Here is a 57671-nt window from a genome sequence, read left to right on the forward strand (position 1 = left end):
TCCAGCAGAGTTTAACCATTGCACAAAAAATAGGCAATCGCAAAGATGAGAGTGCATCTTTGGGCAATCTCGGCAATGCTTACCGTTCCCTGGGGAACTACCCAAAGACCATTGAACACCAGCAGAAAAGTTTAAAGATTGCAGAAAAAATAGGCGATCGCTCAGGTGAGGCGTCCTCTCTGAACAATCTCGGTAATGTTTACCTTTCCCTGGGGGACTACCCAAAAGCTATTGATTTCTACCAGCAGAGCTTAAGGATTGCAAAAAAAATAGGCGATCGCTCAGTTGAGGCGTCCTCTCTGAACAATCTCGGTAATGTTTACCTTGACCAGGGGGACTACCCAAAAGCTATTGATTTCTACCAGCAGAGCTTAAGGATTGCAAAAAAAATAGGCGAGCGTCAACGTGAGGCGTCCTCTCTGGGCAATCTCGGCAATGTTTACCTTGACCAGGGGGACTACCTAAAAGCCATTGAAAACCACCAGCAAAGTTTAAAGATTGCACGAGAAATAGGCGATCGCTCAGGTGAGGCTGCATCTCTGGGCAATCTCGGTAATGCTTACGACAACCTGGGGGACTACCAAAAGGCCATTGAAAACCACCAGCATAGTTTAAAGATTGCACGAGAAATAGGCCATTGCTCATATGAAGCTAACTCTCTAGGCAATCTCGGTGTTGCTTACGATTCCCAGGGGGACTACCCAAAGGCCATTGAAAACCACCAGCAAAGTTTAAAGATTGCACGAGAAATAGGCGATCGCTCAGGTGAGGCTAAATCTCTGGGCAATCTCGGTAATGCTTACCAAAACCTGGGGGACTACCCAAAGGCCATTGATTTTCACCAGCAAAGTTTAAAGATTGCACAAGAAATAGGCGATCGCTCAGGTGAGGCTCAATCTCTGAACAATCTCGGCAATGCTTACAATTCCCAGGGGGACTACCTAAAGGCCATTAAACACCACCAGGAGAGTTTAACCATTAAACGAGCAATAGGCAATCGCAAAGGTGAGGCTCAATCTTTGGGAAATCTTGGCAATGTTTACTATTCCCGGGGAAAGTACGGAAAGGCGATTGATTTCCACCAGCAGAGTTTGGCTATTGACCGAAAAATAAGCGATCGCCAAGGTCAGGCTAACTCTATGCACAATCTCGGTGTTGCTTACCTTTCCCTAGGGGACTACCGAAAGGCCATTGAAAACCTCCAGCAGAGTTTGGAAATTTACCGAGAAATAGGATACCGACATGGGGAAGGAACCTCCCTCCATAATTTAGGATTAGCTCGATTTAAATCAGGTGATCTTGAACAAGCTGAAACCTTCCTCACCAAAGCCATGGAGATTAAGGAATCTCTACGACCAGGCTTGCCAGATAACCATAAAATTACCCTATCCGAGCAGCAATCTAATACCTATCGCAATTTGCAGCAAGTTCTAATTGCTCAAAATAAAACCGATACTGCATTAGAAGTTGCGGAAAGGGGACGTGCTCGTGCCTTGGCGGAATTACTGGCAAAGGGGTTATCCCCAGAACTAGATACTCCACTAAATTACCCTAACGTCAAGACAATCAAACAGATTGCCCAGCAGCAGAAGGCCACACTAGTAGAATACTCTATTATTTTTGATGGAGAAATCTATATTTGGGTGATCCAGCCTACGGGCGAAATTGAATGGCGCTCGGTTCAACTACCTCCAGATACCTCTCTCCAGCAGCTGCTTAAAAATGGATATGATTGCCTTGCAGACTATGGGAAATGTCGCAGTAGTGACTCTTCCCGGCAACCTTCCCAGGGTGATTGGGTCAAATTGAAAGATGACCAGTTCGAGGAACCGTGGGAAGTAGTTGAAGTTAATGCTAAGGAAAGTACTTTACTACTCTGGTTACCAGGGTGGGAAGAAGGGGTAACAGTCGAGCGCCCAATTACTGATGTTGTCAGGATTGTCGATTCCCCTAATATTGACAAACCACGCTTACAACAGCTTCATCAACTGTTGATTGAGCCGATTGCAGACTTACTGCCCAAGGATGAAAATGCCCGTGTAGTCTTCATCCCTCACAGAGAACTGTTTTCTGTTCCCTTCCCAGCCCTGCAAGACCAGGAGGGAAAGTACTTAATTGAGAAACACACTATCCTCACTGCTCCCTCCATCGAAGTCTTGGGCTTAACCCATCAGAAACGGAAAAACCTTCCTAAATCAGCCCAAACTGCCCTAGTAGTTGGTAATCCTACCATGCCCAAGGTACCACCAGCTCTTGGAAAAGAACCTAAGCAATTATCTGCTCTCAAGGGTGCGGAAAAAGAAGCTAAATACATTGCCTCCCAGTTAAAGGCTCAACCCCTATTGGGACAAGACGCTACGGAAGCCATAGTTAAAGGCCAGATGCCGAAAGCTAGGTATATTCATTTTGCTACCCACGGGTTATTTGCTCCCAAGCGTATTTCAGGTATTGGGAGTGCGATCGCCTTGGCTCCTTCTGTAGGACAGGACGGACTACTAACTGCTGAAGAAATCTTTGACATGAAACTCAGTGCGGAACTAGTAGTAGTCAGTGCCTGCGAGACCGGAGTCGGTCACATCAACAGTGAGGGGGTGATTGGTTTATCTCGTTCCTTAGTTGCAGCGGGTGTTCCCAGTGTGATGGTTTCCTTGTGGTCAATCCCTGATGATAAAACCACAGAGTTGATGACAGAGTTTTATCGGAATCTTGACAGCACAGGGGATAAAGCGCAAGCGTTGCGCCAAGCGATGTTGACTATGATCCCGAAGTCAGGTAATCCGAAAGATTGGGCGGCATTTACGTTGATTGGGGAGGCGCTTTAGGGGAATAGGCAATAGGGAGTAGGGAGTAGGGAGTAGGGAGTAGGGAGTAGGGAGTAGGGAGTAGGCCATAGGGAATAGGCCATAGGGAAGAAAGAAGAGGGAATTTCGGGATTGGGGAAAAATCCTGTGTATCTAATTAGTATGAGAACCGCTATAGCATTTCTAAATAGGTCATGAACAATCTTGCTGATTTCTCATAATACCAAAAAATCCTCCAAGCTTTTCCATACTGCTTCCTGCTCCATTTTTAGATCAATCCTATTTTTAAAACTACCTACAAAAGACTATATATAGCTAAAAACTATATCTTTAGGATAAAAGCAGGATTAATTGGTAATTTCAAGGTTGATCATTGGTATAATTTCAATTAATAAGAGTATAGGAATTGCTATCCTTTAAATTCAGCAAGTCAATTATAAAGCTTTTCAATAAATTAAGCAAGCTAATTATTGCTCCGAGCATTGTATTGTTAATTATTATGAGCAACCATACTTTCCTCGCAGATGGGATTGACAGTTCCAAAGTTTTGGTCAACCCAGCTTCAGCAGAAGGATCAACTGATGTCTTTGGTTACACCCCTACCTTCGAGCAGGAATTGGAGAAGATTGGACAGATTTCACCCCAGGAATTTGCTAAACGCTACGATGCCAAGGTTAAGTATCTAAAAAAAATTAGTTGGAATCCGACCAAGGCTAAATTTTGGAACTTGTTCAATCTTGCTCCGAAAAAGCATAATCAGAAGACCAATCGTGGAAATTATTCCCACTACAACTTTCGCCTCAATTCAGATGAACTGGCAGTATTCAAGAAACAAGGCTTTGTTGTCAGTGAGCGCATGGGGGCACATAGTTTCGCTGAGTTATTTTACCGAATATATAGCAACGATTTACCAGTTTTCGTTTCCGCTGATGCCTTGCTTCATGCTTGGCATCGTTCTTATGACGCGATCTTGGAAGAACTAGAAGAAAGTTATCTTGCCACATCACTAGATGAAATTCTCACAGGAATGGCAGATAAAATCCCTGAAGCCAGTAATCAATATAGCAATGGTGTCCTTGACCTAAGTTTAATTGATGCCGACTACTTTCTAGCAGTCGCTCGTTCGTTATTGGCAGGAGAAACAGTTAAGACCAAATTAAATCAGGATGCCCGTGTGGCAGCAACCCTCAACGCCATAGAAGCAGAGCAAATCGAGGAGGAATTTAAGCTGTTCGGGAGTTACCGCGACATGGATTTTTCTCAATTCAAAGTACGTGGGCATTATGAGAACTCCGAGACTCTTAAAAAATATTTCCAGGCAGTAATGTGGTGCGGTAGAGTTGATCTACGGATTGCAGGTAAACCAGAAGAAGCTTCTTCACGGGAATTGGGTACAGCTATAATCCTCAATGATCTGTTAAAAAAATCTGGTAAGTTCGAGCAATGGCAACAGTTTGACCAAATGCTCCAGACCTTTGTCGGTGCAACTGATTCCATGACGTTTGCTCAACTAGCTGACCTATTAAAGCAAGCTAAGATTCAATCTCCTACAGATATTAAAGATTTATCCACCTTAGAGTGGCTGCAAACTGAAATTTTAGCTAACCACGTAGGTTTTCAAAACATCAGGAGTCATGTTTACGTTAGTTCGCCGGAAGACGATGATCAGACTAAAGATATAATACCCCATTCGTTTACAGTTATCGGTCAAAAGTTTATTTTGGATAGCTGGATTTTGAGCAAAGTAGTTTACGATGATATTATTTGGAATGGCGAGAAAGTTCAGCGCCGTGTACCAACTGGATTAGATGTCGCATTCGCAACCCTAGGAAACACTCAAGTAGTACCAGAACTGGTTGATCGGATGAGAAACCAGAATGGGCATAAGTTCCGAGATGGTCTCAACTATCAACACAACCTAGCGGCAGCCTTTAATGTAGTCGATCAGCTAAATCCTTCTGCCTGGGAAGAAAACCTTTACATGAATTGGTTAGCAACCTTGCGGGAACTTTCCAAACCCACTACGGACTCCAAATACCCGGAAGCCATGCGTACCCGTGCCTGGGGGATGAAGACACTCAATACACAACTAGCGTCATGGACACAACTGCGTCACGACACCATCCTTTATGCCAAACAATCCTACACCGCTACAACCAGATGCTACTATCCAGCGGGTTTTGTGGAGCCGAGACCGGAATTCTGGGAACGCTTTGAAAAAATGGCTGTGCTGGCGGGGCAGCTAATTGAAAACACTCCCTTTCCGAAGCGCTTGAGAAGAATTCAGCAAAAACAAACTGACTTCTTAAAAAATTTCAGCCAGCAGTTAACTATCCTGAAGGAGATAGCACTCAAGGAATTAGCACAACAGGAACTTACCGAAGCCCAAACCAATTTCCTAGAAAATATTGTTGAGATTGAACGTGCTTCAGGGGGTCCGTTCTATAGCGGTTGGTATCCCAGCCTTTTCTATAAGAAACCTGAGGATTCTGATAAGTGGGATGCCATTGTTGCGGATGTACACACAAATGTACCTGACCCAGTGGTGGGAGCTCCAGGCAGTGTACTTCACCAGGGCGTGGGTAATATCGATTTGTTGATGATTGCAGTGGACAATGGTAAAGACAAAATGGTCTTTGCTGGACCAGTGCTAAGCCATTATGAATTTGAGATGCCAGAAGTATCCCGTAAATCAGATTCTGAGTGGAAAAAAGATATCCAAACTGGCAAGCTTCCACCTCGCCCCAACTGGACAAAAAGCTATCTTGTAGTTAATGAGTTCTTGAATGAGTTCTCTCTTCCTGGGGAGTAGGGATTAGGGAATAGGGAGTAGGGAGTAGGGAGTAGGGAGTAGGGAGTAGGGAATCGGGAGTAGCGATAAATCGATTTTTATGAATTATTCTCTACTGTTCCGTGTTGCCAAATCCGCTATTCTCGACTTCTGAAATAAGTCTTGTTTTATAACCATGAAATTACCAGAATTGAGATTAATGATCCTTCTGGCTTTATTAGGTAGTTTATCCCCACCCTTCCAAGGTAATGTTTTAAGTATATTCCCAGTTTATCCAGCATTAGCTCAAACTTTAGAAAGCCGTAAAGCTGAGGCTGACCAACTTTTTAACCAAGGTATTAATAAGTTTCGAGTAAACCAATTTCAGGAAGCATTGGAGTCTTGGCAGAAGGCACTCACTATTTATCGAGAAATAGGAGACCGGCAAGGTGAAGCTTATTCTCTGAATGGTCTGACCAATGTTTACCGTGCCCTGGATGACTACCAAAAGGCTATTGAAAACCTCCAGCAAAGTTTAACCATGGCACGAAAAATAGGAGACCGGAAAGGTGAAGCTGGATCTCTCAACGATATCGGGAATGCTTACCGTGCCCTGGGGGATTACCAAAAGGCCATTGATTTTATCCAGCAGAGTTTGGTTCTCAAACGAGAAATAGGCGATCGCACAGGTGAGGCTAACTCTGTGAACAATCTCGGTATTGCTTACGGTTCCGTGGGGGACTACCAAAAGGCCATTGAACACTTCCATGAGGGTTTGGCTATTGCACGAGAAAAACGCGATCGCTTTATTGAGGGATCCTCTCTGGGCAATCTCGGTATGGTTTATTATCTAATGGGGGACTACTCAAAAGCTATTGATTTCCACCAGCAGAGTTTAGCTATTGCCCGAGCAATAGGAAATCGAAGCAGCCAGGCTAAGTCTCTGAACAATCTTGGCAATGCTTACAATTCCCAAGGGGACTACCAAAAGGCTATTGATTTCTACCAGCAGAGTTTGGCTATTGCACGAGCAATAGGAGATCGACAAGGTGAAGCTAAATTTCTGAACAATATCGGCAATGCTTACCGTTCTCTGGGGGACTACTCAAAAGCGAATGATTTCCACCAGCATAGTTTGGCTATCAAACGAGAAATAGGCTTGCAAAGGTGAAGCTAACTCTCTGGCATTGCTTAATAATTGAATGATTTTAAGAGTGAGGTAGAATGGGCATCTTGGTGGAACTGGCATCTTGCCAGTTTCAAGATATTTTCGCGCGGGCAGGATGCCCACTCTACTTTCATGCTTATTTTCGCGCGGGCAGGATGCCCACTCTACTGCTATTCATCCGAAGATTCAGCAACGCTTTCTAGTCATCTATTTGAAGCTGACCGCTGACCACTGACCACTGACCGCTGACCTATAAATTACATCTGGTAACCAAACAAATTGGGATCAACATCTTTCAAATCCAAATCTCCTAACCCATACTCAGCCCAACGCCTATCTACCATCGCTGCTACATCCCCATCTGACTCCAACGTTGCACCCCATTCATGTTCGGTTTCCGGTGGAATCTTAGTAGTAGCATCAATACCCATCCGTCCCCCTAAGCCAATCTTTTCACTAGCAAAATCCAAACTATCAAAGGGAGTATTAGGCAAAATAAAGACATCCCGCACCGGGTCAACTTTAGAACTAATCGCCCACACCACTTGACGGGGGTCCCGAATATTAATAGTCTCATCCACCACAATCACAAACTTGGTGTAGGTAAATTGAGGCAACGCACTCCAAAACGCCAAAGCAGCCCGTCGCGCTTGTCCTGGATAGGCTTTCTTAATCGAAATAATGGCCGCTTTGTAACTCAGAGCTTCCATGGGCAAGAAGAAATCCACAATTTCTGAGACTTGTTGCCGCAGGATCGGGGTATAAATCCGATTGAGTGCGATCGCCATCATTGCTTCTTCTTTCGGTGGACGCCCACTAAAGGTAGTTAAATAAATCGGATCCTTGCGGTGAGTCATACAGTGGAAGCGAATCAAGGGGGAATCCTCCACTCCACCGTAATACCCCATGTGGTCACCAAAGGGACCATCTGGCAACATTTCCCCTGGAGTAATCGTGCCTTCCAGGACAAACTCAGAATCCGCTGGTACTTCTAAATCTAAGGTTTTACATTTAGCTAGGTTCACCCCAGACCCACCATAGAGTCCAGCAAAGAGCCATTCCGACAGGTCAACCGGTATGGGAGTAGCAGCGGCCAGAATAATCAGGGGGTCAACACCGAGTGCGATCGCTATTTCTAATTTCTGTCCTCTCTCCACCGCCTTGCGCAAATGTCGTGCTCCACCCCTGACCGAGAGCCAATGCACCGTCATCGTAGTCTTAGACTGCAGTTGTAGCCGATAAACCCCCACATTAGGAATACCAGTCTCACAATCTTTGGTAATCACCAATCCTAAGGTAATAATCTTGCCAGCATCACCGGGATAAGGGCGAATCAGGGGTAATCTATTCAAATCCAAATCATTTTCCTGCACCACCACCTGGTGACAAGGAGGGAAAAAGTCTCGCCCTGGTTTAGCTTTCACCACATCAAACAAAATTTTGCCAAAATCCACCGCCTGGGAAATTTTCTTAGGTGGCTTTGGTTGTTGCAGCATCCCTAGCTTCTTGCCCAGAGTTTCCAAATCTTCTGGGCTTGACCGGTTCATCGCCCAGCAAACCCGTTCTTCTGTTCCCATTAAATTAATCGCAACCGGAAAGGATGACCCTTTTACATTCTCAAACAGCAAGCCAGGTCCACCCGCTTGTAGCATCCGGTTTGATATCTCAGCAATTTCCAAATCTGGGTCAACTAAAGCCTTAATCCGCCGCAATTGTCCCTTCTGTTCTAGCTCTTGGATAAATCCCCTTAGGTCTCTGGCCATGATTACAATTTGTTAAGCTGAGTCCCTCTTACTATACCAGTTCTCAATTGGCTGAGGGAGTTTAGTCTTGGGTTAATTGGGAGTAGGGAGTAGGGAGTAGGGAGTAGGGAACAGGGAATAGGGAACAGGGAATAGGGAACAGGGGAAAAATTCTGTATACCTGATTACTCAACAGAAGCGCTATAATAGCAAATTTAACCCCGTCAACAAACCAAGTGATCGGAAAATATTTCCGTTATCAAGGATTCTGACTCCTGGCTTCTGGCTCGAAGCTCCTTCAATCTACCAGCACTTGAGTTCTATGGAACTCGCATTTTTCCACTACCCACTGCTGATCCTTGAGGGATCCGTGTAGGAATTGTGGGAATTTTTGTTCCGTACTCCCTACTCCCTACTCCCTACTCCCTACTCCCTACTCTCTTTGCTATTTCACATATACTGGGTTCATAGATCTGCTTTTGTATTCTGCCCAAAATTACTCACCCTCTCTACCAGAAACCATTCGTGAATGACTCTGCCGCGATCAACGAAATTAGCCTTTACCTCTACCAAGCCATCCTTGAGCTTCAGCAGCAGCAGTCCGAATTACTCAAGGAAAAATACCGAAAAATCGCTTGGGATAAGCCCCGTCATCAATCTGCTTTCCTGGCCAATTTGAAATCAGAACTCAGCCAAGAGCAAGATTGGCCCCGACGAATTATCAAAGTCAGGAAATTACTGCAAGTTCTGTTCATTCCTAGTTATTTCAACTCCCCCAGCTTTAGAGAACTGACCCAAAAACTTCGTCACTCTATCGGACCCAAGCCAGGGAATAATTCCCATAACTTAGCTGTCTCTACTAATAATAAAACCCCAACATGGGTTTCCCCTTTGCCAAAGCTAGAGACAGGAATTGCCATCTTACTCCTAGATGCCGAAAATTTACGGCTCAATACTGAAACCGAAAAGTTCCTAGCTCAAATTTCTTCCTACCCGGTTCAAATCAAGATTGCTTTTGCCAATTGGCGTGCTATGGGTAAGTATGACACTGAACTTCATACTCGTGGCTATGAGCTAATTCACGTCCCACCAGGAAAGGACAGCGCTGATTTCAAGATGGCTAGCGTTGGGTCTTCTATCTTTGTCCATTACCCAACCGCCAAGGAAGTCTTAGTCTGTTCCTCTGATGGGGTAATGACTCATCTTTGCACCACCCTACAAACCCATGGACTAACAGTCTATTTGGTGCGTAAGCAAAACGATAAGATCATTGTTTTAAATAACAAGACTCGTGAAACTCAAGCCCATTCTCTGGTTTCTGTACCAGAAATTCCCACCCTTGAGGAATTTATTAATCAACTCAAAGACATCCTCAAAGCTGAACAAAAACGCACTTCCAATGCTTGGATAAACCTGTCTAGACTATCTTATCTATTTGAGGCTAAGTATCAGCTTACCCTCAATCAAGTTGTGTCTCTGCGCTTGCCTGGAAAACTAACAACCGATATTTTTAGTGATTACCCTAAGGAGTTTGTGACTCATCACATACCAGGGACTTCAAATTTTTATATAACTCTATTTGACAAGCCAATTTCTTTCATTAAAAAGACCTCTTCTTTGAAGACTATTCAGTTAAAACCTACTGTTAAGCCTTTATCTAAAATTGAATCTAAATCAGATTTGGAAGAGATACTAGTTAAACTCCTCAAGGATTTGAAGACAAACTATAAAGAACCTTATGTTCCGATCGCTCATATAGCTACTGAATTTAAAAAACAATACTCTCGACCCATTACTCAGTTGATGAGAGACTTAAATTTAAAAGGTACATTCCCCAAATTTTTGCAATCCTTGGGAGCGTTTAAACTGAAGAAAGTTGGTAAAGCTTATCAAGTTGCTTTAAGGTTAGACGGGTTGAATGCACTCGTGATTGAACAGTAGAATTCGCGGCAATTGTCAGGGAATCGGGAATCGGGAATCGGGAGTGGGGAATCGGTAAAAAATCTGGCATTGCTGAATCTTTGGATCAATATGAATGAGTGGGGTGGGCATCCTGCCTGGGATGAAAATATTGATAACGGGCAAGATGCCCGTTCCACAGCAAGATGCCCGTTCCACAGCAAGATGCCCGTTCCACAGCAAAATGCCCGTTCCACAGCAAGATGCCCCGTTTCCCCGATTCGTGACGGCATAAGGTGCAACAGACAGAGAATTCTCACCATCTCCCCATTTCCCCATTTCCCCATCTCCCCATCTCCCCATTTCCCCATTTCCCGACCCAAATCTCAAAAACCTACCATTGTCAGGAGTAATGGGTAAGTTCTAAGACATTGGAAATGTTACAAATTCGTAATTTTAGTGATAAATACTCACCGGATGAGATAATAATGTAAATAAATATTACATTTTGTTAGATAATGATTAGAGTATTTACAGACTTTGACGGTCCGATCATGAATGTCTCGGAGCGTTACTATCGGGTTTACCAGTTTTGTCTCAAAGAAATCCAACGCCCTAACCAGCCAATCCTGCCCATGTCCAAGGCGGAGTTTTGGCAGTGTAAGAGGGGGCGTGTTCCGGAGATAATTATTGGTATTCGTTCAGGTCTCGATCCCAGCCAAGCTGAAGCATTTGCTCAGCTGCGCCGTCAAACTGTACACACTCTGCCCTACTTAGTCCATGATCAACCGGTTCCCGGAGCTATAGATGCCCTGGAAAAATTACAAGAAGCAGGTGTAGATTTAGCCGTCATGACCATGCGTCGGGTGCGAGAGCTTGATGAAGCGTTCAGTCGCTTAGACCTGGATAAATTTTTTCCCCCTAACCGACGGTATTGCCTGAGCAACGACTATGTTAAGACCGGTGACACTAAGGATAAACCTTTGCTAATGGCAAAAGCCCTCAAAAAACTCCCAGCTCAGTCTGATGTCTGGATGATTGGCGATACAGAAGCGGATATAGTGGCTGCCAAAACCCACGGTATTAAAGCAATTGGAGTTTTATCTGGAATACGCGATCGCACCCAGCTCAATCTCTACGAACCAGATTTTATCGTCAATAATCTCACTGAAGCGGTAGATTTAGTTCTAGACAAAGCACTGCTACAAGCCGTATGATTATGCCATTTTAGATAATCCCGCTCTTTGGGAGCCCTACGCCTGACCCTCGGTCAGGGTAGGATGAAATGAACTGTTAAAGTTCAAGTCATTTTTTATGTCAAAAAAGCTATGGCTATCCTGGTTAGATTGTCTCGAAATTTAGGTAATTATATCACTAACTAGCTGTGCAGACAAGGGAACTTCGGATTAGGGAACAAAAAGGGCGTTGCTTAATAATGGAATGATTTTAAGAGTAGGTGCGCGCCTCCAAGGGCGAGTAAATCGCCCTTGGGTCGCACCTGTGGAATAGGCATCTTGCCTGTTCTTGATCTTTTGGGGCGGGCAGGATGCCCACTCTACTCCTATTCATTCAAAGACTGACGAAACGCCACAAAAAGGGTTTGAGCAACTTTAAGTTTCTTAACATAGTTAAAAAAATTGGCTCTCTAGCCTGTGGCTATGAAAAATTTTTATAAAATAATCGCGCTAAAGTCTTGGCTTACAAGGTTTGTGGTTATTTAAAAAAGCAATTTTCATAAAAATTGCTTTTTATGGCCATGATGCAGTCGCTCCCCATGAGCGACTGGCGTGGTTTCCACCAGGCAAACCCAAGCAAGGGTAGAGAAGTTTGGCAGATATCACATCAAGGGGAAAAGCACCCTAGCTAGACAAGGAACGTGCTTTTGGAGGCACGTCCTGATCCCCAATCCCCCATGCCTATTTTCAACGTAAGAAACAACTAATCAGCCATAGCAATACAAATGTCACCAATGTAGCCAGTTTTTCTGTTGTCAAGTCTAGGTTGGTGAATTGGCTTCCCAGAGAATTCCCCAGCAAACTACCCAATCCCACACCTAAAAACAGACCTGCCAGGGTTAGCAACACCGCACGACCAAATTGTTGTTCTTTCCGATTTAGGAAATAGATCGTGAATCCGAAGCCTATAGCCATCACCAACGGCAAAATCGAGTTTGCCGATGAGGTGTAAAGGACAGTAGCACTGCTTAAGATTAAGAACACTGCACTCGGCCAGATGATGTCTTCTCTTGTCGGAGTATCCCACAACCGTTTCAGCCACTCAGGAGAGTTATTAACTGGTGTTTGGGGAAAACTCGGTGGAGCTTGAGAAACCTTCTCTGGGAAACGAATGCGATCAGGAACTTTAATCTTTCCTTCCTGGCGCATCCTAAGTCGATCCATAATAATGGCATCGTAGGCCGCCTCTACGGTATCTAAAAGCTTTTGGTTACCACGATGCTTTTGCATCAGGCGACCTTTGGCATCCTGAATTTCATCAAAGGACGCTTCTTCCGTAACCCCAAGCTGATCATAGGGATTGTTATCACTCATTCAAGACCTCCGAGACATCCCTTGTTTTCACATCCCTTCTTTTCACTAGTATGACAGCAACTTTAAACTAGTTATGTATATGTTAAGGTTAGGCACGAGAAACTCTCAACCTTGCTCTGGCTAACCACTGGTCACAGAGTCGTTTTGGTTGAGGGTGGTGCCAATGCCCCTGGGTGCTAGTGTAGCTTGATCTTCAAGCAGCAGTCCCGAAGTGAAGTCAACACAATGCCGGTGCATCTGCTGTTTTGTGACCAAATCACCGGAGAATTCCTGAATGATGTTAGAACCGTTAGTAAATCCATATAGACCCATCAAGGCTATGGGTTTTTTGCTCTTTAGAACCAGAAAAAAAGACTTTTTCCCTTGGTTCGGGAAGTCCTACTGTGGGGGAATTTTGAAAATAACTGATCTGCCTATGCGATTTACCAACTATTGGCATTGCCTAATAATCTGAGGATAATTGTCTACAATGCCCAACAGCACCGTTGGTGTCAAAACACTCTGCGTCTTAAATTTGTGATCCCGTTTTCCGTGGAAAGTTATGACCGCCGCCAAGATTCTTGTCGTAGATGACGATCCGGCAATCCGAAATTTAATTCTACGCTTCTTAAGTCAAAAGAATTTTCAAATGCAGGCTGCTCAAGATGGCAAGACGGCTCTTGCCACATTTGAGCAATTTAATCCAGATTTAGTCATTCTAGATGTGAATTTGCCTGACGCCCTTGGCTACAACCTGTGTCAGCAAATGCAGACCCGCACTGATGTCTTTGTCCTCTTGCTCACCAGTCGGTCGGATGCTGCTGACAAAAATCAAGGATTTCAACAAGGTGCTGATGACTACATCACCAAGCCCTTTGATTTACAAGAGCTGGAAAATCGAGTTAGAGCAATTTTGAAACGGAAGCGGGCTGTTACTGCTACTGAAGCAGAACGCCTCGTCTTCGACCATTTAGTGATCGATCCAGGGCGCAGGGAGGTAACTATCAACGAAATACTTATCCCTCTAACTGCTCTGGAATTTGATCTACTCCATTTTCTGGCCTGTCATCCAGGTCGAGTCTTGCGCCGTTCTGAGTTAATCCAGGAAGTCTGGGAGTACGATTATGTGGGAGATCAGCGAGTAGTTGATGTCCATATCGGTCAAATTCGCCGTAAAATTGAGGTTAATTCCAGTGACCCTTCCTTAATTCAGACAGTTCGAGGTGTTGGCTACAAGTTTGAGGCACCTTCTAGTAAGAAGAATGAGAAAAATGGTAAATCCAGTAGCTAACTCATTGTTGACACTCCACGACTACTCAAACCCCTTGCTCGTGGAGGGTCAATGGTTGCCAAGGCAATCGACTACTGAGCTACCGGACTAGAGTTCAAGAGTCGTCTAGCACAGCACGGCGGAAATAAAGATACGATTCAAAAATAGCAAAACGCTTATGTAATAAGCATGCAAGAATTGTTAATACCATAATTTTTAATTCCGCGCAGCAGTACTAGTGATCATGCCTGCTTTGGTCTAGCCTCTTGCTGAAGTGGCTCGACTTCCCTGGGATTAGCTTTGTTGAGAAGACGTCGTAGCATGATTGTTTGATTCTGCTGTAGCAACTTCTGCTGTAGCAACTTCTTTGGTGGCAGTTTTCTCAGATTCACTTGGGGTAGGGGTGTTCAGCCCTTGCTCTATTTGTTGTGCCTCTAGCTTAAACTGATTTTCAAACTCCTTGGAAGCATCTTGAAAGCCTCTAATGGCTTTACCCAAACTACGACCAATTTCTGGCAACTTCTTAGGGCCAAATACTAATAGGGCAATGACCATAATCAACACCATTTCCGGTAAACCCATACCAAAAACGTTCATTATTATATAACCTCCTGGGATTTGTCAAGTGCTGGTTTGCTTTTACTGGTTTGCTGTTACTAGTTTGCTGTTCTTAGTATTCCACATTTGACCCAAATTGACCGCTGTTCCGTTGAACTCAGCCAGTTTAACTCAGCCAGTTTAACTCAGCCAGTTTAACTCAGCCAGTTTAACTCAGCCAGTTTAACTAAGTTAGGTAGTCATCCCAGGGACTTCCTAGCCTATCCATTGCTGTCAACAGCATTAAAAAACCCGGACAAGCCGGGAGGGAGCTGAAATATTTGAAATGTTAATGATTAGCAGTTAAGCCATGGAGTAGACTACTGCCCTAGGCTTGTCCAATCAACATTGAAACCTTGAATGATGATTGATTTGTTGTAAATCTGCAAAATAATCAGCAAAAAGACGAAAAATAGCCCCATAAAGACTCCCATTACAGGGGTAGTGCCCCAACCTGGGGCAACTTTGCCATATTCCGAGTTAAGGGGTTTGAGAATATCTCCTAGCCGAGTTTTTTGTGCCATGGGTAAATTGAGATTTATGTTAATTGAGATTTATGTTATTGACATCTCCCCCGTGCGAGGGATTGCTCGCACGGGGGATTCTACAAGGTGCCGAAGTTGCAGCTTGAAACCGTGCCACTTCGCTTCAAGTCAGATAGGATCTACTTAGAAATTTAAACAGAATCCTACCGGTGCGGGAGTGTCAAAGCTCCCATACCTTCTTAAGATTATAGACACGTCGGGTCAAAACCCGTTCTCCATAGGAGACGCGGGGTGCGTTCACTTCGCGTTTGAACCCCTCCTTAGAAATAAGGGGCTATCACGACGAGCGGATGTTTTGATTTCAGCTTACACTAAGGAGGCACTAAACCAAAGACATTTATACTCGAGGTGCAACTATTAGCCTTATAGCTATCTAAACCTTGTGAAACATTATCCACTGTTTTATAATGAAATAAGTTAGTAACTTGTTTAACTTCGGAACACTGCCGCCCAACGAAGAACTAAAAGCGAAGACAGCTGGTCGTAAGTTAAGCGACGTAAAATAATGGACTGAGTGAAGTTACAGTGCGGTTTGAGAGTAGNTTCAGAGTGGCGGTCAGTCTCCCTCAGCGGAATTGGCTAGCATGATTTGTCAGCATGTCTATGACCTGGCACTGATGGCCCAGAAAGGCTTTGATGCCGAAGGCATGAAGGCGTTTGTGGAACGGTCCAATAAGGTTATGACGCGCTTGACGCAAGAGTAATCGGGAGTAGGGAGTAGGGAGTAGGGAGTAGGGAGTAGGGAGTAGGGAGTAGGGAGTAGGGAACTTCCGATTAAGTGCCTACCTACTCACCTAGGATTAATCACTCCCAATCTCCCCATCTCCCAATCTCCCCATCTCCCAATCTCCCCATCTCCCCATCTCCCCACACTCCCCACACTCCCCACACCTCCCCATCTCCCCATCTCCCCATCTCCCCACACTCCCCACACTCCCCACACCTCCCCATCTCCCCATCTCCCCACCTCCCCACCTCCCCACCTCCCCACACCTCCCCCACTCCCCACACTCTCCCGACTCCCGACTCCCGACTCCCGACTCCCCATCTCCCGACTCCCCGCACCATCTCCGAGATATGATCAAGAACAGACGTAAATCAAGAGGTACCCCATGTCCCGTAGATGTCAGTTGACTGGTAAAAAGGCCAATAACGGCTATGCTGTTTCTCACTCCCACCGTCGGACTAAGCGCTTACAAAACGTTAACTTACAGGTTAAAAGAGTTTGGTGGGAAGAAGGGAAACGCTGGGTGAAGCTGCGGATTTCCACTAAGGCGATTAAGACCTTACAGAAAAAGGGCCTGCAAGCAATGGCTCAGGAAGCTGGTATTAATCTAAATCATTATTAAGGGAATAGGGAGTAGGGAGTAGGGAGTAGGGAATCGGGAATCGGGAGTCGGGAGTCGGGAATCGGGAATCGGGAACATTTTAAAACAGATATGATATATTAACCCGATAATTGAGCATCTCCCTATCTCCCCATCTCCCCATCTCCCCATCTCCCCGCACTTCCCACACTTCCCACACTCCCGCCCCATCTCCCCATCTCCCCATCTCCCCATGTTTTTTTCTCTGGGGATGATGGGTTTTTCGCTTAATGTGGGTAGGTTAAATCTATGAGTTTTTGGTAAAGGGGATATAGTCTGCCTTTAGAGGAGGTAGGAAAATTCTAGGTTAGGTAAACTGTTAACAAATCGTGGTATTTTTCGTAAATCTCGATAGTATAATTAAATATTTAAGAATATTCTCTATTCGTAGGTAGACCTAACACTATGGGGTTAACCGTAGATAGGTAATCCTTGGCTTCGTTGAAGCATTTGAATATAGGACTACCAATTAAGGCAATTAAGGTGTTTGACATTGATACAAGCAGCAAAAGCTAATGCACGTCAACTATTGCTAGCATGCCTATTGCCTATTGCCTTGATCTATATCATCTAGGGTGCTTGAACTAGTTCGTATTCAGGAATCTACTCAGGAAATGTGACAGGAAAATCCCTATGTCAACCAGGAAGTCAACCAGGAAGAAGTTAGCGAATGCGATCGCAAAACTACTCAAACAGGTAGTCAAACTCTCTCAAGCCATCACCAAACCTTTGATGCGTTGGCTGTTGCGTAGCTTATTTATTTTACACCGTCGGTCGCGGGTGGCAACCGCTGGGTTTGTGTTACCGACCGCAATTATGGTGACCTTGGTGGTAACCTTGCTGGTAACTGCCATTGTGTTGCGCTCCTTTGACCGGGTCAAAAATGCCAGTAATTATCGCGTCAATCAAGCAGTTTTCAATGCCGCTGCTCCAGCCATTGAGCGGGCTCAAGCCAAATTAGAAGCCTTGTTTGCTGACCCCACCCTGCCCCGCTCCACCCCATCAGAGGAAGCCTTGGAAAATGCGTTCACGAATAGCAAATACAACTTTGGTGATGAAACCCGTTTGACCCTCGAAGACGAAGACAGTGACGGCAAAGTAAGCACCATAGACACTGCCTGGAGGTTTCCGGTTGATACGGATAATAATGGCCTATTCGATAGCTACACCCTCTACGGAATTTATTTCAAAAGTCCACAGCCAAGTCCAAATCAAAACGAAAAAACCAGAACCCCTCTACAAGCGAGAACCCGACCGATGGGGGAGTCTGGCGATAGCAAGCGATGTCCCCTAGCCGCTGACACTAGCGCTAGCCTAGTGGATAATTCCGGGTGGTTTAAGTCCGGGTCGAAGTTAAAGAAAAGTATATTTGTTTACACCGCAACGGTGCCGATTGTAGCTGGGGATAACAACATAGATGGTCAAACCTATGAGGCTTACAAGGGTGAGGCCGGATTATCAGCTCTAGAGTATCAGCAAGACCGAGCCAGAATTCCCCTAGCCAACAATGCCATTGTCTACGAGGATGATTTACAAATTACTCCTGGGGAGGGCATCCAGATTAATGGCCGGATTTTTACCAACGGGAATTTTCTTACCGGTAATGATGAAGGAAGTAATGAGTATTTTCAAGTCAGTAGCCCGGAATCTTGCTACTACACAGAAGAAAACAGCAAGATCGTTGTCGGGGGCAATATGGCCTTTGGTCGTGTTGATCAGGAGCAAGATCAAGACGGAGGAGACATACATCTGTTCAGAGGAGATGACCCACCGGCGAAAGTTAAGTTAGGCAAAAATGAAAATAAATCTGTTGACGCACCACCCAATCAGATTGGGGATAACAGCCAAGCCTACACGGACCGAATTAATGATCTGGTAAATGCTGTCAACGCTAAAGCTCAGGGTGATGAACGAAAAGAACTAGAAAGATACTTCAAAGACCGCACCCGTCGTGTTCCCTATGCAGAAGTTCCCGATGGTGAAGACCCGGGAAATGCAAAGATCCAAGGTACTGGTGACGAGCTTCGACCCCAGGATGATTGGATATTCCCTTATAAACCAGGTACTAGCAACAGTAACAATAAGCTGAAGCTGAATATCAATGGAAACACTCTCAGTCCGGCAGCAACGGAACCAAGCCTACAAGAGGAACGAGGTACGGAAAAAACAATTGGCGATCGCGTTTTGATCGGTCATGGCTTACCTGCTCTATGGTGGGATAAAAATGCACAGCAATTCCAGGGTGCCAGAGCTCAACAAGCCATAGATGATACGGTTGAGTGGGATGACTTTCAGGATGAGGACAATAAGCTGCGCTACCGCACTACCCAAATCACTCCCTTATCTGAGTTAGGGGATACTGACCGCAATGGTTTCTGGGAAGCAGCAGCAGCCAGGCAACCGGTTCAGCCTCTGGAAGGGTATGGGGGATTGCGGGTAGTCACCGGTGCTGGGATTTATGTGGATGATGATGAGTTGGGTCTGTTGACGAGAACCAAAGGACAACCTAATTTCCCTCGCGATAACGGCAATACTCTTAATAATCCTGATTTGGAATCTTATTTGCCCCCTCCTGGTTGGGATATTAGGTTTGTCGATCCTGGAAGTCGGCGTATTGATGACAGAATACAGGTAAATGACATAACAGCCCAATTGAGAGGATTCCCTATACGTGTCTGGCCAGATACCATGCCCATGCATGGTGGTGTAGAGGGTGATTTAACTGGAAATAATAATGGTAAGACTTCTAAGGGTGATGACATTACTGATTTTTACCAGCAAAGTGACCTATTGATGAGGGCAAGCGCGGTTTATCACTACACCCAAAACCCAGGAAAGAACCCAGAAGAAGAAAATTTTGACCAAGAACCGATTGCCTGTGTCAGTAGCTACTATGACCCCACAGATGAAGACTCCGCTAAAAATAGAGTTTCATCTGGGGGTGGGGATTGGGACGACCTAGAGCGATTTGATCCTAACAACGGCAGGTCTAACAATGGCATCGTTTACGCCTTTCCTGGTAGAAATGCTGGCAACCCAAAACTGCAACGACAATCCCGATTAGTATTTCCCAATGGGCGTCTTGTCAACGAACCCTTGAGAAGAGCCTTAAACACACCAGCAGATGAGCTCACCCTAGCTGATTATTCAGCCATTGATACTGCAATTTGCGCCTTAGCAATTTTAGACGGTGCTACTCCTATGGGTGATCCACCGATCCCTCATGGGGCAATCTACGAACAGTCCTTTTTGAATGCCAGACAAGTCCAGGATATTAATCAGGCTCCTAACCAGGCCAATAACTATAATTTATCTGAGCATACCTATGACCTAGGGATAGAAGACCGTCAGCCTCTGGAAATCAGGGCTACGGTGTTGGATCTCAATCTGCTCAGAACAACACCAATTGATGGATTAACCAACGGTAAAGGTCCCACCCCAGAATTTCTGCTACCGGATAGTGGGGTTATCTACGCCACCCGTGATGATGCTTTACCAGACCTAAGTCGGAATGATCCCAACGCTACCCGTGAAGAAAATCTCAGCTCCAGTAGCGTAGACTTTACCCTAGACCCCACCCGCCGTCCCAATGGAATTATGTTACGCAATGGGACAGTGCTAGCCCGTCAAGACGAAGATAACTCATTTACATTGACCGATCCGCCAGGAGCAGAGAAAGGGTTAATTTTAGCTACCAATTTGCCAGTGTATATCAAAGCCGATGACAACGTTATCAATGGGGATATAAAATCCGGCTTTAATTTACACCAAACCCCTGAGGGAAAGTTGGTGGAAGAGTTTACACAGCAGCTACAAAATAAAAAGTGGGATGATGGCAATTTCTACGGTCGTGAAACTCTCGACGGAAACTTTGCTTGTCGCCAAAAGGATGATAGATTGGAAAATTGTAATTCAGGGGATTTGTGGCGACCAGCAGTAGTGATTGCTGATAGCGTTACCCTACTGTCTAATGATTTTGAGTTTGGTTACCGCTCCGATGGGGACTATGACCTGAGGGGAATACCAATGGGTATTGACTTAGACCTGGATGATGACTTAATAGACCTTGTAAATGAGGCTACATATGGTGCTGACCTGAATGGCAACGGTGTCACAGGTGCCGATCAGGTTTTAGAGTCTCAAATTGTCATAGGTTATGACGTAAACGGGAATGGTGACTTAGCAGACACTTTCGATGAAACACAGATTGGCTTTGACCTCAATGGTAATGGTAATGCAACTGAAATTGGGGTTCCCGAGTCTCAGATAACTGTTGCGGCAGGACTAAAACTTAATGGCATATTTGACAATAATTTTGTCACTAGTGCCAACTGGTGGGATGTCAATGATGACAATATTATTGATAATCCAGATGGGAGGGGCAACCCTCAGCCTAGTCTTGATTCAAGACCTATTACTATAGAAAATCCGAACCCTAGAAGAATAAACAGTTCCTACCTCAGCAATTTTGTCACTCCCATTCAGCGACGGGTAGAATTTCCAGAGTATGTGATGGAAATCTGTCGGAAAGTTCCAGTTTCAGCTTGTACACCTGATGACTGGGTGGTTAGTGCACAAAACGCTGCTACACCGCAAAAGGCTAGTAACCTTGTAACACAATCTGTCAATCTACTTTTCTCCGGCACAACCGCAAGACCTGCCATAGATCCCGACGATCGACGCTATCCCCGTCGCATTGCTTTCCAACGAGATCCTGCTAAAAATAACAACTTGGTTCTCAATGACGGTCTTCCGATTCCTCTGGGAATCAACGGAGCTGATGGAACAGGAGATAATAGTGGGACTGTCCAAGAATACCCATACAATAGTTTCAGCCCTACCAAAAGACCTCGATTAGCACCACATGCTCTGTGGTATAAAACAACTAGAAATCAAAGTGATCCTACCGATGATGGTCGTCTAAGCTTCGGTGGTGAAAGACCACTGTTTTACCAAAAGCCATTACAAAACCCAACAACAGAGCAACCGATGTTGGTACCAGCCCTACAAGTTCACTCCCTGACTGCTCAACCAAGAATAAACCAAAACGGATTCCCGATAATACAATCGGAATGTGTGGAAATCGAAGAGGGCTGGACACAGCGAGCCAATGAAGACGGAGAAACCTTCAATTTAGTGATTGCTTCCGGGGATAGTCCCCCAAGCCCACAGGAAAATAATGGTGGTTTAGCTAACTTCGTCCGTTACCTAGAAAACTGGCAGCAACCGGGTGGAACTTGCGGCGAACCAAAGGGTATTCCGGCTCGGATCAGCGGCTCCCTGATTCAGTTCAAGCGTTCGGCCTATGATACAGCCCCATTCTGGCATGGCCCCCAGGATGCCCCGAATATAAACGTCCCCAGTCGATTTGGATACGAGATAGATCAGGATGATCGAGCTAATGGGTCCTTTATGCCCTATGCCACTGGTAATGGCAAACTGCCCTATTACATGGCACCCCAACGTCGATATGGTTTCGATGTGGCTCTGCTGACTCAGTTACCAGACCTGTTCTCTGGCCTGTTTACCACTCCCCCAGCGGGAGACCCTGATGAGTTTTTCCGCGAAGTTTCCCGAGATGACCGATGGGTCAAAACCTTACTGTGTGCTGAAGACGATAAAGGAAATCTAGCGGTTAACGGGCGCTATTGCCCGTCAAAAAACGGTGCTTGAAGGTTGGAGGTTGTTTGGTTGTTCGCGTAGCGTGGCCTTTGGCCAAGGTTGTTTGGTTGAAGGTTGGAGGTTGTTCGCGTAGCGTGGCCTTTGGCCAAGGTTGTTTGGTTGAAGGTTGGAGGTTGTTCGCGTAGCGTGGCCTTTGGCCAAGGTTGTTTGGTTAAAGGTTGAAGGTTGAAATTATGAATAATCAAGCACGATTGTAATTAATCTGAGGGTGGTGGGCAGTGCCTAGCACCCTGATTTGCCGGGAAATGAATTGGTCTCAACTCCTACATCTACTCCCTACTCCGGTTCCCCCCTTATTAAGGGGGGTTAGGGGGGATCGAACACTCCCTGGTTGGTGGGCAGTGCCAACCCAAGCCGATGGCAAGGAAATCAATCTAACTCAAGCACTGGCCACCCTACATCTACTACATCTACTCCCTACTCCAGTTCCCCCCTTATTAAGGGGGGTTAGGGGGGATCGAACACTCCCTGGTTGGTGGGCAGTGCCAACCCAAGCCGATGGCAAGGAAATCAATCTAACTCAAGCACTGGCCACCCTACATCTACTACATCTACTCCCTACTCCAGTTCCCCCCTTAATAAGGGGGGTTAGGGGGGATCGAACACTCCCTGGGTGGTGGGCAGTGCCAACCCAAGCCGATGGCAAGGAAATCAATCTAACTCAAGCACTGGCCACCCTACATCTCTCCCGACTCCCGACTCCCTTAATAATTAATACTTGAACCATGATTAATCCCCAGAAGCAACAACCCCTTTCCCAATCATCAGAGGCTGGTTTCACAATTATGGAATCCTTGATGGCAATGCTGATTATTACAATTCTGATGCTTGGCATCTCACCCATGATTGTCTTAGGAGTGGCAAATCGAGTCCAGTCGCGACGAGTAGAACTAGCAGTGCAAGCGGCTAGAGCCTATATCGATGGTGTGCGGAGTGAAGCGATTGACCCTCCTGAACACACGGTAATTATGAAAAAGGAAGATATTTTAACAAAAAGAGCTGAATTTGCTAAGGTTGATGCTCCTGAACAATCAGACTTGAATTGTAAAAAAAATTTATATTGCGAGAATAATCAGAACAAGAGTATTTACTGCGTAGATCTCGATGGCGGTGGCTGTAGCAGTGACAGTCCAAGAGACTTAATCATCCAGGCATTTGGGAGTATCCCTTCATCAAGTGTCAAAAGTCCTCGTATCCCTTCCTCAAAAGCCACAAGTACTGATGAAAACTATTTTCTGGGGGTGCGGGTTTACCGAGCGGATGCCTTTGGTAATAACAAAGATAAGTTGGAGATTGGTGAGAAGGGGGCTAAGGCGAAAGCGATTGGACCTGGATTAAGCGATCGCAAAGCCCCCCTAGTGGAAATGACTACAGAAATTACCACAGGTACACCCAGTTATAGCGATTTTTGCGATCGCCTAGGTTGTAACTAATGTTGTAACTAATACGGTCACTACTATCAGAAACTAATCATATAAATCACAAGCAAAAACCCCAACCATGATTAGATTACTCAGAACCTTACTCGCCCACCAACTGAAAAGCAACAAGCCTAAGCTCAACCATGGCGGCTTCACTTTAATTGAACTGCTGGTGGCAATGATCGTTGCAGTACTGATCATCGCACCACTATTGAGATTTATGATTACTATCGTCGATACAGACCGTAAAGAGCAAGCCAAGGCTACTTCAGAACAAGAAATCCAAGCGGCTATGGACTACATAGCCAGAGACTTGGAGCAAGCGGTCTATATCTACGATAACTCTGGAGTAGAAAGAGACCATAACGACGAACCGGATGACTCTGGAATCCGAAACCAAATCCCACCAGTTGCTGAAGCACCAGGTTGTAAAACAGATAACTGTCAACCTGTGCTGGTATTCTGGAAGCGGAAGCATTTTGATAGAGATGACAAAGTCAATGGCACAAGGATTGGCACTTTAACCAATGACAATGATACCTTTGTCTATGCTTTGGTTGCCTATTACTTAATCACTGAAGAAAATGATAATTGGTCAAATATTGCTAGAATTGGTCGGTTTGAAATTCGTGATCAAGTCATCGATGAAACTTCAAATAAAGCCAATCAAGTTGGTATACCTGCTAGCCCAGGCTTTAAATCTTTTGATCTCGACAAGAAAGGAAGCACTCTCAAGCAAAAGTTGAATCAGTGGGAAAAAGGGGCTGATAATTACGAGACTCAAGTTCAAATCTTGGTAGATTACATTGATAACACAGCTGATAACACAGCAACGGCAATAAAACCAGATTGTCCAATTGTGTTTCCCCAAAACGCCCCTGGTATTTCACCTAAAGAAATCAAACAGAAAGAAAAAGATTTGCAGGTTCCAAGTCAAATAAACGGTGGGTTCTATGCCTGTGTGGATGCAGAAAAAAGAATCGCCCAATTATTTTTGAGAGGGAATGCTTTAGCTCGGCTTAAGAATAATCCAGAAGACTATGAATACACACCAGAGCGGTATAGCTATTTCCCTACCGTAACCATGCAAATTGAAGGACGGGGTTTCTTGAATATTAACTAATATAGCAGTTTTTAATTAAGTGAGGTACGTTTTTTTTAAGGCAAGAGGCAAGAGGCACAAGCTAAAAAATTCTGTGTACCTCAAGGCTGATTCAGCATAATACTCAAAAATACTCCTATTCCCTGTTCCCTATTCCCTGTTCCCTTTGCTATATGTTTACATCTCAACTAAAAATGTTATATTATCAAACCATAAAAGCGAAATCAAAGCAGGATGCTGGCTTCACGTTGCTGGAATTAATAGTAGTTATCTTACTAGTAGGAATTTTATCCGCCATTGCTGCTCCCAGCTGGCTGGCTTTTGTGAATCGACAGCGCGTGAATAAAGTGAATGAGAGAGTATTAAGTGCAATCCAAGAAGCCCAGCGAGAAGCGAAAAAGAAAAAACTCAGCTACAGTGTTAGTTTTAGGATGACCGAGGATGAAGGTCCACAAGCGGCAGTTTATCAAGATAAGAATAATAATGGGAAAGACAACACACCAGAGACCTTTCAATGGCAGAGTTTAGTTGGTGATTTAGGTGTCAAACCGGAGCAAGTTTGGGTGGGTACAAACCTAATTGATCACAACAAATCTGGCGGAACGTTATCCATTTTGGAAGATGAGAGAAAAATTACCTTTGATAACCAGGGCGTTCTCAAAAATGCACAAATTGCCCCAGATGACTTTGGCTTAGCTATCGTAGTAGCTATTCGCGATCCTAGGGATAAAGATAACCCGATTGAAGCAACCAAGCGATGTGTAAAAATAAAAACTATCTTGGGTGCAATGGAAGCTAATAAAAAAGGGACGGAATGTAATCTTTCAACATAGTGTTGAGTGGGGTATAAAGTTGACACTACCCGCGTCTTTAGACCGGGGAGTGTCAATTCACTACTCCCTACTCCCTACTCCCTTCGCTATAACAATAAAGCTAAACCAAAGACAACCGAAAAATTTCTGAACTCGATAATTCAAAACCTTTTTTGATTCAGAAGATTCTCCCTGTTAGTCGTTCAAAAAATTAAATTTAATCGAACTATATCAAGCAACAATTAAACCGAGATCTTGCACCATTGTCATTAATCGTAGGGTGGGCAGTGCCTACCTAGGCGCTTTGCAAGCTTCTGAATCTGTCTGGGGCACTGCCCACCCTACATGAACCAAGCTTATTGATAATGGTGCAAGATGTGAGTTAAACCTACTTAAATCAGGGTAATATTTCATGCAATTTAATAGCCAACAGGGCGATCAATCCCGAGCTGATGCGATCGCTGGATTCACTGTACTGGAAACTATTCTGATAGTATTAGTAGTTGGAATATTGGCTGCGATCGCAACCCCCAGCTGGCTTACCTTTATCAATCATCTGCAGCTCAACATAGCCCAAGACCAAATCTACCGAGCCATGCGGATTGCCCAAAGCAACGCTAAACGAGACAAAGCGACCTGGCAAACTAGCTTTCGAGAAAAAGATGGCATTGTCCAGTGGTCAATTCACCGAGCTATGGGAAAAACATGCATCGAAAATCAAGTCCATTGGCATAGCCTTAACCCTACCATCGCCATCTACAAAGACAAAAATAAGAAAGGTAAATCCGAGACCACCCTAGCCAAACCAAAGGGAGACTGTTCAAATACTGGACCATGGCGAGTCCAGTTTAACCACAAAGGAAACACCAACGGACAACTCGGACAAATCACCATAATCACCAAGAATAATAGCACCACCCAACGTTGCGTCTACCTATCCACCTTGCTCGGAGCCCTACGCAAGGGTAGATCTCATCCTAAACCGAATAACAGTAAGAAGTATTGTTATTGAGGGAATCGGGAATCGGGAATCGGGAATCGGGAATCGGGAATCGGGAATCGGGAATCGGGAATCGGGAATCGGGAATCGGGAATCGGGAATCGGGAATCGGGAAAACTGATCTGACTCCCCATCTCCCCACACTTACCACACTTACCACACTTACCACACTTACCACACTTACCACACTTACCACACTTACCACACTTACCACACTTCCCTACTACTGTAACTCTGCCTGAGTCTTCTGATGATCTAGCTTTAAAATCAACACCCCCAGGGGTGGCAAACACAAATCTAGGGAATAGGGATGATTGTGGAAGAACCATTCATCTGTCCACTTACCCCCTAGATTACCCATATTACTACCACCGTATTGGCGAGCATCACTATTGAGCAATTCCTTGTAGAATCCCATCTCTGGCACTCCTACCCGATAATGACTATGGGGCTGAGGGGTAAAATTGCACACTGTCACAATAAACTCTTCCGAATCGTGAGCATAGCGAATGAATGACACGACACTATGGCGATTGTCACTACAATCAATCCATTCAAACCCGTCCTGGTCAAAATCCTGAGTATAAAGCGCTCGTTCCCTACGATACAAATAATTCAGGTCACTAATAAACTGCTTTAAATTTTTATGGGGTTGATATTGCAACAAATCCCATTCCAAATCTCCCCAGACATTCCACTCACTCCACTGACCGAACTCCATACTCATAAATAGAGTTTTCTTACCTGGGTGAGCAAACATATAAGCATACAGACAGCGGAGATTAGCAAACTTGAGCCACTCATCCCCAGGAATTTTCCCAAGCATATTACTCTTGCCATGAACCACCTCATCGTGAGATAGGGCAAGCATATAATTCTCAGCATGGTTGTACCACATGCTGAAGGTAACATTATTCTGGTGGAACTGGCGAAACCAGGGATCCATGCTAAAATAGTCTATTATATCATGCATCCAGCCCATATTCCACTTCAGATTAAATCCCAAACCTCCTAAATAATTTGGCCAAGACACCATCGGCCAATCCGTTGACTCTTCGGCAATGGAGAGAACACCGGGATAATAACCAAAAATTACCTGATGAGTTTGCCTAAGGAAATCCACCGCTTCAAGATTTTCCCGACCCCCATACTGGTTTGGTATCCATTCTCTATCCCCACGTAAATAGTCCAGATAGAGCATAGATGCTACCGCATCCACCCGCATCCCATCAATGTGGTACTTATCAAACCAGAACAAAGCGTTAGCTACCAGAAAATTCCGCACTTCGTTACGGCCATAGTTGAAGACTAAGGTTCCCCACTCCTGATGTTCACCTTTACGGGGATCCGCGTATTCATAGAGATGAGTACCATCAAAGAAAGCCAAACCATGACCATCTTTGGGGAAATGACCGGGTACCCAATCCAAAATTACCCCAATCCCATTTTGGTGGCACTGGTCGATAAAATACATCAAGTCTTGTGGGCTACCATAGCGCGAGGTACAGGCATAGTAACCGGTAACCTGATAGCCCCAAGACCCATCAAAGGGATGCTCGGCCAGGGGCAAGATTTCGATATGGGTGAAGCCCAATTCTTTGATATAAGGAATCAATTTTTGGGCTAGTTCTCGGTAAGTCAGGAAACGGGCTCCTGGTTTGAGGTCTGAAACGGTTACCACGGTTAGGGTTTCACCATTTGCTCCCCGAGGAAGTTCAGCTGAAGAACCATGAAGCCAAGAGCCCAGATGTAGCTCATAGACAGAAATCGGTTGCCTCAAGGGGTCAGTGTGACGCCGATGCTCCATCCAGTGGTGGTCATGCCACTGATAGTCTTCCAAATCGGTAACAATCGAAGCAGTTTTCGGTCTGACCTCTTGTTGGAAACCATAGGGGTCAGATTTTTCGTAGATATGACCTTCGGAATTTTTAATCTCGTACTTGTAGGGTTCTCCCACTCCTAGTTCAGGAATAAAGAGTTCCCAGATACCGGTCTCCCCTTTGCGCATCTGATGTTGACGGCCATCCCAATCATTAAAATCCCCGATGACTGAAACATTACGAGCATTAGGTGCCCAAACGGCAAAATAGACTCCCTCAATCCGATCAATTTCTGTAGGATGAGCCCCCAGTTTCTCGTAGATGCGGTGATGATTCCCTTCCGCAAATAGGTGCAAATCAAAATCCGTTAGTTTGGCAGAACGGAAGCCATAGGGGTCATAGCTAACCCATTCCCGTCCGCCTTTTTTAATCCGCAGTTGGTAATTAGCCAGCCGAGGTGTTTCAATTTCCACCTCAAAAAAGTGAGGATGGTGTACCGATTGCATCAGGTAAGACTTCCTTTCCGTGGGCAGAACTACCCATGCTGCCTCTGCTTTTGGTAGATAAGCCCGCACCACCCAACTAACGTTACCATCCTGCTCAAATTTATGGGAACCAAGCACTTCAAAGGGGTTATGATGTTGGTTTCCTACGATCTGGTCAATTTGTTCAGAAGTAATTCTTGAATACATTAAGGATAAACAGGTCTGGGAGGATCACCGTTAGAAAGGAAGGATTGTCCGAAACAAATCGCTCAGTTGCAGCAGGAAAATCAATTCTCGAATCTGGGGGTCAAGGCCAGGGGTGGTTGAGCGTTGTGCTATGGCATCTTGCAGTTGGGCGTATTCAGCGGGACTCATTGCCTTGCCATCAAGAGGCGATCGCGCTTCAATAATAATCTCGGTTCTCAACACCTCTTCTGGTAGATCTTCCGGAGGTGGTAAACACCAAGCTGGTCTAGCTATAAGTATAGCGATAGTTAATTCTAGGCCAATTCCTAACAATTTCAACAATTTAGCCATCACCAAGAGGATTGATTACTTAAATTGATTCGTTAATCAAATCCTATCTCAACCGATTCAGCACTGCCTGTGGCGTCTGGATTAATCAGTGTGGCTGTGTGATTGATTTACAGGAATTTCTATTGATGGGATTGGTTTTTTGCTCTAACCTTAGGGTGATAGCTAGGGTTATTGGTGCGCTCAGGTTTTTTTCTGATTTTTACTACTAATTTCTAGGCTATCACAAATTTCCGCTGTCCCTAACTCACTATTCCTCCTGAATCTGAGCTGATGCTAAGATAGGTGCGTTCTAGCATCATCTTTGTAGCTAGTAATAACTGCTACCAAGTTAATCCTGGTCAGCAGCGCTTCTTGAGTTAGCTAACCAGCCTAAGACCTCTGAAGTCTCAGCCACCAGATTGTTTTCCTGCCCTGATTAAAATTTACCGGTTTCCCATAGGTGTTTCCAACAACTAAGGAGTTTTTTATGAATGCTGTTCCTCGCTCTGCTCGTAGTCAAAGAAATCGGTCTCAGCAATCATTGGCTATTTCAAAAAACCAACGTTATAGGATAGCACGACCACCAACACATACTATGATGTCACCGAAAAACCCTCAGCCAAAGGTTGAAAACGTGAGCGTTTTGCAGCAGCAAACACCAATTTTGTTGAAAGCCTTACTATTTTTAAAACTTGGCTCAGATATAGTAACATTTACACTAATTGCTACTGCTGTCACCGTTTATTCCTGGACAGTTTACAGCCAGCAACAATGGAGCCAAGAGTATCGTAAGCTAGAGGAGCTGCAAAGAGATGAGCGCAATATGACAGCAACAACGGAAGTGATCAAAGATCAACTCGCTCAACAGGCTGAAAATCCAGCTACAGGACTGGTTACTCCTAATCCAAGTAATACAATTTTTCTCAAACGAGCTCCTGAACGTCCTCAGCGCCAGCCATTTACCGCTTTCACGAAACCTCCTGAGCCAAAACAAAAAAAAATCACACCCCTGGGTTACTAGTTTTTTGCCTAGGTATAGGGCGAATGAGGGTAGGTAAAAATATGTAATGGTATATTCATTTAAGTATATCTTGATAAGTATATTTGTTAAAAATGATAGTCAGGTAAAACCTTATGAAGCCCGGTAAGTCACTGGGAAACAACCGTTTGAGACTGCTAATGATATGGGTAATAATGATGGCAGGCGGCAGTGGGCTGTTGCTAAATTTATACCGTTTGCAAGTTTCAGAGGGATCGTCCCTAGAGGAAAAAGCACGGCGGCAGCAAATGGTCTATATGCGGCCGTTTGTACCTCGCCGTCCTATTGTTGACCGCAAGGGGAATGTTTTAGCCATCGACCGACCTGTCTATACCTTATATGCTCACCCGAAGTTGTTCAAAAAATCCTTACAGGAAATTGCTGCTTTGCTGGCTCCGATGATCAAAAAAACACCAACAGATTTGGAGGAGCTGTTCGGTAAACGTAAGAGTGGTATTCGCTTGGGCAATACGATCCCAGAAGCGATCGCAGACCAAATTGCTCGGTTGAACTTAGATGGTTTAGAGTTGATTCGACAATACTCCCGCTTTTATCCCCAAAATGAATTGGCATCAGATGTGGTGGGTTATGTAAACATTTTCGATCATCTGGGTCAAGCCGGTCTAGAATACACCCAAGAAAAGTTCCTAGAACGGGAGATAAAAAACATCCGACTGAGCCGTGCTGGCAATGGAGCCTTGATGCCAGGTCATGTGCCAGAAGGATTTATGCATCTTGATGACCTGCGGCTACAAATAACTATCGATAGTCGCCTGCAACGAGCAGCTCGCTCTGCCCTCAAGGAAACTATCAAGAAGTTTAATGCAGAGCGTGGCAGTATCATAGTGATGAATGTACACAATGGTTCCTTGTTAGCCCTAGTTTGTGAGCCAACCTACAACCCCAATCAGTACTCCAAATTCGATGTGAGTTTGTTTAAAAATTGGGCGTTGTCAGACTTGTATGAACCTGGTTCGACATTCAAACCCCTAAACGTTGCGATCGCATTAGAAACTGGTATCATTACAGCCCAAAGCTTGTTCAACGACACTGGTAAGATTCAAATTGGCGAATGGCCGATTCTCAACCATGACTATAAATCAGTAGGCGCTCGCGGGATGATCAATCCCACCAAGATTCTGCAACATTCCAGCAATGTGGGCATGGTGAGGATGATGAAAAAGATGAAACCTGAGGTTTACTATGACTGGTTAGAGAAGCTAGGCTTAAAGCAAAAAGTAGGAATTGAGTTACCAGCTGAGACGGCTGGACAGCTCAAAAGTAAGTACAAGTTTAAAGTTTCCCCAATTGAACCAGCTACGGCTTCCTTTGGTCAAGGCTTTTCATTAACCCCAATTCAGCTAACTCAGATGCTAGGTGCCCTTGCCAATGGCGGTAAGCTAGTGACTCCCCATGTGGTTCGCGGACTGTTTGACACCAAAGGGAATTCCCACTGGCAACCACGCCGTCCTGCACCGAGACGAGTATTTTCCCCCAACACTACTCGGACAGTGGTGGAAATGATGGAAACTGTAGTAACTGATGGTTCTGGAAAGGCATCCCGTATTCCTGGTTATCGGATTGGTGGTAAGACCGGTACGGCTCAGAAAGCCAGTCCTAATGGGGGCTATTACAGCGATGCCAAGATCACCAGCTTTGTGGGAATTTTGCCAGTAGAATCTCCCCGCTATGTCATCTTAGCAGTAGTGGATGAACCCCAAGGCAATGCCTTTGGTTCTACCGTAGCTGCACCATTAGTCAAATCAGTTATAGAAGCACTGATTGCCATTGAGCAGATTCCACCATCGTCTCAAAACTTCCGGTAGTAGGGCAACTTTGTTTTCAAATGAGTACAATTCAAGCTCTGGTTTGACTTGTCTGCACCTGTGCTAATAATTGATTAATGTTACTGGCTGCTGGTTTACAACTAAGTCCCTGACAAACTAAACCAATAACAGAATCTGGCAGATGGGTATCTAATTGATAAACACTGACGGGGAAATACCCACAGATCAGGGAGGTAAGTTGGTCAGCACCAGCGCGAATCAGAGTGCAATTGCGGTACCAATCTAAAGCAGTAAATATACTGGGACAGGATTGAGGGGATGTGTTGAGTACGCTACTAAATGCTTTCAAGGCTTCTTCTGCTCGGTCAAGGTATCGCAAATCTTCAGTGAGTAAAGCCAGACGTACTAGGTTAGCGATCGCTACGCCATTGGCAGATGGTGTGGCATTATCCGTATAACTACGCTCGTTTACTAACAGTTGATCACTAGGGTCAGTGGCAGCATTATAGTAACCACCATTATCCACACTCCACAGCAATTCATCAAACTCCTCCTGAACCTTAACAGCTTTCTCTAACCAACTGGCCGGTGACAGGTTCATCGGTTGCAGATTTGAACCTTGGCCTTTTGCCCAAGGTTGTTCTACTGACAAACTTGCTTGATGTAAATCTAGCAAAGCTTTGATAAACAAAGCATAATCCTCAGACTGAGCCAGCACTGCCGGTTGACCATCATAGTTTAGTCGGTGGAATCGTCCTGCTACCCATTGATTATTGAGGATGAATTGAGCAGCAACAGTTGCTAGTTGCCAATAGTCCGGTTCAAGAAACACACTATAGGCTCGCGCTAGACCAGAAATCATTAAGCTATTCCAGGCAACAATCATTTTGGTGTCCGTTACTGGTGGAATTCTACCGAGCCAGTTCCGGGTTTTTGCCTCTTGATTGGTCTTGGCTGGTGGAAAGGTTTCCAGGAGATCCGGTTTGGCACCATAACGTGCTTCAAACAGTTTAGCCAAAGCAGCTTCAGTGTTCTGGGAAAACTGATCTGAGTAACGGCGCTGCAACACATTCTTGCCTTCAAAGTTGCCCTCTTTGGTCAGAGTAAATTCTTCCTGAATTGCTGTAAACTCCGATGGGCTTAGCAGTTGTTCTAGTTCTGAATAACTCCAGACATAAAACGCCCCTTCTTCAGGTTCACTGTCTGCTGGGGTCGCGAAATTATCTGCATCTTGAGCAGCATAAAAGAAACCATTCGGAGCGGTCATTTCCCGCTTGAGCCATTGAACTGTTCCTGCGATCGCTCGTTTAAAAGCGGCTTCCTGAATCCCTGCACTCCACAAATCTACCAAGTACTCCACAATCTGCCCATTGTCATAGAGCATTTTTTCAAAGTGGGGTACTGTCCAAGTGGGGTCAACCGTGTAGCGATGAAACCCCCCAGCGACATGATCGTAAATACCCCCCTTAGCTAAGTCTAGTCCCCGCTTTGCACAAGCCTGCTGTGGATTATACTCCGATGCCCAATCGAAGCGAGTAACCCGTAGTGCCATACTGGCATAGGGAATCATGGGGAAACGTGGACCTGGATTGAGATCATTAACGACACCCACACTAACTTGACCACCGATAAATAGCAAATCATCACCAAGCTGCTCTGATTCCGGTAGTACTGCTGCCTGTTGGAGGTATCCCAGGATGTCTTCTTTGAAACTGTTAAGCTTGCCTTTTTCTAAATCATAGAAGCGACGAATTGATTGGAGCAACTGCAAAAACCCCGGTCGTCCGTAGCGTGGTTCCACAGGGAAGTAGGTACCTCCATAAAAGGGTACCAACTCATCGGGTGTCAGGAAAATATTAAGGGGCCAGCCTCCTTGACCTGTCATCATCTGCAATGCTAGCATGTAAATGCTGTCAATATCCGGTCTTTCTTCCCGGTCTAGCTTAATCGGAAGAAAATTAGCATTCATATACTTGGCAATTGCCTGATGGGAAAACGCTTCGCCCTCCATCACCGTACACCAGTGGCAGCTAGAGTAACCGATAGACAGGAAAATTGGCCTATCTTGTTTTCTTGCCGTTAATAGCGCTTCTTCACACCAAGGCCACCAATCGATCGGATTTTCAGCATGCTTACGTAGATAAAGGCTTTGGGATTGGGCAAGGCGGTTAGTCATGACAGCTTCAGTAGTCGCTTCACCTTAAGTCTACCTTGGTGAGTACTGAATCATTGATGTATTTGTGGTTAGTTATTTGTCGTTAGCGGTTCGGCAAAAGAAGCCCCACACCTAATGCGCAGCATAGGTGTGGGATGAATTTTGCACAGGATATGCATGGATCAGGGAAACGAGCTATCAAGCTTCTAATTAATTCTGACTGAGTCATTCCACGTCGCTGCGCTTCTTGTATCAACTGTCTTTTTTCAAAATCGGTAATCCTGATTATCAATTTTTTATCTTTCATCTGGATTACTGTTTGTATATACATATATTATAATTATAGTAGTAGGTCGATGAGAATTAAGGCAAGTCAATGAGAATTGCGTACCAGTATCGGTTAAAGCCAACAAAAGAGCAAAAAGCCAAAATAGATGACTGGCTTTTGATGTTGTGTGCTCAGTACAACTATCTTTTGGCTGACCGATTCAACTGGTACGAGCATAATCGGTGCTCAATTAACGCATGCCCTCTTGTTTGTCATCTCCCTGAATTAAGGGAAAATCCTGACTATTACAGCCAAAAGAAAACCCTCCCAAATCTTAAAAAGACTCATCCTCACTACAAGGGGATACATTCCCAGGTACTTCAGGATGTAGTAAAAAGGGTTAAATTAGCTTTTGATCGGTTCATTAAAGGAGACAGTAAGGGCAAAAAAAGCGGAAGACCCAGATTCAAAAAACGGCACCGCTACCGTACGTTTACTTATCCTCAGATGAAAGAAGAATGCTTGGAGGGCAATCTGATCAATCTGCCTAAAATAGGGAAGGTTAAGGTTGTATTGCATCGCCCTATCCCTAACGGCTTTAAGATTAAGACGGCTACTATCACTAAAAAATGTGATAAGTATTATTTGGTTTTGTCTCTGGAAGACAAAACAGTTACCGAAATCAAGACTAACATTAATCCTGACTCAATAGTTGGTATTGACGTTGGTCTTAAAGAGTTTTTAACAACTTCTGAAGGGGAAACCATTCAAGTTCCTCAATATTACCGGAAAGCTCAGAAAAAGTTAAAAGTTATCCAAAAACGGGTATCTCGACGGAAGAAAGGAGGGGCTAACCGACTCAAGGCTATTAAGCAACTTGGAAAACAACACAAAAAAATAGCAGACAAACGGAAAGACTTCCATTTCAAAACCGCTAATTATTTGCTATCAAAATATGATGTAGTCGCTCATGAAAAGTTAAACGTCAAGGGACTTGCTAAATCCCGATTGGCTAAATCTGTGTTGGATGCTGGGTGGTCAAGCTTCCTAACAATCCTGATAAGCAAAGCCTTAAATGCTGGCTTGTTGGCGGTTCCAGTAAGCGCCCAGAATACTTCGCAGAATTGTTCCGGTTGTGGAAAGAAAGTTCCTAAAAAACTGCATGTTCGTTGGCATGATTGTCCCCATTGTGGATGCAGCCTCGACCGTGACCATAATGCAGCAATAAATATCAAAAACAGAGCGGCAGGGTTTGAAGTTACCGTAAGATAGTGGAGCCTTAATCAAAAAGTTTTAACCCTTTTATGCATAGCCGACTAACAATAAAGGCTCCACTATCTAAGGTTTCGTCTCTCGGCAGTCCGTTCTTAAAGCCCAGTGCCTCCGAAGCGATGGCTGGATTGACTGGGAAGCCTACACTGAACCTGCAAGGTCAGTGTAGGAGCTGTCACTCATTTGTGATTCACTAGGGTTATTACGGTAGTTAAAAATGACCAATTACCAATAACCAATCACTATGAAACTTTGGTTTCCTCAAAAGTATTGCCAAAGTAATGATGATAGTAATCATAGGCACCGGTAGTGTACCCTTTTAAACCATTAGCAACTATACCCAATACTGTGCTATGAGCAATTCTCAATTCCGAGAGAGCTTCTTTAAACAAAACTTGGTTAGCTTTCCCTAAGCCTACCACCATCAATATCCCATTGGTATTAGGCTCCAGAAGTCTTGCATCCGCCAGACCAAGTAGGGGAGGGGTATCAAAAATTACTAGCTCAAACCGCTCTTTGAGATATTGAACTAAATTGTGCATCTTTTGGGAATTGAGAAGCCGGGTGGGGTCGGGGGAAATTTGACCAGCAGTTAGGACAGAAAGATTTTCCTCTAGAGGCGATCGCTGAATCACATCATCAACCTTGATTTCGCTAGAAATAACATCGCTCAGTCCCCACAAATTAGGTAAATCCATCTTCTGATGAATCTGAGGAAAGCGCAGATTACCATCTACGAGTAAAACCTTTTGCCCCATTGCTGCTGCTGCCAGGGCTAAGAATATAGCCGTAGTGGATTTACCATCTGCTGGTTCAGCAGAACTTACCACTATAGCGCTAATGGGTTTCTCAGAATACAGACATTGGAGATTAACTTGGAGACAGCGAAAAGCCTCTAAAAGAGGAGAAATCTGGTAACTACCAGATCCCACACCGAGTTGTGGAGCTGAGGCTTCCGGCTCGGGTATTATGCCCACACCAGTAACAGTAGTGCATTTCTGGAGTTCTTTGTTAAAGGGGATTGTGCCTAATATTGGTAAGCGAGTATACTCTTTGAGATCGTCGGTGCTGTTAAGTAACTGATGTAACTTTTCTGCTAAAAACCCAGCTGTGGCACCTGCAACTATCCCTGCTGCTGCACTTAGGAGCAAAGTATCAGGCAAATTGGGGGATATTGGTTTTTGAGGTTGTTGCGGCTCAACAATTGTCTGCCAAGGGATGCTGGTTTTAGCTGACTCAAGTTCCAAAGTTTCCCGAACTGACTCAAAGCGGTTTAGGCTTTCTGTTGCTTCCTCAATCTTCTGCTTGAGTTCTGTATATCGATGGGCAATCACAGCTAGCTGTTTGAGTTGTTCACTCATCAGACTTTCCCCTTTAGTGATTGCGGCCTGGCGCATCTCTAAAACCTTGATTTGGTTCGCCGTCTCTACTAGCTGAATCAAATTTAGGCGAAGTGTACTTGAAGAACCCGATTGACGATTGCCACCAAACTCTTGAATACGGCTAGTCATCACCCTTTCTGCTTCCTGACTTAACAGGGGGAGTAAATTTTGCTGTTGTTGCCTTAATCCTTTAAAGGTAGATTGGTTTTCCTTGAATTGTACCAAATCCAACACCATCTGACTTTCTACAGTAGAAAGTTGGCTGAGCAATTGTTGATAACGGGGTGTTGCGATCAGGTTAGCTACTGCTTCTGCTTGCTGTGACGATAGCCCCAACTGACCTTTGAGTTTACCATACAGTATAATCGTGTCTCGCAGCTGAGTTTGGGTAGCTTGTCTGTGTTCGACAATAGCATTGACCCGATTCGTCAACAGTTGACCCTGAAGTTGTGGATTAATCAGGTTGTACTTCTGCTGGAGTTGCTGGAGTTGTAGCTGGAGCTGATTAATTTGCCCTTGTATTTTCGGCTGCTGATTCGAGACAAATTGAATGCCTTGTCTGATGCTAGCCTCTTGTTGTTGCTGAGAGTACTCGATGTAGCCCAGAGCAACCTTTTCCAAAACAAATTCAATTCTTTCCGGGTCTGAATCTTGGTAGGCAACTTCTAAAATTTTGGTTTCTCCCAGTCGGGATACCATGATTCCTTCCCGGAGAGTATGATAGTTTATTTCTGGATATTGGGTTTGAATTTGCTCCACAATCTCAGACATAACCTGAGGAGAGCTTAATAGCTGAATTTGAGTGTCATACTCGAAACTTGTAGTTGGAGCAGCAATGCTATTTCCCCCGGGTTTTCCCTGTAACTCAAACGGGTCTTCACCAGAGCTAGGTTCGAGTAACAGTTGGAATTTGCCTTCATAGATTGGAACTACACTTAAGGTTTTGGCAATAATTCCGGATATGATAGTAAGGGCCACCCCTGCCATCAAGATAGCTCGACGACGAGCAGCAGCTAATATACGACGCAGATCGAGTTTGCTGGCTTCCAACTCATGGACTCCCCCTGTTAGTTGTGGAGAAGATCGATACTGCTGTTGACCACTAGGGTTAAATAGGGACGGCTTATAAGCTCCTTGGGAACCCATAATTCTTCTTCTTGCTACTTGGGGATTGGGAATTGGAGATTGGATAACTGGTAGGATGCATAAACCCTAGTTACATGCTAGTTACAGGAACATCAGGAATGATCAGCGCGGCTTTGTGATCAGTATCGATTAGCCCGAAGGGCTACGCTACGCGAACAGCAATAACCTTGAATTTTCCTTGCTTGAAGGTGAAAACAAGAAAGTTCATTTAACATCATTCCTCAGCAAGAGGCAATCGCAAACAAAATAGAGGATATCCAATTTACCAAACTTTCCCAATTTACAGATACAAGAGTTCTGCAACCCATCAGGATGAATAAGATGAAGGAAAAAGGCAAAAGGAATAGTAGCGTCGTAACTTTATCCTTTAACCTTTGAGATCTATCCTGATTGCCAGGGAATGAATGTGCCCAATAGATTTCAGGCACTAGTTGTTGCCAAATTCTCTGATTTTGCTTCCAGCAAGCTCTCATAGAGCTGACTCAGCTGATGGGCAACACCATTCCAGCTAAACATATTTTCTACCCTTGCTCTTGCCCCTAAGCCAAGTTGATTTTTCCAGTCGTGATCCGAGAGAATCCGGTCGATAGCAGCCGCAAAAGCATCAGCATCTTTGGGTGGTGCCAGTAAGCCAGTTTCTTCAGATACAACGGTAAACTGAAGACCACCGACATCACTAGCTACTACAGGGGTGGCACTAGCCATGGCTTCGATGGCAACTAAACCAAAAGGTTCGTAGTGACTTGGTACTACGCAAACATCAGCTGCCGCATAATAAGCTGGAAGTAGTTCATCAGCAATGCGTCCAGGAAATGTGGTGATAGTTTGCAGTTCCAATTCAGCGACAATCCCTTCAATGCGATCGCGTTCCATACCATCTTTCTCACCAGGACGAGAACCACCACCAATAATCAGCTTTAAGTTAGCATCACCCCGTAGCTGGGAGGAACCAACAGCTCGAACTAGGGTTTCAATGCCCTTGCGTTCGTCAAACCGTCCCACGTAAAAGATGATTTTGTTTTCAGGGCTAAGTCCAAGTTTTTGCCGTGCTTCTAAGCGGTTAATCTTGCCAAATCGGTCAATGTCGGTACCACAGGGAATAATATCAATGTCGCCCTTACTTGAAACTAGCGATCGCATGTGTTCTTGTTCTTGGGGAGATGTAGCCACAATGCGTTCTGCTGTTTCTAGCACTGCTTTTTCTATCTCCAAGCGAGTAGCAGCAATCTTCGGAATTGTTTCTACTGACTCGTATTTAACTGCGCCTAGGGAGTGATAGGTGTGAAGTTGAATGAGGGATTGACGCTTCTTCCACTCCATACCCACCCAAGCCGAAAGCCAGTAGTTTGTATGTACTATTGAGTAGGTAATGCCTGATTGCTCCTGAAACTTAAGCAATTCGGTTAAAAACTCACCGCAGTATTCAAAAATCTCTTGCCGTGGCACAAATGCTTTTGGACCAGCAGTTAGGCGAATAGTGCGACAACCCGGAGTATGTTCAACGATTGTGGCTTGGTTGGAACTGGAGAGGCGAGTAAACATATCGACCTGCCACCCTTGCTTAGCAAGAGCTTCACCCACTTGGCGCACATACACATTCTGTCCTCCAGCTTCTTCCTTACCGATTTCTATCGCTGGATCTCCGTGAACGGATATCAGAGCAATGTGCTGTGTATTTTTCGTATTCATAGGCTTTTTTTATGTTGGAGCTTACAGAAGGTTTTCAGGTATGGGGAGTCTGACCTCTATCCGGCTAAACCCTCAGCGTCGAGCTTTTACACACTCACTTAACAAATTTTAACCTCTCAGAGGTGCTTAACACATCAGTGGATGGAAGTAAATTTTTAACAATTAATTTATAATAATCTTAACTTACTTGGCTACATTATTATATGGTATATAATCTTTCTCAGACGCTTCTGGGCTTTCAGGCACGTCTTAATAGCTGGCTGATCTACCTCACTTAAAACTAGTGCATCAGTCAGAGATTGGTAGAGTCCGAGAGTCATCATAGATTTTCGAGATCATTTTCGTATTGCAGTGGTGTGAGCGATCGCTCATAGTTTCTCATCATAGAATTTACCCAAAAAATTGGGTAATCGCGCCCCGTCCTTCGTTCGACGGCTTTTTTTTTAAACTTTTTATTGACAGTTTGTACTAGGTGTGCTACTATAAAATTATAAAAAATATACTTTTAAACTAGAGAGATACTATCTAACCATAAGTAGGCAACGTAAAAAATATGTATCAGATACATATTGCGTAATTTAGTCTAACGACTTAAACGTCGTCTATAAATTTAGATAAAAAAAGTATCTATCTATATAAAAAAAAGATCTAAAAAAAAGGTACGGTGGGGTTAGAAGTTACCGTAAGAAGAGTGGAGCCTTTATAGTTAGTCGGCTATGAGTCAAAAGTTTTAACCTTTTTGATTAAGGCTCCACTCTTCTAAGGTTTCGTTTCCGGCACACCGGAACCGGGATCATTGAGCAATCACGCTCATGGAGAATTGTCCTCTACTCTCCCTGACTCCGGTTTGGGTGAGCAAGACAGCAAGGCCGTAGGCCACGCTACGCGAACGCTGAAATGAGAATCCCCGTCCTTCCAGGGCGGGGAGTGTCAAAAGCTCAAAAATGTGCTATCATGGATAGACACTACCTTGGAGAGGTGGCTGAGTGGTCGAAAGCGGCAGATTGCTAATCTGTTGATAGGTTCAGGCCTATCCGAGGGTTCGAATCCCTCCCTCTCCGTTGAGTATCCTCAACTGGCAAAAATCAAACTTTCGTTGCTTGGAAAAGCGGTGCGGCCCCGCGCTTTTTAAAAGCGCTAGGGAACGGGCACCAAGAGATCTGGAAAATTTGATTAAGTCTACCTAGCTCAATAGCTTCTATTTGTCCCTTTTCTACCTGCCAAAGTTAGAGAAGCTGTAACCAATGCCAAAGGAGATTCCCACATCTGCGGCACCATCAACGAAAATTCCAGTAGTTAATGCAGCATTGGCCACAAAATTGGGTCCAAAAGGCCAATCAACACCACCAGTAACGATTAAACCCACATTGTTGTCATCACCTGTAGAAAAAGCCAAACCACCACCAGCGAAAGCTGAGTAAGTAGGCGGCTCAAACGGTTCATCCTGGAAAATAAAGTTGTAAGTGGCTGGGATCACAAAGGTAGCATCATCATTGATTAGTATGCTAGGACGCACTGATAGGGTGGGGGATAAATCGTATTTGCCGTTAATCATAAAGCCACCTCGACCAATATTGGTGCCATCATCAGTAAAACCGATATGACCGCCAATTCCAATATAGTTTCCAACCCCGAGGCTGTTGCCAGTAGGATCAATATTTCTCTGAGCTACAGGGGTGCCTACTTCATAGGAGGTGGCTGGTGAGGTGTCAGAGGTGGCTGGATCTAGTTGTATTTTTAGAGCTGCCACAGATGTAGCTAAGGTACCTGGTCTCGGTGAAGCTACCACAGGATTATTTAACTGTTGAGAAGGTGTTTGGGATTCCTCAATGATCGCTTCTAGCTCTTGTTTGGAGAGATCAGCACGATACTGGATAGTTTCTAAATTGGCTTCTAAATTGGCTAATGGTAACTGCTCCTGTCTGACTGTATAGTCAGCAATTGGTGCGACTGAGGCATTGAATTGGGAGCGGTTCACCAATGCACTAGGAGACCCTACCGACTTACTGGCACGAACCGCTGCCCCTATCCTGTCCAATTGCCCTAAACGGGAATTAGCTCGATGGTCAGTGATAGTGTTGAGATTGTCTGATGGCAGATTAGTTGGTCTGAATATATTTTTAGGAGTCTGTTTAGTTTCCGGATTAAATCGATCAGGGTCAACTGTGATGGTGGAAGTTGCTGCTAATTGCTGGGGTCTCACCGCTGCTGCGGTCTGGGTCAATTGCTTCACCGATGAATTATGGCTAGGTGTTTCAGCAGTAGCAGACAGCTGGTAACTGACCATGGTCAATACTGCCATACTCAGTTGCATCGAAAGGGTCTTAGGAAAATTACTCTTCACACTCACTCCTCAAAAACTACTTGGTCATTGGTTAGGGGTAACAAACTTAGCAGTTAGCCAAAAGCTAAAAGCTATAGTTCTTGGTCAGTAACTTGTAGCTGCTAGCCAGATCAGATCAGGTAAAGTACTCAAGAATTTGAACCCAATCCTAGGATAGTCTAATCATCCCTTGAACTTTACCAGATAGAAAGAGCAGAATAACCTCATTTTGGCTTTTAGTTTTGCCCTGGGCAAACATCACTAACACAGGACTTACCCCTCTACACCTGTAAAACCTCTGTAATTCTCTATTTACCCTTGCCCGATCGGAAATTACCGATTAGACATCTCCAGAAATTAGGTTTTCACCTAGATAGGATCGGGGTTTCAGATTCTTTGTCGGAGATGTCTATTGGCTAAACCCCTGATTTTTGGCGTTGCTGAATTAAGGAATGAATGCGCGATCATCTAGTTTTATTAAAGCCCCCGTTGGTCCCCCAGCGAGCAATCCCTCGCTGGGGGACTTTGAGAGTTTTTCCCCCCAGAATTGGGGGGCTAGGGCGTGTTTTCTTGCCTCGGAGATCCCCCATTATCCCCCTTAAAAAAGCAGGGCTGTTTCATTCTCGCCAAAAATAGATGGGGAGATGGGGAGATGGGGAGATGGGGAGAATTTTGGACGAATAGTCGTGATTTTGGCCAAATTTATCTAACCCTCCTCGAAGGCCGAATCACGAATTGTTAGTCATTGGAGTTGCTTCCTCCCAACTAATTTGTCAGATTTTAATGACTAAATTGGCGGATTTTTCGGGAAATTTTAGTTTATTTCCCTATCCCCCTATCCCCCTATCCCCCTATCTCCAATAATCGTTAACTTATTAAAGTTTGAAACAGCCCTGCCCTTAAAAAAGGGGGACTTTGAGTATGGCTCCCCCCTTTTTTAAGGGGGGCTGGGGGGGATCATAATCTTGCGGAAAACTTTGAAAACACGCCCTAGGGGGGCGTGCGCCATACTGAGAATCAGCAACGCCCTTAATCTTCCTAGTTGTTTATCCTTCTAGAAAAGTACCATAATCTGAGTGTGAGTTCCCGCTTCCTATACTATGGTTTTGCTTGAGCAATTACGAGCCAATGATTTGGAATACTACTGTCGTGCTAATCTCAACCTCTATGATTCGCCCAACTGTGAGAGTTTGACAACACAAGCAGCCACCGGAAGGCACTTGCGGGTCTTGTCGGTCCCACCTGTCGGTAATGCCTTAGAGGTGCGTCTGTGCGAAGATAACTATTCTGGTTGGTTGCCTGTGTCGGATTTGGCTGTACTGGACATAGCTAAGACTCCTTATCGCCCCATTTCTCTGTCTCCAGCTCAAATCCAAGCACGAATAAAAGCGGTGATTGGGTTTACTAAAGCAGCAATGCACCAAAATCCCTACTACCTTTGGGGGGGTACAGTAGGTCCCAACTATGACTGTTCAGGGTTGATGCAAGCAGCGTTTGCAGCATCGGGGATTTGGTTACCCAGAGATTCCTATCAGCAAGCAGCTTTCACCCAAACCATTAGAATGGAGCAATTACAACCAGGAGATTTGGTCTTTTTCGCTACCGCCCAAAAAGTGAACCATGTAGGATTGTATCTAGGTAATGGTGATTACATTCATAGTTCTGGCAAAGATCATGGTCGTAATGGGATTGCAATTGACCAACTTTCAGAACAAGGGGATGAGATAACAAAGTATTATTACCGACAGCGCTACGGAGCTGGGCGAGTTGTGGCAAGTTATCAGCCCTAGTCACTTAGCACAATTATCTAGCACAGTGATCTAACACAATTATCTAGCACAGTGATCTAACACAGTGATCTAGCACAGTGATCTAACACAGTGATCTAGCACTGTACTGCTCATAGAGTTGATCCCAATCAGACTTTCTGTGAAGCTCTCAGCAGGGCTTCAGGGGAAAAGACTAACAAATATGACCACAAAATATCCTCACAATTTCCTTTCCTCAGAGAAATATTCTGAGCTTTCTAAAATACTCCTGGTGATGATCTTGTGATTATACTGATTATTGAGGGAAGACTGTGGGTAGATGTATCCCTAGCTTATCTGTAGAATTTCTGACGGATCGAGCCCAGCAATGAACACCACTCAGTCTCACATAAACAGTACTGAAACAATGGCAGAGGGAGAGTCCGCCCTAAAGATCTTGTTTTCTTTATCACTTGATCTATTATGCACCTTTGGTCAAAACGGATATTTTCAACAAATCAATCCGGCTTGGGAAAAGGTTCTAGGATGGACTTGCTCCCAATTGCGATCGCGACCTTGGATTGAGTGGATTTATCGAGAAGATCGGGAATTTACTCTCAATGCCCTTCGTGATTGTGGTCACGGAAAACTAGTCGAATATCGGAATAGAATTTACCATAAAGATGGTAGCTTGCGTTGGCTGGCTTGGAGAATTTCACAGGATGAACAGGGTCTTATCTATGGTGTTGCTAAAAATATCACTAGCATTAAAGAGCTAGAATCTGGATTGGACGATGGTAACTCTACTGGCTGCTATGAAGGCAGTAAGGGCTCTGAAAATCTCAATCCAGATGATCAAAACTTAAAAAGTTACTTTGCTTTATTAACCGCATGGCTTTATCGCTATAAAGCGGTTAGTCAAATCAGTGGTCAGCTGCTCTACGAATGGAATACCCAGACCAATGAATTGATTTGGGGTCACAATATTGAACAAGTATTGGGTTATTACCCAGGGGAAATCGCCAACACTGGGCAAGGGTGGGATCAGTTAATTTATCCTGATGATTTAGAACGATACCGACACATCATTGAACGGGTGATTGTGACTAAGGAGCCTATTGATCTTGAGTATCGGATGCGTAAGAAGGATGGCACGTACATCACTGTTGAGAACAAAGGACAGTTTTACCTAGATAGTGCCGGTAATCTCAATCGTCTGGTGGGGTTAATTGTTGACATCACGAAGCGCAAACAGGCAGAAGAGGCATTACGCCTGAGCGAAAAACGATTTCGGCTAGCAGTGGATAATTTCCCCGGTACATTTATGATATATGATGCCCAGCGGCGGCTCCAGTTTATCAATCAACAAGGGGTTAAGCTAACTGGAGTGTCTGATTCACCGCTACTGGGTCACACTGACGAGGAAATCTATCCACGTGTATTTAAGGATATCTATGTGAAACTCCTACAAAAGGCTGTGGAAACCCGTACACCACAAGTGGAAGAACTGACTCTGACTTTGCCAGAGGTTGGTGAACTCACTGTCCTCGCTACCTATATTCCCCTGCTAGATGAGCAAGGAAATATTTATCAAGTTATCGGGATTATCCAAGATACTACCCAGCGCAAGCAGGCAGAGGTAGAACTACGGCAAGCCTATCAGCAATTGAGACTAAATACAGCAGCGGCTTTAGACGAGAAAGATGCCCAATTTCGACGGGTGTTTGATGAAGCACCTATCGGAATGTCACTCTCAGATTTGGATTATCAGTTTATTCAGGTGAATCGGGCTTTGTATGAAATGCTCGGATACACCAAGTCTGAACTAATGGCTCTCAATGGTTTGGCAATTACTCATCCTGAAGACCTAGAACAAGCCCAGCCTTATATTAGGCAGGTCATACAAGGAGAAATTGATAGTTTTAAGTTAGAAATACGTTACCGCAAAAAGAATCAAGATACCCTCTGGGGTAATTTAACCATGATGGCTATGCGAGATCAAGCAGGAGAAATCCTGTGTATTTTGAGCATGGTTGAAGACATTACAGAACGCAAGCAGGCAGAGGAGGCGCTACGACATAGTGAAGAACGATTTCGTGCCATCATTGAAGATCAAACTGAACTGATCTGTCGGTTGAAACTTGATGGCACCCTAACGTTTGTCAATGATGCTTACTGCCGCTATTTTGGCAAAGACCGCTCTGAATTAGTAGGGAAAGTATTTTTGCCAAAAATGCCTCCGGAAGACGAAGACATTGTTACCCGGAACTTCCGTTCTCTTTCTGTAGATAATCCGATTAACACTTACGAACACCGAGTTCTTCTCGACTCTGGAGAAATTCGCTGGCAGCAGTGGAGTGATCGAGCTATGTTTGATGAACATGGCAACTTTCTCGAATGCCAGGCGGTGGGAAGAGATATCACTGAACTCAAGCAAGCAGAAGCAGATATTCGTAAGGCATTGGTTAAGGAAAAAGAGCTGAGTCAACTGCGTTCAGGTTTCGTTTCATTAGTTTCTCACGAGTTTCGCACGCCTCTGACTACCATTCAATCTTCTGCTCAAATGCTGCAACGCTATGAGGATAAATTGTCCCCTGAGAAAAAACTGAAGCACCATGATAAGATTCAGCATGCTGTGCTCCGGATGACTCAACTTTTGGATGATGTTCTAACGATTGGGAAAGCCGATGCGGGTAAACTCAAGTTTGAGCCAGCATCCATGGATTTAGTTGCTTTGTGTCAGGACATACTCGAAAATATCAAAATTAACCTGGGTTATAAGCATAACCTGATATTCATTACTCATGGGTGCTGCCAAGATGCCCTAATCGATGAAAGACTTTTGAGTCATGTCGTTAACAATTTGCTGTTAAATGCCATTAAATATTCCCCAGAAGGAGGTACCATCAAATTTGAACTCAATTGCGATTCTTCGACCGCAGTAATCCAGGTTCAAGATCAGGGGATCGGCATTCCTAAAAAAGACCAAGAGAAACTCTTTGAGTCCTTTGAAAGAGCGAGTAATGTTGGCAGCATCCCTGGTACTGGACTGGGTTTAGCGATTGTCAAAAAATGTTTAGACTTGCACGAGGGTACAATTGCTGTAAACAGTGAAGTTGGGGTGGGAACAACATTTACGGTTACCCTACCGCTGCACTTGGCTACTGACCAAAATAGGGAGTAGGGAGTAGGGAGTAGGGAGTAGGGAGTAGGGAGTGGCGTCCATAAAATGGAATGTACCTCATAAGTATCAGAAACGCTATATACAATGGTTGATCGCCTTTGGCTCATTATTAATTATTAATTATTGCTAATTAATATAGCATTATTAAATGAATTGTGATAATTTTTGATGCCATATTCCCTACTCCCAGATCCGCTGTTCCCAGATCCGCTGTTCCCTTTGCTATACATAATTGAAGTCTTCTGTATTCCTAATTCTCAGTTCGGTTGACAATCAACGATCAACAATGACCCCTCAGCTTTCTCTCAAATTCTTGCAAGTTCAGGAAACTAGCGAGTCTACTGGTTCAACTCCCAGTTATCGCCTTGACAGCTATATTGCCCAACAAACACCTGACTTGTCTCGCTCTCGTATCCAGAAGCTGATTGAACAAGGCAACGTGCAAGTGAATGATCACGTGTGCATCTCAAAAAAAGCTAAAGTTCAGCTAGGGGATCGCATCTCCCTAACCATTCCTGACTCCAAACCCCTGGAATTACAACCGGAAGTCATCCCCTTAGACATTCTTTATGAAGATGAGGTTCTGATTATTATCAACAAACCGGCTGGTTTGGTAGTTCATCCCGCACCTGGTCATGAAAGTGGTACTCTTGTCAATGCCCTTTTAGCCCACTGTCCTAAACTGACAGGTATTGGTGGTGTTCAGCGTCCAGGCATTGTCCACCGCTTGGATAAGGATACAACTGGTGCAATTGCGATCGCAAAAACTGACCAGGCTCATGGACATCTACAAGCTCAACTCCAAGCCAAAACTGCTCAAAGACAATATTTAGGTGTAGTCTATGGTGCTCCCTCTGCTGAGTCTGGCACCATTAACCAACCGATTGGACGGCATCCTGTAGACCGCAAGAAAATGGCTGTCGTGCCAGTAGAAAAAGGGGGACGCCCAGCGATTACCCATTGGCAAGTCCGAGAACGACTGGGCAACTATACCCTGATCCATTTCCAATTAGAAACTGGTCGCACCCACCAAATTCGTGTCCACAGTAGCTATATTGGTCATCCCATTGTTGGAGATCCCGTTTACAGCAGTGGTCGTTCTGTCGGTGTCAATCTACCGGGTCAAGCACTTCACGCTTGGCGGCTACAACTAAAGCATCCAGTTTCTGAGGAGTGGATTGAGTTTGTTGCCCCTCCCCCCCTAGCTTTGATCAAACTCTTAGACGTGCTACGACTTCGCTTCAGCTAGTTCCTTTTGCGGAGATTGCTGAGCCCGATATGGCACTAAGGATTCGTAATCGATGTTCAAAGCTGACACTCGTGGGATAGTGTTGCCTTGGGGAGACAGATCCCGTGCCATGCCCATATACAGAGACGGATCCCCTAACTTGGCCTTCTTGTCTTGTGGCACGTAACTGCGCACCTGGGTCTGCCAAATGATTTGTGGGAAGCCCAGTACTGCACGGTAGTATTCGTTGTAACGTGGAGATTTGATGTTGAATGGTATTTCACCCTGAGACCGACCGGGAATCACTCGACGCCGTTGATAGGGGACGGTGTTGTACCCAAAATTCTCCATGTACTCTTCGCTGTCGAGAAGTTGATCGACGAAGCCTTGGATACCCTTTGTGGCAATTATAACTGCCCAGGCTAATTTTTCTCTTTCCCCATAGATATCACGTCCAAGCACCCGCTGCACGCACTGCTCTACAACGCGATAGTTGCTGTTTTTGTCATAGAAGCTGGTCTTGAAGGTTTCAGAAAGCAACAACCCACGAATGAAGTCCCGCACTGTGATCTGACCGAAGCGGAGTTGGGACTCCAGGAACGGTTCACGATCCGAAGCAAAGGCATGGAAGAAAATCTGACGGTATCCTGCCTCGATTAGGGCATCCATGTCTCCGGGGGAGAGCAAGTTTTCAGTGGAATAAATTCTGGGTTGCTCTTCTCCTGGTATCTCATACCCATCTATGCGCGCATTCTGCGTCACAGGGGCGTAGCCTAGTAAAGGAATAGCCACGTTTTTATCTCCGTATTCTTAGAAAATCTTACAAACCTTAATCAAATATATAATGAATCCCGTGTCAATCTGTAAAAAAATTATAGTTTAATCGATATTTCAATCTCTAGAGCGACCACTGATAGCCGGGACAGCAGTCAATAGTCAATCGTCAATAGTTATGGGTTAATCAACTAACCCTTTTCTTGCTTTTGTGATTACTCTGTGTGATTACTCTGTGTGTCCCCCTTTAACTTAATCACCTTAATCACTAATAGGTTATTAATTTTGATTAAGGAAAACGTTACTCAAAGCAATAATTTTTAATATTTATTAAAATAGCCCGAAATAATTAGACCAAACAATTAGACAATAGCCGATCGCTCCTAGCATCCATACCCCATCCAAAAAGACAGTGAATTAGTCTTGGATGGACACTCTGGCCAATCCCGCAGGTAAGTTTCGAGATTTACCTGCCAACGTGGGGGTTTTAATCCCAGACCCAAACAGAGATGGGAAATGACCTCAAAAAAACGCTGATCGTGACCAGGGGCACCTAAATGAGCATGGGCATATTCATGGATGACAATACTTAACCAATCAGACCGTGCAATGCGTCCGACATCAATTAATATCACCGCCGGAGTGGCTAAGATGTTGCAAAAGCCATCAATACCAAACTTTTCCCCTAAAGGGGTTGCCAAAATCCGCATTGGGCGGCATAGGGAATCATGATAGCAGCTATGACAGGCGTCTAAGCAAGTCTGGAGTTCTCCATTAATGGCATCAATGTGATTGCCAATCCAGGTATAAATGCGATCGCGTTCTTTAGCATGATCAGTGATCTCTACCATACTTGGGTCTAAAGCCAGCTGACCCACCGCATTCAGATACTGGTAGCCCCGGATTAACGGATCATCGCTGATGGTGGAATCACCACCCCAAGATTGAATAATACTCTTCCGGTGCCAAGACATTTTGTTGTTGTTGAGATGTCACCCCAATATTAGACCCAGTATTAGCCCTATTCTCTAAATTCTCTAGATTAGAGTCAATCCGGGTTTCGATGCAAAATGATGCGCTGCTAAATCCACCAAAACGTTTCACTATACTTGTACGCATCCGCCGAGATGGAGTGATAAAGGAGAAACGCTCATGAGCACTCATGGTTTCATATTCAGTAATCAGCACTAGCCCATCTTGAGCATCCATCTGATAAAGACCAGCCACTGGCATGGTTTCCGCGTAACCTTTTTCCCGCAATAACTTCCCATGTCTAGGAGAATCGGCATCTGGAACCACCACCATCACCGTCGAGTCTTTGTGACCCTCATCAGTCTGATCCCAAGCCATTGTACCCTGCCAACTGACCAAAGCTCCACCTGCTGCCAAACTTGGGTTAATCTTATGAAGCTCACACAGCTCAATGACTTGGGGATGATCAGCCTTTAAGGTGGCTACATTGATATCCAACTCTCCCTTCTCTGCTTGTCGGAAGGCTAGGTGGTGGGTTGTGCGTTGCGATCGCCAGTTGCCAGCACTGAGCTGGAAAAATTCCATGGCATCAATAATTGGATCCATATTATGGTATTTGGTTTACCGAGTTTTTACTTAAATTTTACTTAATCTTGAATTTTTGCATATTCCTGAGATTTTTCCAAACAAGGGATCCATGCCCAATCCATCAGGATTTCCGCTGCTACGCTACATATACTGATACTAAATGCAATTGTGCCACTATATAGTTGGGTTTGGCCTCAGGTTTGGCGTAACTATGATGTCCGAATAATTACTCTTAATCGAAATCACCCTATCACTCCGTTACACCATCAATTTTCTTTATTATCGGTATTCAATCGGACTTGATCTAAGTCCATCAGACATACAGGCACAAGGGCAAATCATCGCTTTCCGGATTTTTATTACAATTTGTATCTTTAATTACTTATTGCTTGACAGAATCGACAGTATTTTATATGTGTGTTAGATTGATTAACAACGGCCAAAAAAAAGAGCAGTCGGAACACTCGTCCGCCTGCCCTAATCAACGTATGTAAGCTTAGGAGTAAACCTATGGAAATGCCTGGAAAGCTAAGTTTGGAACAACAGTTCCAGATGAAAATCTACCAAGACCAAGTCAAGCTGTTGAGCCAGGAGGAGGCTCAGTCCTATCTCTTGGAAGTTTTGCGTCAAATGATGGTTAAGGAGAATCTATTCCGCCATCTACTCAAAAACGCTTAACTCTTAATTAGCTGCGAAGGTTTCACTTTGCTTGACTTGTTTTAAGGGGTGCCTCAGTCGTACCTACATTCGACGAATCTACACTGGCATGGGAACGCCTATAATCTAAACCTTCGCTGCTGATCTGAACCTGCTAATAGCCATCGTAGCGCTTCAGCCCTGGCCGCGCTACTACCATATGATAGTATATTTTAGAAATTTCGACTTAAGTAGGAACACTGATATAGTTAGGGAATTAGATAGTCAAGGAATACTTACCAAGAACTCTTGGCTGTTAATGGCTGGAATTTACAATCTTGAATTAAGACTAGGAACCAGCTTGCATATTGCTGCTCTTAAGCTACCTCCGAATTCTAGCACAGATGATAGGATTCGGAGTGCTCGATTTTTACGTCACTTGCCATTATCCTCCCTTTCAGGTCAATCAGGACTTAGGCAAAATTGGGCAACCAACCCGTGACAAAGTACTTCATGTAGGGTGGGCAGTGGCTCAGACCGATTGATCAAGTTGGCCAAAGGCTTGCTAAGCACTGCCCACCAAAGAGCTAGATGTAGGGTGGGCAGTGGCTCAGACCGATTGATCAAGTTGGCCAAAGGCTTGCTAAGCACTGCCCACCAAAGGATTAACCCTAGGAGCCATTACTAATTCTCCTGAGATCCTCGCAAGAAGGGGATTTGCGCCAAGAGTTAGCCCAGGTCTCGGGGGTGGTAGGGAAAGGGGTGAGAATAACAGTACCATCAGGACCAATCAGCCAACCCTGAGCTTCCACAATCCGCCGCCTTGGACCCTTTCGAGCCGACTCCTCCCTAGCAGCCGGAGAATGACGTTGACTCTGATAATTTTCTGTTGCCGAGTTATCTAAGGTTACCCAATCTGCTATTACAGTTCGGCTTATGATTGGGTCAAGGGGACTCGGAGGTAAGCCACCCCGTCCAGTAACAATGAATTCATCCCCTTTGGAATCATCCGATGCCACTTTGACAGTGTCAGCACACCTAGCGTCAATCAGTGCAGATGGGTCAACTACAGTAGTGGGTAGTTCTACTAAACCCTGAGAGGGATTAACCCCAAGGATGTTGATTGTTATGTTACCGTCTACACCACGCTCAGAACTGGCGGTGATATCACTCAAGTTGGTTGGTTGATCGGGAAAGTTGAACCCAAAGATGCCTTGAGCGGTAAGATCTATATTACCGCCGTTGCCATCAAAGGCATTAGCGGTGATGTCGCTATTTTCTTCGAGGAAGGCAAGAATTAAATCAGCAGTAATGGTGATATTGCCACCATTGCCTGGTTGATCTTCGGTACCGGCGCTGGTACTGATTTGACTACCATCGCGCAATATTAATAAATCCTGTAGCGTCAGAGTAATATTGCCACCATTTCCGCTAACAGTTTCAGTAGAGATATTACTTTCTTCAAGGAAGATAGAGTCAGCCTCCACCAAGATGTCACTAGCATCTCCTTGGCCAGAACTACTAGCCGTCACTTGAGCGTTATTGGTTAAGGACAGCGAGCTTCCCTGAATGATGATGTTAGGCTCTGGGTCTGGTTGAGAGTCAACAACTGCTGTTTCCTCGACAGCTGTAGTAATTCTGCTGTCTGATAGGGAAATGGAGTTGGCATTGAGTTCGATTGTTCCTATTTCGCCAGTAGTTTCGGTAGTACTTTCAATATTACTATTGTTTTCTAGGGAGATGGAGTCAGCAGTAATTTTTATTTTTCCAGCGTTGCCAGTACTTTGATCTTCAGTGTTGGTTCTAATATTTGCTTGGTTTTCCAGTACTAGAGATTTAGCATTAATTGTTATTGTGCCAGCATCGCCAGTACTTTCATTAATCGTTCTGGTACCAATAGTACTGACGTCTCTGAGCACAAGTGAGTCAGCAGTAATGGTTATTTTTCCAGCATCCCCACTGCTATTGTCTTGAGTCTCGCTGCCAAGACCATTGCCCTGACCTTCCAACAATACAGAACCGGCGGTGATTGTGATCTCTCCAGCATCCCCAGTACTGTTATTTCTTGTGTTGGTACCAATACCACTTTGTTCTCTGAACACAACTGAGTCAGCAGTAATGGTTATTGTTCCACCATCCCCACTGCTATTGTCTTTAGTATCGCTGCCAAGACCACTATCCTGGCCTTCAAACAATACAGAACCAGCGGTGATGGTGATCTCTCCAGCATCCCCACTGCTATTGTCTTGAGTGTTGGTACCAATACCACTGCCTCCTCTGAACACAAGTGAGTCAGCAGTTATGGTTATTATTCCAGCATCCCCACTGCTATTGTCTTGAGTATTGCTGCCAAAACCATTGTCCTTGCCTTCCAATAATACAGAACCGGTGGTGATGGTGATCTCTCCAGCATCCCCAGTACTCTTATCTTGAGTGTTCGTACTAATACCACTGTTGTTTGTGACCACAACTGAGTCAGCAGCAGTAACAGTGATATTGCCAGCATCCCCCTTACCGTCTGTCCTACTACCAATCCCCGCCTCTTCTATGGTAAGGGTACCGGTTTGAACGATAACGTCTCCAGCATTTCCATTATCCCCAGAGGTGAGGCTATTGATTCCAGCACTTTTGAGGGATATGGATTCACCACTGATCACCGTAATCGGTGGTGCCTGTACGCTACGGTTGTTATTTCTGTTGATTCCGATCCTTTCCAATGCGATCGCACCAGCCGCAGTAATGGTAACTGCTCCTCCGCCAGTATCAATTCCCGCATCCATTAATTCCACATCACCACTACCAGAGTTGTCACTATCGGCTTCCAGGACTAGATTAAGCAAACCACTCTCGGCATTTATTCCAAAGTTTTTGAGAGAAATATCATTGGCCGCTTCCAAGGTCAGAGTGACTTCCCCTTCTGTCGTTTTGGTAATGCCAAAGCCATCTGCAGTGATATTTCCTTCCTGAGTGCCTGTGGTTCCGGTAGTGATAGTGACATTGGTGCCAGCATTGAGTTGAGCTTCAATATCTGGGATATTCACCACGGCATCATCCCCAGTGGGAGTGAAGATATTGGAATTACTATCAAAGCTGCCATTGGATGTATCGGCAAAGCCAAGAGTAACATTCCTCGGGTCAAGTAACCAAGTTCCTGCATTTCCATTGGCTGCACTAGCATCGACTCTGACTCCTGTAACATCCAGAAAATTGGCACTGGATGTCTCGATTAAACCGCCATTCCCTGATTGCGCTCCCCCCCTTGCCGTTAAGGTGCCATAGGCGCGAGTGGATTGATTCGACCAAATCACAATCAGACCACCATTACCAGTGCTAACCGCATCAGCGTTGATAGTGGTGTCACGACCGATATAGGTAGCTGTGGCCAATGGCAGCTGTCCTTGACCTTGGAAATCCCCACCAATTAGTGCTTCTCCACCACTACTGTTTCCAGAAACATCAATGGAGCCACTGTCAAACAAGCCAACTTGATCCCCTAATACCGTTACTTTGCCTCCAGTTTTTCCTGGAGCGAGGTTGGCAGCGTTTAGGGCACCAGAGATAATCACGGTTCCTGGCTCAAGTGGCACAATAGTACCGGAATCGGTAAGTGTGACCTGACCGTCACTGGAAACTGTTACGCCGGTGTCATCGTCCAAAGTACTTAAAAATTCAGTAACAGAGGGAGAATTAGATTCTATTGATGGCGTTGGAGTCGATAGTGTCAAAATCTGTCCAGCTTGCCCCAATTGCACTAACGTTTCACTCGGAACCGCTAATATATTAATCTCACCCCCTGGTGCTAGGATATCCCCAGTGCTAATCACACTCCCACCGACTAAGGTGACATTCTGTCCCTGTCCCACAGCCAAATTGCCAGCATTTACGATCGGCTGAGGCGGATTCTGGCCATACTGCAATCCGGTCTTTCCATACTGCAATCCGGGAGTAATGTTAATGGTTAACAGGGGTGGTTCTTCGGGATTGATAGCACTAAACTCGATGCCATTGCCAAACACTATACTATTAGCGGTACTTCCGACAAAGGAACCGGCTACATCTAATTGGGAATTGGCTCCGAAAACAATACCATTAGGATTGACCAAAAACAAGTTGGCGGCACCATCTACTCCTAGGGTTCCGAAGATCTTGGAGATGTTACTACCGGTTACTCGGCTGAGAATATTGTTAATGCCAGCGGGATTGGCAAAGTAAACCCGCTGCAAGTCCCTAACATTAAATTCAGAAAAGCTATGGAATAGGTTATCCCCTCTGGTTGCTCCACCTTCAATCAAGTCAGCGGGAAGTCCTTTGACCTCTACATTTGGTTTAACAACACTTGGATTATCCCCCAAGGTATTATCCGGAACAATCTGAGCCAGAGCAGGATTTACTGAATGGGTAATCCCATAGTATCCACTCAGACTGATGCCACCAAAAATTACTAGCGATCGCACTATTTTCATGTTTACTTAGCCTCCTATACTTCACCTTGGGAGTGATCTTACCAACTATGCTCCGAGTTGAATTATTTTGATGAGATAATGAAGTTTTAATGAGTTAATTATGATTGCGCCGCCATAGCTCTAGCGCGATTAGTTTCAATCATTTGTTCTAGCATTTCCCTAGAAACACAACGGCGTTCAGAGCAATAGGTCATGAGATTGACGCCATTCATCATGCGCACAGTGCTGACTCGGACACGAAAATCATCGGTGACAAACCAACAACGTTCTTGACCCTGATTATTCTGGTAATTGGTATCAATGGTGAGGATGCCGTCTTTGCCAAACCAATACCGACTCACTACCGGAATACTTTCCACATAGCCCTGGTCTCGAATGAGTTTACCACTAAGCTTAGTTTCATCATCTGGAACATCAATCAAAATTGCCGCATATTTGGAATTTGGTTCCCGGTCATCTAAATTGATTTGCCACATAAAGCTCGCTCCCCCCATCGCCTGGCTTGGGTCAATCTTTTGGAGGTCACAAACGGTTTGGACTTTAGGGTTATCTTTTTCGATGACTTGAACAATCAGATTGGATTCTCCCGATTCATCGGCAGCGTTATCAAAGTGATGAACTGTGCGTTGAGTAAACCACTTGCCCTCGCTTTTCCGAAAGAAGTCCATCATGGTCATGGGTGGCTTGAGTCGCATTTTTGCTTAAACCTCCAGATAGTGATAGATGGGTAGAGCTAGCCCCTACCCTAGAAATAGTAATTGTTTTTAATACCCTGTGTTCCCACCAGAACGGTAGACTAACCTTGGCAGTTCCAGGTAGAGTTTACAAATTATAATGATTCAAACTCGGTTAAGCGATCGCACTAACAACCAAGCTATGGATATCTTAAAACGGTTCCAAGCCGGAGACTATATCTCTGATGCTAATCTTGAGGGCATCGATTGGAGTCAGAGAGACTTGTACCAGGTTAACCTCAGTGGTGCTAACCTACAGAAAGCTAATTTGAGCCAAGCTACCCTGACTGGGGCTAATCTTAGTCAGGCAATTTTGCGGGAAGCGAATCTGAGGGGAGCTGATCTCAGGGGAGCTGATCTCACTGGCGCTGACCTGACTGGCGCTGATTTGGAAGGGGCGTATTTAAACCGGGCAGATTTAAGGAAGGCTAATTTGACGATGGCTAACTTAAATGAAACCAACCTACAAGTAGCCCTGTATGACCGGGAAACTACTTGGCCAGAAGGATTTCGCTACAAAAGTTCTGGTGCTGTTGGGCCTGGTGCTAATCTCAATGGTGCTTTTCTCAATACCGCTAATCTGAGGGGAGTTGACTTGCAAGGGATTAGAGTAATAGGAGGCTATCTCAGCGGAGCCGATTTAACCGGTGCTAATTTACAGGATGCTGCTTTGAGTGGATCCAACTTACGGAAGGCTTTCCTGACCGGGGCTTGTTTGCGTAATGCCCGTATGAGTGGCGTGGAGCTGGAGGGAGCGG

The 57671-nt window shown here is 44.8% G+C and carries 45 protein-coding genes and 1 tRNA gene (2 of these 46 cut by a window edge); 24 read left to right on the forward strand and 22 right to left on the reverse strand.

What is annotated here, in order from left to right; all coding sequences use genetic code 11:
* Positions 1–2822: the 3' portion of a tetratricopeptide repeat protein gene (locus F6K53_RS06050; protein ID WP_293080136.1), read on the forward strand. 2134 nt of this gene lie to the left of the window's left edge; 2822 of the gene's 4956 nt are visible here — the last part of the coding sequence; its start codon lies beyond the left edge, outside the window; its stop codon occupies positions 2820–2822.
* Here the strand turns inward: F6K53_RS06050 and F6K53_RS06055 are convergent.
* Complete coding sequence (locus tag F6K53_RS06055; RefSeq protein WP_293069717.1) at positions 2769–2891, reverse strand: hypothetical protein; 123 nt, start codon at positions 2889–2891, stop codon at positions 2769–2771. The two genes, F6K53_RS06050 and F6K53_RS06055, sit on opposite strands and share 54 nt — an antisense overlap.
* A gap of 409 nt (positions 2892–3300) precedes the next feature.
* Between F6K53_RS06055 and F6K53_RS06060 the strand changes: the two genes are divergently transcribed.
* Positions 3301–5613 carry a DUF3160 domain-containing protein gene (locus F6K53_RS06060; RefSeq protein WP_293069715.1) on the forward strand — a complete coding sequence of 771 codons (2313 nt, stop codon included), beginning with the start codon at positions 3301–3303 and terminating at the stop codon, positions 5611–5613.
* Positions 5614–5767: 154 nt separating this feature from the next.
* Positions 5768–6742, forward strand: coding sequence for a tetratricopeptide repeat protein (locus F6K53_RS06065; RefSeq protein ID WP_293069713.1), 975 nt, complete (start codon positions 5768–5770; stop codon positions 6740–6742).
* Between the two features lie 254 nt (positions 6743–6996).
* On the opposite strand, the gene F6K53_RS06070 is transcribed toward F6K53_RS06065, so the two are convergent.
* Positions 6997–8502 (reverse strand): UbiD family decarboxylase, encoded by a 1506-nt coding sequence (locus F6K53_RS06070; RefSeq protein WP_293020264.1) that lies wholly within the window; start codon positions 8500–8502, stop codon positions 6997–6999.
* Between the two features lie 504 nt (positions 8503–9006).
* Here F6K53_RS06070 and F6K53_RS06075 point away from each other — a divergent pair.
* Positions 9007–10422 (forward strand): NYN domain-containing protein, encoded by a 1416-nt coding sequence (locus F6K53_RS06075; protein WP_075899168.1) that lies wholly within the window; start codon positions 9007–9009, stop codon positions 10420–10422.
* Between the two features lie 15 nt (positions 10423–10437).
* Here F6K53_RS06075 and F6K53_RS06080 read toward each other — a convergent pair whose 3' ends face one another.
* A complete protein-coding gene (locus F6K53_RS06080) occupies positions 10438–10743 on the reverse strand; it encodes a hypothetical protein (protein WP_293069710.1) in 306 nt (101 codons plus the stop codon).
* 155 nt (positions 10744–10898) lie between these two features.
* On the opposite strand from F6K53_RS06080, the gene F6K53_RS06085 reads away from it, so the two are divergent.
* The gene (locus F6K53_RS06085; protein WP_293069708.1) at positions 10899–11597 is read left to right on the forward strand and encodes an HAD family hydrolase; all 699 of its coding nucleotides are present in this window, start codon (positions 10899–10901) and stop codon (positions 11595–11597) included.
* Between the two features lie 705 nt (positions 11598–12302).
* On the opposite strand, the gene F6K53_RS06090 is transcribed toward F6K53_RS06085, so the two are convergent.
* Both F6K53_RS06090 and F6K53_RS06095 read right to left on the reverse strand, forming a co-directional pair.
* A complete protein-coding gene (locus F6K53_RS06090; RefSeq protein WP_293020256.1) occupies positions 12303–12929 on the reverse strand; it encodes a CPP1-like family protein in 627 nt (208 codons plus the stop codon).
* 120 nt (positions 12930–13049) lie between these two features.
* On the reverse strand, positions 13050–13244 hold the full coding sequence (locus F6K53_RS06095) for a hypothetical protein (RefSeq protein ID WP_293020254.1): 195 nt from the start codon (positions 13242–13244) through the stop codon (positions 13050–13052).
* Between the two features lie 226 nt (positions 13245–13470).
* Here F6K53_RS06095 and F6K53_RS06100 point away from each other — a divergent pair, with 226 nt between their 5' ends.
* Positions 13471–14199, forward strand: coding sequence for a response regulator transcription factor (locus tag F6K53_RS06100; RefSeq protein WP_075899162.1), 729 nt, complete (start codon positions 13471–13473; stop codon positions 14197–14199).
* Positions 14200–14472: 273 nt separating this feature from the next.
* Here F6K53_RS06100 and F6K53_RS06105 read toward each other — a convergent pair whose 3' ends face one another.
* From F6K53_RS06105 to F6K53_RS06115, 3 genes are all read right to left on the reverse strand, one after another.
* Positions 14473–14775, reverse strand: a complete 303-nt coding sequence (locus F6K53_RS06105; RefSeq protein ID WP_075899160.1) for a TatA/E family twin arginine-targeting protein translocase — start codon at positions 14773–14775, stop codon at positions 14473–14475.
* A 320-nt stretch (positions 14776–15095) separates the two neighbouring features.
* Entirely contained in the window at positions 15096–15299 is a 204-nt protein-coding gene (gene psbH, locus F6K53_RS06110; RefSeq protein ID WP_293020251.1) for a photosystem II reaction center protein PsbH, read from the reverse strand.
* Positions 15300–16110: 811 nt separating this feature from the next.
* Positions 16111–16368 carry an isopentenyl pyrophosphate isomerase gene (locus F6K53_RS06115; RefSeq protein ID WP_293066307.1) on the reverse strand — a complete coding sequence of 86 codons (258 nt, stop codon included), beginning with the start codon at positions 16366–16368 and terminating at the stop codon, positions 16111–16113.
* 64 nt (positions 16369–16432) lie between these two features.
* Between F6K53_RS06115 and rpmB the strand changes: the two genes are divergently transcribed.
* Entirely contained in the window at positions 16433–16669 is a 237-nt protein-coding gene (rpmB, locus tag F6K53_RS06120) for a 50S ribosomal protein L28 (RefSeq protein ID WP_293028021.1), read from the forward strand.
* Here rpmB and F6K53_RS06125 read toward each other — a convergent pair.
* Positions 16655–16819, reverse strand: coding sequence for a hypothetical protein (locus F6K53_RS06125; RefSeq protein ID WP_293028024.1), 165 nt, complete (start codon positions 16817–16819; stop codon positions 16655–16657). The genes rpmB and F6K53_RS06125 overlap by 15 nt on opposite strands.
* Before the next feature lie 501 nt (positions 16820–17320).
* On the opposite strand from F6K53_RS06125, the gene hpsA reads away from it, so the two are divergent.
* Positions 17321–22360, forward strand: coding sequence for a hormogonium polysaccharide biosynthesis protein HpsA (hpsA, locus tag F6K53_RS06130; protein ID WP_293035993.1), 5040 nt, complete (start codon positions 17321–17323; stop codon positions 22358–22360).
* On the opposite strand, the gene F6K53_RS06135 is transcribed toward hpsA, so the two are convergent.
* Positions 22333–22554: a hypothetical protein gene (locus F6K53_RS06135; RefSeq protein ID WP_293035995.1), complete on the reverse strand. Its 222-nt coding sequence runs from the start codon at positions 22552–22554 to the stop codon at positions 22333–22335. The two genes, hpsA and F6K53_RS06135, sit on opposite strands and share 28 nt — an antisense overlap.
* 33 nt (positions 22555–22587) lie before the next feature.
* Between F6K53_RS06135 and F6K53_RS06140 the strand changes: the two genes are divergently transcribed.
* The 6 genes from F6K53_RS06140 to F6K53_RS06165 all read left to right on the forward strand — a co-directional run bounded on the left by F6K53_RS06140 (position 22588) and on the right by F6K53_RS06165 (position 26716).
* The gene (locus F6K53_RS06140) at positions 22588–23091 is read left to right on the forward strand and encodes a hypothetical protein (protein WP_293066312.1); all 504 of its coding nucleotides are present in this window, start codon (positions 22588–22590) and stop codon (positions 23089–23091) included.
* Positions 23092–23094: 3 nt separating this feature from the next.
* Entirely contained in the window at positions 23095–23802 is a 708-nt protein-coding gene (hpsB, locus tag F6K53_RS06145; protein ID WP_293035999.1) for a hormogonium polysaccharide secretion pseudopilin HpsB, read from the forward strand.
* A 67-nt stretch (positions 23803–23869) separates the two neighbouring features.
* Entirely contained in the window at positions 23870–24913 is a 1044-nt protein-coding gene (gene hpsC / locus F6K53_RS06150) for a hormogonium polysaccharide secretion pseudopilin HpsC (protein ID WP_293036001.1), read from the forward strand.
* A gap of 152 nt (positions 24914–25065) precedes the next feature.
* A complete protein-coding gene (locus F6K53_RS06155) occupies positions 25066–25725 on the forward strand; it encodes a prepilin-type N-terminal cleavage/methylation domain-containing protein (RefSeq protein ID WP_293036003.1) in 660 nt (219 codons plus the stop codon).
* 6 nt (positions 25726–25731) lie between these two features.
* Complete coding sequence (locus F6K53_RS06160) at positions 25732–25881, forward strand: hypothetical protein (RefSeq protein WP_293028047.1); 150 nt, start codon at positions 25732–25734, stop codon at positions 25879–25881.
* A 235-nt stretch (positions 25882–26116) separates the two neighbouring features.
* Entirely contained in the window at positions 26117–26716 is a 600-nt protein-coding gene (locus F6K53_RS06165; RefSeq protein WP_293036004.1) for a type II secretion system protein, read from the forward strand.
* On the opposite strand, the gene F6K53_RS06170 is transcribed toward F6K53_RS06165, so the two are convergent.
* The 3 genes from F6K53_RS06170 to F6K53_RS06180 form a co-directional block, all read right to left on the reverse strand.
* Positions 26710–26838, reverse strand: a complete 129-nt coding sequence (locus F6K53_RS06170; protein WP_293066316.1) for a hypothetical protein — start codon at positions 26836–26838, stop codon at positions 26710–26712. The genes F6K53_RS06165 and F6K53_RS06170 overlap by 7 nt on opposite strands.
* Before the next feature lie 89 nt (positions 26839–26927).
* Positions 26928–29216, reverse strand: a complete 2289-nt coding sequence (gene glgB / locus F6K53_RS06175) for a 1,4-alpha-glucan branching enzyme (protein ID WP_293066319.1) — start codon at positions 29214–29216, stop codon at positions 26928–26930.
* Between the two features lie 30 nt (positions 29217–29246).
* Positions 29247–29546 carry a hypothetical protein gene (locus tag F6K53_RS06180; protein ID WP_293066322.1) on the reverse strand — a complete coding sequence of 100 codons (300 nt, stop codon included), beginning with the start codon at positions 29544–29546 and terminating at the stop codon, positions 29247–29249.
* A 466-nt stretch (positions 29547–30012) separates the two neighbouring features.
* On the opposite strand from F6K53_RS06180, the gene F6K53_RS06185 reads away from it, so the two are divergent.
* Complete coding sequence (locus F6K53_RS06185) at positions 30013–30546, forward strand: hypothetical protein (protein WP_293066325.1); 534 nt, start codon at positions 30013–30015, stop codon at positions 30544–30546.
* Between the two features lie 158 nt (positions 30547–30704).
* Positions 30705–32390 (forward strand): penicillin-binding protein 2, encoded by a 1686-nt coding sequence (locus F6K53_RS06190; RefSeq protein WP_293066328.1) that lies wholly within the window; start codon positions 30705–30707, stop codon positions 32388–32390.
* Positions 32391–32421: 31 nt separating this feature from the next.
* Here the strand turns inward: F6K53_RS06190 and F6K53_RS06195 are convergent, their stop codons facing one another.
* Positions 32422–34527: a thioredoxin domain-containing protein gene (locus tag F6K53_RS06195; RefSeq protein ID WP_293066330.1), complete on the reverse strand. Its 2106-nt coding sequence runs from the start codon at positions 34525–34527 to the stop codon at positions 32422–32424.
* 355 nt (positions 34528–34882) lie between these two features.
* Here F6K53_RS06195 and F6K53_RS06200 point away from each other — a divergent pair, with 355 nt between their 5' ends.
* Entirely contained in the window at positions 34883–36046 is a 1164-nt protein-coding gene (locus F6K53_RS06200) for a transposase (RefSeq protein ID WP_293066333.1), read from the forward strand.
* A gap of 242 nt (positions 36047–36288) precedes the next feature.
* Here F6K53_RS06200 and F6K53_RS06205 read toward each other — a convergent pair whose 3' ends face one another.
* Both F6K53_RS06205 and F6K53_RS06210 read right to left on the reverse strand, forming a co-directional pair.
* A complete protein-coding gene (locus F6K53_RS06205) occupies positions 36289–38574 on the reverse strand; it encodes a polysaccharide biosynthesis tyrosine autokinase (RefSeq protein ID WP_293066336.1) in 2286 nt (761 codons plus the stop codon).
* Between the two features lie 420 nt (positions 38575–38994).
* A complete protein-coding gene (locus tag F6K53_RS06210; RefSeq protein WP_293017450.1) occupies positions 38995–40263 on the reverse strand; it encodes a glycosyltransferase in 1269 nt (422 codons plus the stop codon).
* Positions 40264–41235: 972 nt separating this feature from the next.
* On the opposite strand from F6K53_RS06210, the gene F6K53_RS06215 reads away from it, so the two are divergent.
* Positions 41236–41324, forward strand: a tRNA-Ser gene (locus F6K53_RS06215).
* 152 nt (positions 41325–41476) lie between these two features.
* Here the strand turns inward: F6K53_RS06215 and F6K53_RS06220 are convergent.
* The gene (locus F6K53_RS06220) at positions 41477–42607 is read right to left on the reverse strand and encodes a hypothetical protein (RefSeq protein WP_293017451.1); all 1131 of its coding nucleotides are present in this window, start codon (positions 42605–42607) and stop codon (positions 41477–41479) included.
* Positions 42608–43686: 1079 nt separating this feature from the next.
* On the opposite strand from F6K53_RS06220, the gene F6K53_RS06225 reads away from it, so the two are divergent.
* The 3 genes from F6K53_RS06225 (at position 43687) to F6K53_RS06235 (ending at position 48767) form a co-directional block, all read left to right on the forward strand.
* Positions 43687–44376, forward strand: coding sequence for a C40 family peptidase (locus F6K53_RS06225; protein ID WP_293029216.1), 690 nt, complete (start codon positions 43687–43689; stop codon positions 44374–44376).
* 346 nt (positions 44377–44722) lie between these two features.
* The gene (locus F6K53_RS06230) at positions 44723–47518 is read left to right on the forward strand and encodes a PAS domain S-box protein (RefSeq protein WP_293068836.1); all 2796 of its coding nucleotides are present in this window, start codon (positions 44723–44725) and stop codon (positions 47516–47518) included.
* Positions 47519–47804: 286 nt separating this feature from the next.
* Positions 47805–48767 carry an RluA family pseudouridine synthase gene (locus F6K53_RS06235; RefSeq protein ID WP_293080141.1) on the forward strand — a complete coding sequence of 321 codons (963 nt, stop codon included), beginning with the start codon at positions 47805–47807 and terminating at the stop codon, positions 48765–48767.
* Here the strand turns inward: F6K53_RS06235 and F6K53_RS06240 are convergent.
* From F6K53_RS06240 to F6K53_RS06250, 3 genes are all read right to left on the reverse strand, one after another.
* Positions 48747–49538: a phycobilisome rod-core linker polypeptide gene (locus F6K53_RS06240; RefSeq protein ID WP_293029207.1), complete on the reverse strand. Its 792-nt coding sequence runs from the start codon at positions 49536–49538 to the stop codon at positions 48747–48749. The two genes, F6K53_RS06235 and F6K53_RS06240, sit on opposite strands and share 21 nt — an antisense overlap.
* A 365-nt stretch (positions 49539–49903) precedes the next feature.
* Complete coding sequence (locus F6K53_RS06245) at positions 49904–50494, reverse strand: hypothetical protein (protein WP_293029205.1); 591 nt, start codon at positions 50492–50494, stop codon at positions 49904–49906.
* Positions 50451–51086, reverse strand: coding sequence for a phycobiliprotein lyase (locus tag F6K53_RS06250; protein ID WP_293029219.1), 636 nt, complete (start codon positions 51084–51086; stop codon positions 50451–50453). The genes F6K53_RS06245 and F6K53_RS06250 overlap by 44 nt, the downstream gene beginning before the upstream one ends.
* A gap of 504 nt (positions 51087–51590) precedes the next feature.
* Here F6K53_RS06250 and F6K53_RS06255 point away from each other — a divergent pair.
* On the forward strand, positions 51591–51758 hold the full coding sequence (locus tag F6K53_RS06255) for an NblA/ycf18 family protein (RefSeq protein ID WP_293029202.1): 168 nt from the start codon (positions 51591–51593) through the stop codon (positions 51756–51758).
* Between the two features lie 362 nt (positions 51759–52120).
* On the forward strand, positions 52121–52261 hold the full coding sequence (locus F6K53_RS06260; RefSeq protein ID WP_293029199.1) for a hypothetical protein: 141 nt from the start codon (positions 52121–52123) through the stop codon (positions 52259–52261).
* 126 nt (positions 52262–52387) lie between these two features.
* On the opposite strand, the gene F6K53_RS06265 is transcribed toward F6K53_RS06260, so the two are convergent.
* Complete coding sequence (locus F6K53_RS06265; RefSeq protein ID WP_293080144.1) at positions 52388–56179, reverse strand: filamentous hemagglutinin N-terminal domain-containing protein; 3792 nt, start codon at positions 56177–56179, stop codon at positions 52388–52390.
* A 98-nt stretch (positions 56180–56277) separates the two neighbouring features.
* Entirely contained in the window at positions 56278–56874 is a 597-nt protein-coding gene (locus F6K53_RS06270) for a phycobiliprotein lyase (RefSeq protein ID WP_293080147.1), read from the reverse strand.
* Between the two features lie 139 nt (positions 56875–57013).
* Between F6K53_RS06270 and F6K53_RS06275 the strand changes: the two genes are divergently transcribed.
* On the forward strand, positions 57014–57671 hold the 5' portion of the coding sequence (locus tag F6K53_RS06275; RefSeq protein ID WP_293080150.1) for a pentapeptide repeat-containing protein. Its footprint extends 200 nt past the window's final position; 658 of the gene's 858 nt are visible here — the first part of the coding sequence; the start codon lies at positions 57014–57016; its stop codon lies beyond the right edge, outside the window.

The organism is Moorena sp. SIO4A1 (assembly GCF_010672065.1).
In the GTDB taxonomy this organism is placed as follows: Bacteria; Cyanobacteriota; Cyanobacteriia; order Cyanobacteriales; family Coleofasciculaceae; genus Moorena.

Coding starts and splice junctions, on each gene's coding strand:
- F6K53_RS06255 (WP_293029202.1), top strand. CDS start 51,591: ATGGAAATGCCTGGAAAGCTAAGTTTGGAACAACAGTTCCAGATGAAA.
- hpsB (WP_293035999.1), top strand. CDS start 23,095: ATGATTAATCCCCAGAAGCAACAACCCCTTTCCCAATCATCAGAGGCT.
- F6K53_RS06090 (WP_293020256.1), bottom strand. CDS start 12,929: ATGAGTGATAACAATCCCTATGATCAGCTTGGGGTTACGGAAGAAGCG.
- F6K53_RS06210 (WP_293017450.1), bottom strand. CDS start 40,263: ATGAATACGAAAAATACACAGCACATTGCTCTGATATCCGTTCACGGA.
- F6K53_RS06190 (WP_293066328.1), top strand. CDS start 30,705: ATGATATGGGTAATAATGATGGCAGGCGGCAGTGGGCTGTTGCTAAAT.
- F6K53_RS06185 (WP_293066325.1), top strand. CDS start 30,013: ATGAATGCTGTTCCTCGCTCTGCTCGTAGTCAAAGAAATCGGTCTCAG.
- F6K53_RS06245 (WP_293029205.1), bottom strand. CDS start 50,494: ATGTCTTGGCACCGGAAGAGTATTATTCAATCTTGGGGTGGTGATTCC.
- F6K53_RS06125 (WP_293028024.1), bottom strand. CDS start 16,819: ATGGGGAGATGGGGAGATGGGGAGATAGGGAGATGCTCAATTATCGGG.
- hpsA (WP_293035993.1), top strand. CDS start 17,321: ATGTCAACCAGGAAGTCAACCAGGAAGAAGTTAGCGAATGCGATCGCA.
- psbH (WP_293020251.1), bottom strand. CDS start 15,299: ATGGCACAAAAAACTCGGCTAGGAGATATTCTCAAACCCCTTAACTCG.
- hpsC (WP_293036001.1), top strand. CDS start 23,870: ATGATTAGATTACTCAGAACCTTACTCGCCCACCAACTGAAAAGCAAC.
- F6K53_RS06180 (WP_293066322.1), bottom strand. CDS start 29,546: ATGGCTAAATTGTTGAAATTGTTAGGAATTGGCCTAGAATTAACTATC.
- F6K53_RS06115 (WP_293066307.1), bottom strand. CDS start 16,368: ATGGGGAGTCGGGAGTCGGGAGTCGGGAGTCGGGAGAGTGTGGGGAGT.
- F6K53_RS06100 (WP_075899162.1), top strand. CDS start 13,471: ATGACCGCCGCCAAGATTCTTGTCGTAGATGACGATCCGGCAATCCGA.
- F6K53_RS06235 (WP_293080141.1), top strand. CDS start 47,805: ATGACCCCTCAGCTTTCTCTCAAATTCTTGCAAGTTCAGGAAACTAGC.
- F6K53_RS06195 (WP_293066330.1), bottom strand. CDS start 34,527: ATGACTAACCGCCTTGCCCAATCCCAAAGCCTTTATCTACGTAAGCAT.
- F6K53_RS06155 (WP_293036003.1), top strand. CDS start 25,066: ATGTTTACATCTCAACTAAAAATGTTATATTATCAAACCATAAAAGCG.
- F6K53_RS06065 (WP_293069713.1), top strand. CDS start 5,768: ATGAAATTACCAGAATTGAGATTAATGATCCTTCTGGCTTTATTAGGT.
- glgB (WP_293066319.1), bottom strand. CDS start 29,216: ATGTATTCAAGAATTACTTCTGAACAAATTGACCAGATCGTAGGAAAC.
- F6K53_RS06085 (WP_293069708.1), top strand. CDS start 10,899: ATGATTAGAGTATTTACAGACTTTGACGGTCCGATCATGAATGTCTCG.
- F6K53_RS06270 (WP_293080147.1), bottom strand. CDS start 56,874: ATGCGACTCAAGCCACCCATGACCATGATGGACTTCTTTCGGAAAAGC.
- F6K53_RS06105 (WP_075899160.1), bottom strand. CDS start 14,775: ATGAACGTTTTTGGTATGGGTTTACCGGAAATGGTGTTGATTATGGTC.
- F6K53_RS06265 (WP_293080144.1), bottom strand. CDS start 56,179: ATGAAAATAGTGCGATCGCTAGTAATTTTTGGTGGCATCAGTCTGAGT.
- F6K53_RS06165 (WP_293036004.1), top strand. CDS start 26,117: ATGCAATTTAATAGCCAACAGGGCGATCAATCCCGAGCTGATGCGATC.
- F6K53_RS06070 (WP_293020264.1), bottom strand. CDS start 8,502: ATGGCCAGAGACCTAAGGGGATTTATCCAAGAGCTAGAACAGAAGGGA.
- F6K53_RS06200 (WP_293066333.1), top strand. CDS start 34,883: ATGAGAATTGCGTACCAGTATCGGTTAAAGCCAACAAAAGAGCAAAAA.
- F6K53_RS06060 (WP_293069715.1), top strand. CDS start 3,301: ATGAGCAACCATACTTTCCTCGCAGATGGGATTGACAGTTCCAAAGTT.
- F6K53_RS06260 (WP_293029199.1), top strand. CDS start 52,121: ATGATAGGATTCGGAGTGCTCGATTTTTACGTCACTTGCCATTATCCT.
- rpmB (WP_293028021.1), top strand. CDS start 16,433: ATGTCCCGTAGATGTCAGTTGACTGGTAAAAAGGCCAATAACGGCTAT.
- F6K53_RS06055 (WP_293069717.1), bottom strand. CDS start 2,891: ATGGCCTACTCCCTACTCCCTACTCCCTACTCCCTACTCCCTACTCCC.
- F6K53_RS06225 (WP_293029216.1), top strand. CDS start 43,687: ATGGTTTTGCTTGAGCAATTACGAGCCAATGATTTGGAATACTACTGT.
- F6K53_RS06080 (WP_293069710.1), bottom strand. CDS start 10,743: ATGGGGAGATGGGGAGATGGGGAAATGGGGAAATGGGGAGATGGTGAG.
- F6K53_RS06230 (WP_293068836.1), top strand. CDS start 44,723: ATGAACACCACTCAGTCTCACATAAACAGTACTGAAACAATGGCAGAG.
- F6K53_RS06170 (WP_293066316.1), bottom strand. CDS start 26,838: ATGGGGAGTCAGATCAGTTTTCCCGATTCCCGATTCCCGATTCCCGAT.
- F6K53_RS06205 (WP_293066336.1), bottom strand. CDS start 38,574: ATGGGTTCCCAAGGAGCTTATAAGCCGTCCCTATTTAACCCTAGTGGT.